The sequence below is a fragment of the Marinobacter sp. genome (genome assembly GCF_048259445.1).
Taxonomy (GTDB): Bacteria; Pseudomonadota; Gammaproteobacteria; order Pseudomonadales; family Oleiphilaceae; genus Marinobacter.
The window spans coordinates 57,672-115,342 of sequence record NZ_JBLXHQ010000007.1; the positions used below are offsets into that span (position 1 = coordinate 57,672).

Genomic DNA, 57,671 nt, shown 5'->3' on the forward strand with positions numbered 1-57,671 from the left:
GGTCTTGTCCCGGATCCGCTCGAGAGCCGAGCGCATCAGCGAACTGTATGCAGGGGCAAACTTTTGCCAGCGCGTCAGCGGCGTCACCAGGCGTGCCGCGATCTGCGGATTACTGTCATCGAGGCGACACACCTGATCACCCAGGAATGAATAGCCCGATCCGTCCGGGTTATGAAAGGCGGCCAGATTCTGACCGGCAAACACGCCAACAACAGAGCGGATCTTGTTCGGATTCTTCCAATCGAAGGCAGGATGCTTCAGCAGCGCCTGAATCTGTGGCAGCTGCCCGGCACGGTCACTGGATGACTGCACTGAGAACCATTGCTCAACAACCTGGGGATCATCCTGGAAGCGCTCATAGAAGTCACTCAGCGCCTGGCTTCGCTCCGCAGCGTAATCAGAGTTAACCAGGGCGCGCAACGCACCCATGCGGTCCGTCATGTTGTCGGCATCAGAGAGTTGCTGAACAGCCAGATCCCGGCCCGTGTCGTCATTGATCATCAACAACCACGCCAGCGCCGTATTCCTCAGGCTTCGGCGTGCAATGGACTCTGGTGAAACCTCATAAGCGCCGGCGCCGGCGTTCCGATGGAAACAGGCGAGCAACTCATCACGCAATGACGTTGCAAGATGTGCCAATACCTTTTCACGGGCACGGTGAATGGCTGCAACGTCAGGGCTTTCCGACAGTTCGATCAGGTAGGCTTCCGATGGCAGCTGCAGCATTTTTGCAACCAATGCCTGGTCAAGCGCCGAATCACTGAGCAACGCGCGGTACGCATCCACCAGGCGCGGATCAACCTCAAAATCAGGAGACCCCACAAGAGACTGAATTACGTCAACAGCCAGGCGTTGGCCGGCATCCCACCGATTAAAGCCATCCGGGTCATGGCTCATCAAGAATATCAGTTGTTCACGAGTCCAGGGATAAACTACACGCACAGGTGCAGAAAAGTGGCGAAGGAGTGAGGGCACCGGCTTTTGGGTCAACCCATGGAATTCAAAGGTATGACTTGCTTCCGTCAACTCAAGAACGCGTTCTGTTGGCGCGCTTTCATCATCCGCAGTGCTTTCAAGACTGAGAGGCAAGGCCTCGCCATCAGCCCCCAACAGACCCAGGGCAAACGGAATATGCTGAGGCTTCTTGTCGGTCTGGCCCGGCGTATCCGGAACGGACTGCTGAATCGTCAGGCGATAGATGCCTCGCTCTGCGTCATATGCATCAGATACCGTTAATACCGGCGTACCCGCCTGCTCATACCACAGCCGGAACTGTGTCAGATCACGGCCGGACGCATCTTCCATCGCTTTGACAAAGTCATCGGTGGTTACGGCCTGGCCATCGTGGCGCTCGAAATACAGATCACTGCCTTTACGGAACAGATCCGGCCCGAGCAGTGTGTGAATCATGCGAACAACTTCGGCACCTTTCTCATAGATAGTCAGGGTATAGAAGTTGGTAATTTCCATGTAAGAAGCCGGGCGCACCGGATGAGCCATAGGGCCTGCATCTTCAGCGAACTGCGCTGTACGGAGCAGTGTTACGTCTTCAATGCGCTTCACCGTGGGTGAGCCTACGTCTGCCGAGAAGGTAGAGTCCCGGAACACAGTAAATCCTTCTTTAAGGCTCAGCTGAAACCAGTCCCGGCAAGTTACCCGGTTGCCAGACCAGTTGTGAAAATACTCATGGGCAACAATCGCTTCAATGCGCTGGAACGCGAGATCGGTCGCTGTCTCCTGGCTGGCCAGCACACACGAAGAGTTGAAAATATTCAGGCCTTTGTTTTCCATTGCCCCCATATTGAAGTCGTCCACCGCTACGATCATGAATATGTCAAGATCGTATTCGCGACCGTAAGCTTCCTCGTCCCAGCGCATGGAGCGCTTAAGAGAATCCATGGCATGCTCGCACTTGGCCGCATTCCTGGGTTCAACGTAGATGCGCAGATCAATATCCCGACCCGAACAGGTGGTAAAGGTATCCTGTTTCTCCACAAGATCGCCGGCTACCAATGCAAATAGATAACTGGGCTTGGGAAACGGATCCTCCCAGGTCACGAAGTGTCGTCCATTATCCAGATCACCCCTGTCCACATCGTTGCCGTTGGACAGCAACACCGGGCAAGTGCTCTTGTCCGCTTCAATTCGGGTGCGGTAACGGGCCATCACATCAGGCCGGTCCGGGAAATAGGTAATGCACCGAAACCCCTGCGCCTCACACTGAGTGCAGAACATACCGGACGATTTATATAGCCCTTCAAGGCGGGTGTTGTTGTGAGGCTCAATCCAGGTAACAACGGTCAGTTCAAACCCGGCCGGTACCTTTGAAATCACCAGCTGATCACCGGTATCTTCATAGGCGCTCGCCGCGAGCTCTTCGCCATTGAGCGCAACGTGCTCCAACTTGAGACTGTCGCCGTCCAGCGTCAGAGGTGCGGAAACATCTGCTGACTCCGGATTGCGACGCACAGAAAGCGTGCTGTGCACTCTTGCGCCATCATCAAAAAGTTCAAAGCGGAGGTCGACAGAATCTACCAGGTAAGCGGGTACTTTATATTCGCTCAGGTAGATGGTTTTCGGCTGATTGGTGCGCATTGATTGTCTCCAGAATTCCTGGCCTGCAGCCTGGCTAAAGCAGGCTGAACAGGCAGTATACGATCAGACGGGAATGGATGAACTAGTCAGCCATTACCCGGAAACGGACTTCGTAACCGGTAAATTTACGAATATTGATCACCCCGGTATCGAGGATCAGATACTGGCCTTTAATACCTTCGAGAACCCCTTCCACTTCCGGTGTTTTATCCAGGTTGTGGGTTTTTATCTTCTCCGGCCAGCTCTGCACGGGATAACTCAGATCAAGCCCCCCCTCATCCACGTCAAGGATGGCATCCTGACCATGTTCTTCCCGCAGCACTGCAATATCGTCTGCAATCAAAGCCAGTATTCTCTGGCGCTCCTGCACAAGATTCAGCTCGGGAACGTCACCTTTGAGCATGGCGCGCCAGTTGGTGCGGTCAGCTACATGAGCTTTACAGGCCACTTCCACCAGACCGGATAGATAACGCGTAGCAACCCTCAGCATAGGGATCGCATCAACTGCACCCTGATCAATCCAGCGTGTTGGTACCTGTGAGCCACGGGTAATGCCCACTTTCAGGCCTGACGAGTTAGCCAGATAGACCACATGTTCAATCATGCAGTGGGTCTCACCCCATTCCGGTTCGCGGCACGTGCCAAGATGGTAATGACATTTCTCCGGGCTCATGATGCAGCTGTCGCAGGCGGCCAGCTTACGAAAACACGGATAACAAAATCCCTGGTTAAAGCTCTTTTTCGTTGTCCGGTCACAGTGGATACAACGAATCACGCCTTCAAAATCGAAACGTACAGGTTTGCCAATGAGCTCGTTCAGTGGCACGCGGGAATCGCCTACTGCGAGAACATACGACACGGGATTGCCCGCATTTGCAGGCATTTTCCTGAGCCTTCCGGTTACATCAACAGAGTTGCTCAAGACTTGACCTCAACAAACTGGTCGGGGTCCACATCATTATTACCAGGCTGGTTGCGGCGCACGGAAGGGTCGCATTCCGTTCCGGCCTTGCTGCCGCGGTCGAGATAACCAACCCGATCCTGCTCCGGAATATTGTGCAGGTTCTCATAATAGATAACAGCTTCCAGGCTGATCGCACGCTGCTGCGGGGTAATTTTGCGTCCATCAGGCCATTTTCCGAGCTCAATAGACTGCTTTAGGCTCTGGTAAACGTTAGGGTCGAGTCGCTCGATTAATTCTTCGTAGGTCATCCGGCTCTCCTGAAAAAACCTTCACAAATAAAGTGGGTGAATCGTTTGACAGGCACAAACGATAATGATTATCATTACTTCACCAAATGACAACGGTCGTTCATTTGGTCTCTCTCATCAGGAGCTATACGCTTCTTTTATACCCCACCTCTGGTGGGGTTTTTTTATGCCCGCCGCTTTCTGCGAGCCGGCAATATAGTCGCGAGCGCTAAGCCAGCAACGAATCCGCCCAGATGAGCTTCGTTTGCCATACTTCCCAGGCCCAGCATTTCAGGTAGCGGCGTAAACCCGATCACCATCCAGACCACCGCAAAGGTAACCAGTGCTGGCGGGAACTGAAACCGTGGGACCGTGCGCTGGCTCAACCAGCAATACCCGAGGATGCCATAAACAACCCCGGAGAGACCGCCAAACAAAGGCCCGGAAACCAGGTATTGCAGCCCGTTCGACACCAGGCTGGTGATGACAAAAATCACAACAAGCCGGCCACGACCGTCAAACCACTCAACCTGACTACCTAAAAACCACAACATCACAGAATTGAAAATGATGTGGGTCCAGCTGAAATGCAAAAAATCCGGCGTGAACAGTCGCCAGACCTGACCGCTGGCAAGGGTTGCAGAGAGCGCATCAACACGACCAGCCACGCTGCCCCAATCGTAAGCCCGGGGATCAATAATCATCAGGCTGGTGGTGAGCTGGTTACTGCCCAGACCTGTGAGCCAGGCCATCAGAACACCCAGAGCGATGATGCTTAACACGAATGGTGCATGGCGCGGGGATGGCTGCCAGCGACCTGCCACGAAGACTGGCGAGCGATTGTGATGCTCTACCGCACTACGAACCGCCGGCTCGGCAAGAAACCGGTCCAGAGCTTCCAGAACAGGCTCAGCATGATCCGGGTTTTCCAGCCATAGCACCTGAAAAGCTCCCTCCTCACTGATCCTGTGAGAAACGCCCTGACCTTTCAACCACTGGCTGAACCCGCCGAGATCTACGCTGATATCCAACTGCTTTACTCGGTACACAATCTACCTTGCCTTATCGTAGTATTCAGACTGACGGTCGCAAGTTGCACTAGCGCGCGACGCTGTCTTCGCTGATGGGATAATCCGGAGAGTCGCGATGATCCCTGGCCACGTTAACCCAGACAAACTTGTCGCGGGAAAGTACCCGCTCACCGTCCATCCTGTAAGCTACCAACCTGCCATATTTCACTGCGCTGAAATCAATGCAGGCGACATTGGACCTCAGTGGCGCCGGTTCGCTGTCCATCCAGTAGTGCCCAACAAATACCGGAGGCGCATCCAACGGATAGCTGATAAGTTGCTTACGCTCATGCTCTGCCAGAACCCTGCTGGCAACCTCAGTAGGTAATGGATCTGGCTGAAACACCACGTCGGCGTATGTGTGCGGGTTATCCGCCCAGAATTTGGTACGGAAAAACTCACGAACGTAGCCATCACGCCCGGTGATTTTCATACCCTGCGGCAGGCGTAGGTCCGTGCCTCGCAGCAGCGTGTCCATAACCTGCCCCGCGAAAGAATCAATTGCTGCTGAGGCATGGAGAAAGTCTTCATCAATGCAGGCACTACCCTGCACTTCTTTGAATTTCTCGATAAGTTCGCCATCCCAGCACGCATGCACCGCACGGAAGTCGTCTTCCTCAATGAACAGTGGAACTGTGTAGAACCACTCAAGAAAGTCGTTCCATTCATGGGGGTGGGCTTCAAACTGATCAAGGGTTTCCCGAATCAACCGGTCGTGACGGGGATTGTGCTCACGCAACCAGGTTCTGCCGCTACCCGCCCGTGCCCGGGTGCAATAGCCCAGGGCATTGTACTCATGGTTTCCCATTACGATACGGGCCGAGCCCCGTTCAACCATATTCCTTACGAGGTGAAGAGCTTCCCGGATTCTCGGGCCGCGATCGATGATATCCCCGATAAAAACGGCCTGGCGGCGGCGGTGTTGGTACACCCCGTTAACCTTGCTGTAACCCATCTGCTCAAGCAGGCGGGCAAGCGTGTTCGCGCAGCCGTGGATATCGCCAATAATGTCGTAGCCACGACTTGCGGTATGATTGCTTCCAGCCATAATCAACTCGCTGATATTTCGCTGGCCCAGCCAAGTTTGTCACGGCAGGTGGCGTAGAAATTATGGTCTGTGGGGTGAATCAACCGGATTTTGAATGGCTTTTTCGCAATGCGAATAATATCGCCCGGTGCGCAAGCAATATTCATCTGGCCATCAAAGCTGATCTGCGGGTAGGTTTCATTCGTCTCCCCGATAACCAGTTTTATTTCGCTCTTGCCATCCACAACGATCGGCCGGCTACTGAGCGTATGCGGGAACATAGGCACCAGCACAATGGCATCCAGCTTCGGATGCATAATCGGCCCTCCCGCTGAAAGCGAGTAAGCGGTCGAGCCAGTGGGAGTGGAAACAATCAGGCCATCGGAACGCTGGCTATATACAAAATGGCCATCGATATACAGATCAAAGCCGATCATTCGGGTCGACTTGCCCGGGTGCAGCACCACGTCATTGAGTGCAGTACCAAAGCCTAATGGCTGCCCGTTGCGCTCAACGTTGCCGTCAAGCAAAAAGCGGGTTTCCTCAATGTATTCACCTTCAAGCACCTTACCAAGGCGCTCTTCCAGATCCACGGGCGAAATGTCCGTAAGAAAACCCAGCCGCCCGCGGTTTACACCAAGCAGAGGAATTTTGGACTTCGCCAGTTCCCGGGCCGCGCCCAGCAAGCTTCCGTCACCACCAACTACAATAACCAGATCACAGATCTCGCCAAGGAGTTTCTTGCTGGCAACCTGCAGACCATGGCCAGGTAACATGCTGGCCGTGTCTTCCTCGAGGATAACGTGATAATGGTTAGCGACCAGATATTGTTTAAGTTGGCGCAGTGATTCAACCACTTTAACGCTGCCCATCCGGCCGATAACGCCTATGTTCCTGAACTGATCCATGAAGCTTCCTGTGATGTCGGAATACGACGAGAGCGGACAAGCCCGCTCACGCCCGTATCAATCTGACCTACAGTTTAACGAAAGTCACCCCGATACTGAAAAAAGTTCTTCGGGGCTTCTGAAAAGCGACACTATTCTGTGGGCCGGTGACTTTCGCAGCGGTCATCAAGACCAGATCGGAAGTCTGCAGGCTGGCTTACCCGCAGCAGAGGTTCGCCACAGAGCTCTCCACCCTGCACAGAATGCTGGCACACCGGATTCTCGTAGTGTTCAAGCCATTGCATGTAAGAAGGCTCGTTCATGCCACAGCGCTCTGCAGCATAGGCGATAGGGTTACGGAAGTAGGTTTCAATATCCTGATATGGCAGGGTCAGATGTCCGACCCCCGGATGGTAGGCCACAAGGAAAACAGACTGGCCCTTGAGATGCCCCATAATCGAATTTTCAAGCGGCTCTCGGTGCCTGAGCTCGTATACTTCCTGCTCAAGGGCAACAAATTTCTCATCCCGGTGTTCCAGCTCGCGACGCTTACGTTCAAGCTGTTCCCTGAGCAATACCAGCTCAGCGTTCACATTGGCATCATCACGGTCTTTTCCAGCACCGTCGGTAGCCATCTCCTCCTGCATGGTCAGATACTGCTGATTTCGCTCAGCCAGCCGGTTTTTCAGCTGTTCGTTACTGAGGCGCTGGCGCTCGAACCTTTGAAGGATTTCGGCTGCCTCGTTATGCAGAGTCTTGATTTCAAGCCGGTGTTCTCGCTGCACTTCAGAGAGCATATCCCGGTGGACACTTTGCAGCGTCTTGATGCGCAGACGCTGTTCGCGGATCAGCTGGGCCACTCGCGAACGATCTGCGTCGGTGCGAGACTCTTCGGTCAAAGTGGAACCATGCTCTCCGGCACGAAGCACAGGGATGTTTTCTTCTTCCGGTTCAACACGGCGGAATTTGAGGCTATTTGCGTTAACGGCTTTGCGGATAACCTGGAAATGGTTGTTGCCCGGCGTCATATCCGGATCCCATAACTCGGCGGCATACTGAGGGTCGGGGCACTGGCTTCGGCACACAAGGCGGATAGCTCCGCCCCCCATATTCGGGCCTTTAGCTCCGCGGGCCGCGAGCTCTTCAATGGGCATGTTCCAGCTGCTGTCGGCTCGTCCCTCCTCATCAAACCAGATACGGAAAAACACGAGAGCATGCACCAGAAGATCGCCACTCAGATCAACCAGAACCGCTTTCACATCGGTTTCAGCAAGATCCGACAACCCGACATAGCCATCAAGGAAGGCTCCGAACTCGCTGGCACGCATCTGGCGAGCCACCTCGTTGCCCTCAATAAAGAAGACAGCCGAATAATTGTCCGTTGCCTGGCCGGCAGAAACCATTGCAGACTCCCTAAAATCCAAAAACTCTCTGGCAGACTCAAAGCTTATAGTCTAGCCGGAGAGTTTCCGGTGCAAAGAGAAAAACTGCAACGTTTTGTGATCAGGCTCTTTGTTCAGATACTGGCGGCGAGTCGGCTACCCTGATCAATAGCGCGCTTGGCGTCCAGTTCTGCTGCGACATCCGACCCACCAATCAGGTGCACGGGTAACCCGGCCGCCTCAAGCCCGCTTTGCAGTTCACGCAATGGTTCCTGACCCGCACAGAGAATGATGGTATCGACCGGCAGCAAGCGATCCTCGCCCTGCTCCGCGCCCTTTGGAGTAACCGTGATGTGCAGGCCTTCGTCGTCGATTTTGCGGTAGGTCACGCCTGGCATCATTTGAACCTTACGATTCTTGAGGGACGTCCGGTGAATCCACCCGGTGGTTTTGCCCAGGTTTTTGCCGACTTTCGATGACTTGCGCTGCAGCAGGAACACCTCTCGGGCAGGCTCGGGAACTTCCGGCGTAACACCCTGAATGCCACCACGGTGCTCCACTGTCAGATCCACACCCCATTCACGCATGAAGTGACTGGTGTCCAGCGCAGCGGAGGTGCCCTTGTGCACAATGAATTCGGAAACATCAAAGCCGATGCCACCGGCACCAATAACCGCAACCTTCTGACCTACCGGCTTGCGCTCCAGAAGCGCATCCAGATAGCCGATCACTTTCGGGTGATCAACACCTTCAATATCCGGTATCCGGGGCGCAACGCCTGTTGCCAGAACAACCTCATCAAAATTACCGGCTTTCAGATCATCCACACTCACGCGGGTTTCCAGCCGGACATCCACGCCATGCTTTTCCAGCATTACGCGGTAGTAGCGCAGGGTTTCGTAAAACTCCTCTTTGCCCGGGATCAACTTGGCGATGTTGAACTGGCCACCAATCTCTTTGCCGGCATCGAACAACGTCACTTTGTGCCCGCGTTCCGCCGCAACCGATGCAAACGCCATCCCTGCGGGGCCCGCCCCCACCACAGCAATAGACTTGGGTGCTGCCGTTTTCACATAGGCCAGCTCGGTTTCATGGCAAGCGCGTGGGTTAACCAGGCACGAAGTCAGCTTGCCGCCGAAGGTGTGATCCAGACACGCCTGGTTACAACCGATGCAGGTGTTGATTTCTTCGGCCCGATCTTCAGATGCTTTCAGCACCAGATCCGCATCCGCCAGGAACGGGCGAGCCATAGAAACCATGTCTGCGTCGCCCTCCGCCAGAATCTTTTCGGCAACGTCGGGCATGTTGATCCGGTTTGTGGTGACCAGCGGAATACTTACTTCACCTTTGAGGCGCGCGGTTACCTTGGAAAAAGCGCCACGGGGAACAGAGGTAGCAATCGTGGGCACACGGGCTTCATGCCAGCCAATGCCGGTATTGATGATCGTGGCACCGGCTTTTTCGATTTCTTTGGCCAGGTGCACCACTTCTTCCCAGGTGCTGCCGTCCTCAATCAGATCAAGCATTGAAAGGCGGTAAATCAGAATAAAGTTTTCGCCAACCCGCTCGCGAACACGTCGCACAATTTCGATAGGCAGGCGGATGCGGTTCTCATAGCTACCTCCCCACTGATCTGTGCGGTGGTTGGTGTGAGAAACAATGAACTGGTTAATGAAGTACCCCTCGGACCCCATGATCTCGACACCATCATAACCAGCCTTTTGCGCAAGCTGCGCACAAACGGCGTAATCTTCTATCTGCTTTTCAATACCGGCTTCGTCCAGCTCTTTTGGTTTGAACGGGTTGATTGGCGCCTGAATGGCAGAGGGTGCAACCAGCGCCGGGGAGTAGGCGTAACGACCCGCGTGAAGAATCTGCATGCAGATCTTGCCATCCGCTTTGTGCACAGCACTGGTGATAACCTTGTGCTTTTCCACTTCTTCATCGTTGGTCATTTTGGCCGCGCCCTGAAAAACGCCGCCCTCAGGGTTAGGACCAATACCACCTGTAACAATCAATGCGACGCCGCCCCGCGCACGCTCTGCGTAAAATTCCGCGAGCCGCTCAAAGCCATTTTTGGCCTCTTCCAGTCCGGTATGCATGGACCCCATCAGCGTACGGTTACGCAGCTTGGTGAACCCAAGGTCAAGCGGCTCGAGCAAATTCGGATATTTGGCAACGCCTGGCATCGTGTTGGTGGTCATGACTGGTCTCCTCAGATAATCATTTGCGGGAACTTTGTTGTCCCGTTTCTTTTAATGATGCCTAAATTACCGATGCAGGTTGCCTTCAACAATATCCCTGAATAACATTCTGCTATCCTCAGATGACATGCTCCAGGCAAGCCAACATGGATCCATACAATCGTCAGTCTCTTCCCGACCAGAACCCTCTTGGTGACATAAGTGTTCTCTATGTAAGCGTGTTACTCAGAGCTGCTGAAGCGGAGGGCGTTAACGTGGAGGACCTGACACGTCAGTTTCAACTCAGTAAGCAGACTCTCACGTCATCCGCTGCGCGAATCAGCATTCCACGATTCATGAGGCTGGGCCATGCTGCTATTCAGGCCTGCGGCAATTCCGCGCTGGGATTACGCATGGGAGCCTTATCGCGGCCTGTCGACGCTGGCATAGCAGGCCTTGCCGGCGAATCCGCCAGCACTGCCGGCGCCGCAATACAAACACTGATCCGCTATTCTCTGCTGACGAGCCGCAACAGCCGGGGAACCCCGCAAACAGAATCAGACAAGCGGAAGCTGCAGTTTTACTCCATTCGCCCCTATAACTCTTTCAATTATTTTGTTGTGGACTCCGTACTGAGTGCCTGGACGCAATTTTTACGCACGGTTACCGGGCAATGGGATGTACTGGAAAGAGTAACCATAGAGTATCCCTCCATCGGCCAGGACGAGATGTTTGAAGCCTGGTTTCGATGCCCGGTTCAATTCGGAGCGGCCACGAACAGCGTGACCGTGAGACAAGACGCATGGAATCAGGGAACACTGCAGGCACAACAAGCCATGCACGAAAAACTGATACAGCTTTGTGAGGCAGAAATGCAGGAAATTCAACGTGGCTGGACAACAGGAGACCGTGTAAGAAGCCTGCTTACACCCCTGTTCCGGGGAGAACCACCCAGCCTTGAGACAATCGCATCCAAGCTGGGCGTTACTCCGTGGACATTGCAACGACAGCTATCTTCAGAGAATACCGGTTTCCGGGAATTGATGGATGACACCCGAAAGCATCTGGCACGCGACTACATTCGCGAAACTCAAACGTCATTATCAGAAATCGCCTGGCTTCTGGGCTTTTCCAATCCAGCAGCGCTGCACAAAGCATATCGCCGCTGGTTCGAGCTCAGCCCGGGGGAGCACCGAAAGCAGTTTCGTAGAATGATGGAATGACCAACAGAGCGCATATGGAAAAGAGGGGCAAAAAGACAGGGATCCAAAACGAAAAAAGCCGTTAGCTAAATCCTAGCTAACGGCTTTTCGGAATAGTGGCGGAGCGGACGGGACTCGAACCCGCGACCCCCGGCGTGACAGGCCGGTATTCTAACCAACTGAACTACCGCTCCACAACGCTGCAACCGATTGCTTTAAAAGGCTTTGCAATCATGGGTCTGATTGCTCGGTGACAACGTGAGCGCATTATAGAGACGTGCCTGATGATGTCAACGCCTTTCCTGAAAAAAATCCGGAAACCAGCATTTTACACGGCATCAACCATCGCATATTTTCCTTGCGCGGTTTTACGGTACTCAATCGGCGTCTTTCCAGACCAGCGCTTGAATGCCCTATAGAAAGTGCTGGGCTCCGAAAATCCGGTCAGATACACAATCTCATCGATGGACTCATCGGTCGTGGCCAGCAGCTGCCGCGCAAGACGATAGCGGAAATCCGCAAGCACCTGATTAAAACTGGTTTCTGCTTCCGTAAGCCGGGTACGCAGGGTGCGAGGTTTTATGCCCAGCCGCGTTGCCACGGCATCCAGCGTGACCTCACCGCTATCGAGCAACTCGGCAACAATACGTTCCACCTGCCCGACAATATCCTTTTTTTCCAGCCGGGCAACCTGTTCGCTGGCAAAGCGCTCATGCAGATCCAGCAGCTCCGGTTCTGCGTGAGGCGAGGCGTGGGAAAGCAGGCTTACGGGGAAATACAGCCGGTTTTCTTCAGCACCGAATATTACGTCGCAGCCCAGCACTTCCTTAACGTGTTCGTGACCTTCACTGCGCTGATGCTCAAACTCAATTCGTGAAGGATGAAACTGACCTTCAGTAATGGAACGAAAAAACGTGATCAGACCCTGCACAAAACACTCATTAAAATGCCGGAGACGCCGAACGTCATCCGAGGCAGCATCCAGCACCATGCAGGCATCTTCGCCTTCAATGAAAAAATCTGTATTCGCTGCATCGCTGAGCAGCCGCTGATAATTCTGCGCCCTTCGCAGGCCTTCACCAAAGTTGGAGCTACTCAGAAACAGGTACTCCAGAACCTGCCCTTTGTAGACTGGCAGAAGCTGGCCGAGATGAAGCCCTACATCAGGGTCTCCGGAAACATCCTCTACGGCCTGCCAGAAAAACGTCTGCGCACTATGAGGAGTGCGGAGCTGTTCTGTGTAAACATAATCTGCATTGATACCCAGCCGGCTGAAAATGAGATCCGTATCAATTCCTTTTGCTTTCATTGCCTCGTAGATGAGGCGCAACATCACGCCCGCGTCACGTAGTTCCTGCATATAGTCCCGCTTTGTACTTATTGGATCCATCTTTGGCCTGACAGACACACGCCAGAACATCCCAAGCCAATGCCTCATCTGGAAGGGTTTGCCAGACTGCCAGCAGGCTGATCACCCAGCCATGCGAGCTTTGGTTTTACGAGGCTTGCTCAACGACTGACTTATACTATCGTCTTATATTAGATCATATCAGGCCACAGACTCACAGGTGTACCGGAATCCAGAAGCAACAGCTTTCAGAGAGAACAATCATGCCAGACACGCTTGTTTATCGAGATACTCCACCGGCACTGCTACCGCTCTACGGCAGAGCTCTTCTACCGAAAAAAAGCACGCCCGATGCAGACATAACACTGCCTCGGCTCGCCGCCGAGTTGCTTTGTGCGCACACTGCCAGCGATGATCTGCGTCAATACAAACGCGCCTGCGGATTCAGACCGAGTAGCTACGTACCCATTACCTGGCCCCATATTCTCGCTTTTCCGCTTCACCTCAAATTACTGACCGAGAAAGCATTTCCGTTACCACTCCTGGGGCTGGTACACCTGCGCAACTCCATAACCCAGCACAGACCGATCGGCATGGGTGAAACACTGAGGCTGGATATCTGCCTGAGCCTTCAAAAACGCACCAGCCGCGGTATAGAATTCGACATGATGACCAGTGCCAGTTCTGCAGGCACAGTGATTTGGGAAGAAACCAGCACCATGCTCTTCCGCCAACCCGAAAAGCACACCGGCCAGGCCACAAAAGCGACGCCCCTGCCTTTGGAGCACTACTTGCACACCAAAGAGATTGAAGCGCCGGAATCTATCGGTCGTCAGTATGCAAAAATTTCCGGCGACCGCAATCCGATTCATATGCACGCTGTGAGCGCCAGGGCTTTCGGCTTTCCAAGGGCAATCGCACACGGCATGTGGAGCAAAGCAAGGGCACTTGCCATTCTGGAGCAGCAGAATGGATGGCAGTCAGGCCCTGTAAGTGTGAGCTGCCAATTCAAGAAGCCCCTGTTTTTGCCAGGCACTGCGCAGCTCAACTGGCAAGCAGAAAAAAATGGATGGGATTATCAGCTACTGAACTCAAGAGGCGACGCGCCGCACCTCAGCGGGCGCATCGAATGGCGCTAATCAGCGCCAGAGGAGCCTTCAGCGCCTGACAGGCCAGATGATGTGCCTGGTGCACCCGCTACAGGTAGCGTAAAAAAGAAGAGGGCGCCACCATCTTCGGGGCGCTCGAAGCCGATTTCACCGCCCTGAGCCTGAATAAGGGAGCGGCAGGTAGGCAGGCCAATGCCCATGCCTTCGTCTTTAGTGGTGTAGAAAGGCAGAAACAGCTTTTCTTCTGCATCTTCCGCAAGCCCCACCCCACGATCACGAACCTCAACCCGGACACAGCCCTCACTCGTTACTCTCGCGCTTACTTCCACCGGCAATGTCGATTCCGCACTGCGAGTAGCCTCAAGCGCGTTCCGTATCAGGTTCAGGGCAACCTGCTGCACCTGAATCGGATCCGCAAGGATGTCCGGTAAATCGTCTGGCACAAAAAGGTCGATTGCCCCATCGTTATTGCGCATATCCACTTCTGCGAACTGGCGTGTGTCTTCCAGCAATGCGGATACAGACAGCTCTTCCTTGCCGGTCGCAGGTTTTTTCATAAATCGCCGGATTCTGCGGATAATCTCGCTGGCGCGATGGGACTGAGCCTCAATCTTGTCGAGGGTTTCCTGGAGCAAACTCAGGCTCGGGTTTTCTTTGGACATTACCCGTTTGGCAACCCGGGCGTAGTTCGCGATGGCCGTCAGCGGCTGGTTAACCTCATGCGCCACGCCAGCTGCCATCTCGCCCATGGTCGTCAGGCGCGAAGTATGAGCCAGCTGATCGCGCTGCTCCTGAACCAGCTCCCGCGCCTCATCAAGCGCTCGCTCGCTCTCGAGTTCAGCAGTGATGTCACGAAAGACAACAACCGCTCCGTGCAGTTCGTTGCCTTCATGCTTGGGTGTGGAGCGGTATTCAGCCGGAAATGCGGTTTGATCCGTGCGCAGCATCCGGATGTCGCGTTGATTCTCCGCAATACCCTGACTGCAGGTGGCGTGCACCGGAAGGCTGGCCGGGCATTCAGCTGCGGTGGAAAAGTGAACTTCAAAAAAATTACGACCAATCAGGTCTTCTACCGGGCACCGCATGATGACGCCGGCGGCTGGGTTGGCAAACTCGATTGTGCCGTGTTCATCAAGCCCATAAATGCCTTCACTGATGGAGTTGAGGATGCGGGTCTGATCACCCTGCAGCTCTCGATTGCGCGCCTGTAACTCACGCTCAAGCCGTATAACACGGGCATGGGTTTTGACTCTGGCAATCACTTCCTGCGACTGGAACGGCTTGGCAATATAGTCCGCGCCGCCAAGAGAAAAACCTTTTACTTTTGCGTGCAGGTCGTCCAGAGCCGAGAGAAACACCACCGCACAATCGGCTGTTTCAGGATCGGCTTTAAGGCGCTGACACACCTCGTAACCGTCCATTTCAGGCATCATGATATCAAGCAGAATGACTTCAGGCTGATGGCGGTGAGCAAGATCGAGTGCTTTCTCGCCTTCGTTGGCAATCAGTAGCCGGTAACCCTTATCTTTCAGTGTCTCATAGAGTACTTTGAGGTTCTGTGGATTGTCATCCACGAGCAGAACCGTAACCTCTGAGTTTTCGCTGACAACTTCAGTCATATAGTAAAAGGCCGGTCAATAAGATAACCGCATAATGCCGGCGGTATCACCGCGCGTCGATAAGGTTCTTTACGGACAGCACCATACGAACCAGGTGTGCCAGTGAATGAGTCCCCATCTTGTGCATGACCCGCGAGCGATGAATCTCTACTGTGCGCTGACTGATTTCCAGCTCGATTGCGATAACCTTGTTGGCCTGGCCTTCTATCATTCGGTCCATGATTTCGTGTTCGCGAGGCGTCAGGCTCTTGATCCGCCGAATAATCTCCTGCTTTTCGCCAAGCGTTTTACGTTGTTCCAGATCCTGCTCCAGCGCGGCTTCGATTTTCTCCAGCAACGCTTCCTCACGGTACGGCTTCTGGATAAAATCCACTGCACCCTCTTTCATGGCATCAACAGCCATGGGCACATCGCCGTGGCCGGTAACAAAAATGATTGGCAGGATGGAGTGCTTGTCGTTCAGCTTCTTCTGCAATTCCATACCATCCATTCCGGGCATGCGGATATCCAGCACAATGCACCCGGCCATCTTCTCGGAGTAGTCCTTGAGGAACACCGCTGCGTTCTCATAGGTTTTGACCGGCTTATCATCGGATCTCAGTAACAGCTCAAGCGAGTCACGAACTGCCTCGTCATCTTCTACCACGTAAACAGTTTGCTGAATATCAGTCATGGGTGTGTTCTCTCCTGTCTGTTTTGTTATAGCGGCCGGTCAATGGATTGACGGATCTTTCTGGTCATCCCGGGCATGCTCCTGGCGTTCATGCTCGCGCATTTTCTCAAGCCGCTGCTGGATAATGCCAAAAACGCTCTGTTTCGGATAGTTTCCTTTGCTGTCCAACTTCCCGGCTGGCTTGTCGAGCAGCAACGAAATGGCTTCATCAACATTCGAAACGGCGTACACGGCAAACCGGCTTTCACGAACTGCCTGAACCACTTCGCTGTCCAGCATGAGATTCTGCACATTATTCGCAGGTACGATCACGCCCTGGGTGCCCGTTAGCCCGCCTTTAAGCTGGCAGGTAGCAAAGAAACCCTCAACTTTTTCATTAACTCCACCGATAGGCTGCACCTCACCAAACTGGTTCACGGAACCGGTGATAGCCAGATCCTGTCGCACTGGAACACCCGACAGCGATGATATCAGCGCACAGAGCTCTGCCAGAGAAGCACTGTCGCCATCCACCTCGCCATAATTCTGCTCAAACGTAAGGCTTGCGGAGAGGTGCATTGGATCGGTAACAGCAAAATGCGAAGCCAGCCATGAGCTGAGAATCATCACGCCTTTAGAGTGAATATTGCCACCCAACTTCACATCCCGCTCAATGTCCATGATTCCGCCATCGCCATAATAGCAGGTAGCGGTTACCCGATTGGACAACCCGAACTCGAAACCGCCGGTAGATAACACAGAAAGTGCGTTCACTTGCCCCACAACAGCGCCTTGAGTCGACACCAGCGTTGATCCGTCCCGGATGGAATCATAGAACTGGTCGCGAATCCGGCTGCTGCGATATTTGGCGCTCTCCAGAGCCCTCTCCACATGGAGATCCTGAATCAGTTTGGCATCGGCCTGTCTTGCCCAGAAGTCGGACTCCCGGAGCAGGTTGGCAATATTTGCCGCGTGCAACGAAAGCCTGTCCTGATGCTCTGCCATACGAGCGCTGTATTCTATAATCCTTGCCACGGCCTTGTTTGTGCAATGTAGAAGGTTCTTTTCCTTTACAACGCTGGCAATGAACTTCGCATACGTAACCTGACTGTCTTCCGAACGGTACATTTCATTTTCAAAGTCTGCGGTTACCCGGAAAAGCTCCGCAAACTCCGGGTCGTATTCCTGTAGCAGCATCCAGGTTTCGCGATCGCCGAAAAGGACAAGTTTTACGTCCAGCGGGACACCCTGAGGCTCAATCGAAATGGTGCCGGACAATGTGAGTTCACGCTCAAGGGAATTAATCTGAATGGATCGCCCCCTCAAGGCCCTCTTGAGTCCATCCCACACAAAAGGCTGTTCGAGCATTTTGATAGCGTCCATCAACAGATAGCCACCATTGGCCCGATGCAGACTGCCTGCCCTAATCAGAGAAAAATCCGTAAAAACGGTGCCTTTGTAGGTCACGTTTTCAACGTAGCCAAACAGATTATGGTAGGTGGGGTTGTCTTCCACCACCATCGGAACTTCCTTGGTTTTCTGGTGCACAAGCACATTAACGAGGTAACGACGCGGCATCTTTTTATCCAACGACGCGTAGGCAATAGCTGCCTGCTCTTCGTTATCGTCGAGGAAGATATCAAGATTCTCAACCAGATCGGCTCGCACAGCCTCAAAATAGGCAACCACATCCGGGAGGTTCTTGTAGTTTTCAATCAACTCGTCGATCTGGTGGCCGGATATGCCCTCCAGAGTTTCCTTGTTCAGTGCTTGCTGCTTATCAGCGTATTCCTGCTCCCAATCAGCCAACTTACGCAGCGCCTGACGGAGCTTTTTCTCCAGCTTGTTAACTGAATCCTCAAACTTGTCTCGTTGGGCCTCTGTCAACGCTTTGAACGTTTCAGCAGTGTGGGGCTGGTCGCCCTTCATCGCTACCAGACGATATCCACCTGGTGTTGTAATCGTGAGACTGACTTTTTTACGGCGCGCCTGCGCGGCTACTTTTTCAAGCTCGTCTTCCTGCTTCTTTCCATACTCTTCCTTGAGTTGTTCCGAGCGCTCCAGAAAGCTGTCACTGTCGAAGGTCTGGGGAATAACCTTAACCAGCCGGCTCATGAGTTTTTCCATGTCCTGTTTCAACTGCACCCCCTTGCCTGCTGGCAGCTGGAGCAATCTGGGAACCCGGGGCTCCTCAAAGTCCGCAACATAGCACCAGTCATGGCTTTGCTGCTTGGTGTCCAGGTGATGCTCCAGATAGCGCAACATCATCGTGCGCTTGCCCAAACCATCGCGGCCCACGGCATAAACGTTATAACCACCATGGGGCATAGCCAGAGCAAAACGCACAGCTTCCTGGGCCCGGTTCTGGCCTACGATTTCAGCCAGGGGCACCAGTTGTCTGGTGGACTTGAACGGTAGATCTTTCAAAACGCAGGCTTTGTATAGCTGATGCAGAGACAGTGACTTCAAGGTTGGGTCCTGTAACGGTTGACTCATTGGCCGGTCATTGTAGGTTCTGTCGAGCGGTCTGTCGCGTTCAGGAGAAAAGAATTGTCGTTAACGCTTCACCAGCCCGGGTTCTTCAGAAAAGCCCGGCATCCAGGCTGGCCGCAACGTACATCCCAAGCTCACAACACTGCTCTTCAAACTCATCCCGATATTCGCCACGACAAATCAGTGGCTCCTGAATGACCTTCCAGCGCAACCCGGTAGTAATGGTTTCAATGGCTCTCTGCGTTCCCGTGCCGTCATGACCCGCACGAATGTAATAGGCAAATGGCAGGCCCTGGGTTTTCTCCAGGCAGGGGTAATAGCTGCGATCGAAGAAATCCTTCAAAGCGCCGCTCATGTAACCGAGGTTTTCAGTGGTGCCGAGGATAATGGCGTCACAGGCAAGAACATCATCCGGACCGGCGTCCAATGGCGCCAGCACGGTTACTTCAACATTTTCAATATCTTCATGCCCTGCACCCTGTGCAACGGCGTTGCGCAGGGTGAGGGTATTCGGGGAAGGCGCATGGGAAACAATAAGCAATTTCTTTTTGCGATCCATAACGCACCTCCAAGGCTCTCTTAGAGCAATTCACCGTCCACTTCTGCCGGTATTTCAGCAGCTGCGTCTTTCTTGGCAACCGGCTTCGGCATCAGCCTTTCACGTACATTAGCTTCAATCTCCCTGGCAATTTCCAGGTTCTCATCCAGGAACTTACAGGCGTTGGCTTTGCCTTGGCCAATTTTGTCACCTTTGTAGGCATACCAGGCGCCGGACTTGTCCACAAAGCCTTCTTTAACGCCCATGTCGAGCACTTCAGCCATATGATAAATGCCCTTGCCATAAAGAATCTGGAACTCGGCCTGACGGAAAGGCGGTGCAACCTTGTTCTTGACGACCTTCACGCGGGTCTCGTTACCGACAACTTCATCGCCCTCTTTAACCGCACCGATACGGCGGATATCAAGACGTACAGATGAGTAGAACTTCAGGGCGTTACCGCCGGTGGTGGTTTCGGGAGAACCGAACATCACGCCGATCTTCATACGGATCTGGTTGATGAACACCAGCAGGCAGTTGGCATGCTTCACGTTACCGGTAAGTTTACGCAGAGCCTGCGACATCAGGCGGGCCTGCAGGCCTACGTGACTGTCACCCATTTCACCTTCAATTTCCGCTTTCGGTGTCAGCGCTGCTACGGAGTCAACAATGATGACGTCTACTGCGTTGGAGCGCACCAGCATGTCTGCAATTTCCAGAGCCTGCTCACCGGTGTCCGGCTGTGAAACCAGAAGGTCGTCCACGTTAACACCGAGCTTTTCTGCATAGATCGGATCCAGGGCGTGCTCGGCATCGATAAAGGCACAGGTTTTGCCGGCTTTCTGCGCTTCGGCAATCACCTGAAGGGTCAGAGTGGTTTTACCGGAGCTTTCAGGACCGTAGATTTCAACAATCCGACCATAAGGCAAGCCGCCTATACCCAGAGCAACATCCAATCCGAGAGAGCCGGTAGAGACCGCAGGTATGGCTTCGCGGGGCTGGTCGCCCATCTTCATTACTGCACCCTTACCAAACTGGCGCTCAATCTGACCCAGTGCTGCGCTCAATGCTTTTTTGCGGTTGTCTTCCATCAGTGCAAACCCTCTGTTGCCTTGGCCGCCGGCAAGATATGGCAAGCCGGTGGAGGTGTAGTTAAACGGGAACCTGTACAACGGTAACAGTGATTTCCCTGTATATTTGAACAGTATTAAAACATACCCCGAAGGCGAGACCAACCCCTGTTACTGTGAAAGTATTCACGCCTGTTTCAAAAGCCCGCTAACGCCTTGCAGTGCAAAGAGAACGGCCTGGCGTCGCACCTGATCACGATCGCCACTGAAATGCCGGACTACTGCCTCTGTATTCTCCGCGCTGCTACCCCAGGCGAACCAGACAGTTCCAACAGGCTTCTCTTCGCTGCCGCCGCCAGGGCCGGCTATTCCACTGATAGCTACCGCAACATTCGCTCCGGTTGTAGCCAGTGCACCGGCAACCATCTCCCGTACCACCGGCTCGCTGACAGCGCCGTGATTATTCAAAGAAACATCGGTAACGCCGAGCAGTTGTTGTTTGGCGTCATTGCTGTAGGTAACCAGACCTCCAACCACATAGGCGGAGGAGCCCGCCTTATCGGTCAGAACCTTTGCGACCCAGCCACCGGTACAGCTCTCAGCGGTTACCACAGTTATGCCAGCTGCGATTAACTGCTCAGCCAACTTTTCTCCTGCTTGTTCGAGTTCATGGTCACTGGCAGGCATAATGTTCTCCTTCGTTTCATCGCGGGCATTATTTTCTTACAATCCGTGGCTTCACCCAAAGCAAGATTATCCGGACTCGTCCATGTCAGCAGCTCAGAACGAAATACCCAAGCTCACACCCATGATGCAACAGTACCTGAAAATCAAGGGACAGCACCCGGATGAGCTGGTGTTCTACCGCATGGGTGATTTTTACGAGCTGTTCTATGACGACGCCAAAAAAGCCGCGGAGCTGATGGACATAACCCTCACTGCAAGAGGGCAGTCCGGCGGCAACCCGATCCCCATGGCGGGCATCCCGTTTCATGCCTCTGAAGGATACATTGCACGGCTCGTTCGAGCGGGTCAATCCATCGCCATCTGCGAACAGATCGGTGACCCGGCAACCAGCAAAGGGCCGGTTGATCGCCAGGTTGTCAGAATCGTTACACCCGGCACCCTGAGCGATGACGCCTACCTGGAAGATCGCCGCGATAATCTGCTGGCCGCCATATTCCACCACCGCGAGCAGTTTGGCTTTGCATCACTGGACATTTCCAGTGGGCGGTTTGTGGTTTCCGAATTAGAGAACCTGGAAGCCCTGCAGGGGGAGCTGCAGCGCTTGCGCCCGGCAGAGATCCTGATCAGTGAAGACTTTCCTTTTGAGGAAATACTTGCCGGCCTTACCGGCGTGCGCCGCCAGGGGCCCTGGCTGTTTGAGTCCGACACTGCTCGCCGGGTCATTACCCAGCAATTGCAAGTTCGCGACCTCACAGGTTTTGGCTGCGAAGACCTGAGCCTGGCCATTTGTGCAGCCGGTTGTCTTTTGCAGTACGCAAAAGAAACCCAGCGCACTGCCCTGCCCCACATCCGCAAACTGACGCAGGAGCGCCGCGACGAAGCCGTCATTCTCGACGCCACCAGCCGGCGGAATCTCGAAATCGATGTCAACCTCATGGGCGGCCACCAGCACACCCTGGCCTGGGTAATGGACAGAACGGCAACCTCCATGGGTGGCCGGGAGCTCAGGCGCTGGCTGAATCGCCCATTGCGGGATGTGGATGCAGTACAACAGCGCCAACACGCGGTATCCGCTCTACTTGAGGGCTTCCATTACGAGCCGGTGCACAGCCTTCTCAAGGCCGTTGGCGATATCGAGCGTGTGCTTGCCCGGGTGGCGTTGCGTTCGGCTCGGCCCAGAGACCTTGCCCGCCTGCGGGATGCTTTTCTGGCGCTACCGGAACTACAGAAAACACTGAAGCCGGTCAACTCTCACCACATCGTAAAACTGGCTACTGTGATTAGTGAATATCCCGAGCTGGCCGATGTTCTGGAGCGAGCCGTTATCGACAATCCTCCGGTTGTGATCCGCGAAGGTGGCGTGATCCGTGAAGGCTTTGACGCCGAGCTGGACGAACTTCGTAACATCAGTGAAAACGCAGGCCAGTATCTGCTGGATGTTGAAACCCGGGAAAAAGAGCGCACGGGCATCAGCACGCTGAAGGTAGGCTATAACCGGGTGCACGGTTACTACATTGAGATCAGCCGGGCCCAGTCTGCTCAGGCACCGGTTGATTACATTCGCCGCCAGACCCTGAAAAATGCAGAGCGCTTTATTACGCCAGAGCTAAAAGAGTTCGAAGACAAGGCCCTGAGCGCCAAAAGCCGGGCCCTGGCCAGAGAGAAAGCGCTTTACGATGAGGTGCTGGAAACGGTGGCGGAACAACTCGCGCCTTTGCAGGATGCCGCACAGGCGCTGGCGGAGCTGGATGTCATCAGCAACTTTGCCGAGCGTGCCACTACATTGCGTTTTGCTGCGCCAGAGTTCCGCGATTCTCCGGGGCTCGAAATTGAAGAGGGCCGGCACCCGGTCGTCGAACAGCTTCTTGATGAACCGTTCGTGCCCAATAATCTGCTGATGGATACCCAGCGCCGGATGTTGGTTATCACCGGCCCGAATATGGGAGGTAAGTCCACCTACATGCGCCAGGCGGCACTGATTACCCTGCTGGCCTACACCGGTAGCTTCGTGCCCGCCAACCGCGCCGTGCTGGGACCAGTGGATCGGATTTTCACTCGCATGGGTTCGTCAGATGACATCGCCGGCGGGCGTTCTACCTTCATGGTGGAAATGACAGAGACAGCCAATATCCTTCATAACGCCACCGAGTTCAGCCTGGTTCTGATGGACGAAGTAGGCCGCGGCACCAGTACATTCGACGGTTTGTCTCTGGCCTGGGCCACGGCAGAACATCTGGCAAAAGAAATTCGCTGCTACACCCTGTTTGCCACGCATTACTTTGAACTCACGCAGCTTGCGGATGATCTTGAGCTTGCCGTCAATGTGCATCTGACGGCAACGGAACACGACGACAGCATTGTGTTCCTGCACAATGTGCACGAAGGTCCGGCCAGCCAGAGCTACGGATTGCAGGTAGCGAAACTGGCCGGGGTGCCCCAGAGCGTTATAGGCAACGCGAAAGCACAGCTAAAGCTGCTGGAAGGCAGCGTAGCGCCCGCCGCTACTACCCCGGCCACACCGAAGGCTGAGACCGGCTACAAGCATTCTCCGGCGGCGGGCCAGGCTGCCGCTTATCAGGGTGATATGTTTGCCAGCACAGAGCCCAGTGCCGTGGAAGAAGCGCTTCAGTGTCTTGATCTGGATGGATTATCACCAAGAGAGGCGATGAACAGGCTATACGAACTGAAAGAATTGCTGAAAAACTGACGGGAAGTTGATCTGGGTAATAAGGTTATAGCAGCCAAACGCTTGCGGCTGTGCGGGCTGCTCCCTACAATATCGCCCATCAAAATATAACCATGGAGCTGTAAACAGGCTCCGGATGAGATTGACCACTGGACCAGGGATCTGATTATGGCGTTTATCGTTACCGATAACTGCATCAAGTGCAAATACACAGACTGCGTGGAAGTGTGCCCCGTAGACTGTTTTTACGAAGGGCCTAACTTTCTGGTCATTGACCCGGACGAGTGCATCGATTGTGCGCTGTGTGAACCGGAATGTCCTGCAGAAGCAATTTTCTCCGAAGACGAGTTGCCGGCGGATCAGGTTCAGTTTGTTGAGCTCAACGCCGATCTGGCAGGCAAGTGGCCTAACATCACTGAGAAGAAAGACCCTCTTCCAGAAGCAGAAGAGTGGGATGGCAAGCCGAACAAACTTCAGTATCTGGAGAAGTGATTCCAGAGCGGTTTCAAGAAACCGCCTGAACCAGAAAAAAGGGAAGCCTGAATCGGCTTCCCTTTTTTATTGCCATGCTTTCTGAATCCTTGATCAATTCACCGCAAGCCTGGCTCCCATTGCAATAAAAAATCCCCCGGTCAGCCCATTGAGCAGCCGCTTGACCCGGGCACCAATACCCGCACCCCGAAAGCGCACGACCATCCATGCCAGCGCGCACTGCCAGAACATCGCCAGCAAAAAATGCACCCCGGCAAGCACCAGCGACTGCTGAAAAGCGCTCCCCGACGGATCCACAAACTGTGGCAACAAAGCCATATAAAACAGAGCTGTTTTCGGATTGAGGACATTGGAGAGCAGGCCTTCACGAAACGACACCGCCAAAGGAACCCGGCGCCGCGCAACGGAAGGCGGTTTGGCGCTGGCAGCGCCCTCCCGCTTTAAAGCCTGTCTTAACGAGCCCAGGCCAAGCCAGATCAGATAACAGGCGCCCGCCCACTTCAGCGCCGAAAATGCCCAGGCCGTTTCCAGTAAAAGAAGAGAGATACCCAGTGCCGAGAGGGTGGCGTGTATGAACAGGCCGCTGCAAATACCCAAACTGGTTACACAGCCGTCCCGGAAGCCCCCGCGACCGGCATTACGCATGACCAACAGCGTATCCACACCCGGCGTCACAGTCAGCAAGCTTATGGCAATCAGATAAGCCCAGAACAGCTCAGAAAACAAACACACCTCCGAACCTTTCAACGCAGAAGACTGAGGAAGTTATAGCTTTTGCTCAAGAATTTTCCGTGCCGCTGCAGAGTTGTAGAAAGCTGAAAGCCGCCGACGCACGAGAGCCTCAACATAACCCTCTTCCCGAAGCACGTCTACAACCGGAATGGCCCAGGCATCTACCTCGGCGAGAATCACCTCACGGGTAACGCCAACGTCTCCAAGCAGATCTGTAAGCGGCCGATCACCATATTTTGCAAACAGGTGCGCAACCACGGCCCGGGTACAACCTTCAAAATAGGCCGTTTTCCGAAACTGCAGCCAGAACTCGTAGCCCAACACTACAAACTCCTGCAGTTGCACGTCACCCAGCCCCTCTTGCAAGTCCGCAAGCGTTTGGTCCTCCATAGCAACCCACGCGGCCATAACCGTATCTCTCACTTCATCATCGGAAAGCGCACGCTGCAGAAACTGCTCACTGCGATTGATAAGCCCTGGCAGGCTGTCGGACAGCCAGGCTTTAAGTCGTCGTTCAAACGTTTCATCCAGCCCGGGTACCGCCTTATTGGCCATACGTTTGCCAAACTTCATCATGGAACTAACACCGGGCACCGACTTGGTAATCAGGTTGTCTTCATAGAGGTAATTGACCACCCCCTGATATACAACATTTGAAACCAGTTCCTGGTAAACCGGATGCGCCATAATTTCGCTGATCATTCGTTCGCGTTGCTGCCTGAGCTCAAGCATTTCGTCCACGAAACCGGTGGCCTGCTCCCGGGTGACAATCTCTCCCAATGCCGTCGTTGCCTGAACCGGTGCGTTCAGCACTTCGGTGGCCATTTCACCCGCAAGTTCCGGAATACCTGCGTCCAGTTCCATATTCACAACAACACGCTGAATGGTCTCCATGACCTGGTTTTCCGAGGCGATGCGATTCAGCGTAATACCGCCCGCAAGATCCAGAATTTCACTGACTTCCTGCTTGAGAAACTTGCGAAGCTTTGCGCCCTTAAGTGATGCAACCTCATGCTTGATATGCAGTTCAAGCATTTGACTGGCTGGATCGGTCTTGTCCTTGGTCATGGTATTGACGGCTCTTTAGAGGTTAAAAACCAGATTGTATCAACATTGGAAGTCACGAGGCTGCAGCATCCATATCCCGGAGATTTTTCTCCAGCAGTACCCTGTTGTCATGCTGCCAGGGATGGAAGTCCTTTCGGAAATATGCCAGAAACTCAGGCAGGCACTGGCGCAAAATGCCGGGTTTTCCCCAAAGAAAATTGAGCCCGCCCATCCAGGTACGAAGGCTCCAGAGCTTGCCGTCGGTTTTCAGCAGGCTGCAGGTATTCAGGAAGGTGTACTTGAAGAAATTCCAGGTTACAAACAGAAAGATAATCCGGCGCAGGCGCTCGTTTCCGACGCACTCCCGGTAAACATCAAACGCCACTGATTTGTGTTCGGTTTCTTCTATTGCGTGCCAGCGCCAGAGCCGGGCCATTGCAGGCGTTGCACCACCCAGCCATTCGGGGTCGCTCAGGATCGCATTCGCCAGCACTGCGGTGTAATGCTCAGCGCCGCAAGTGCCTGCCAGTTGCCGACTGGGTGACAGGTTTCCAACCATATCCATATGCTTGCGAAAACGGCGGTCCAAGCCGTCAATGTCGTAACCCCGGGCTTTCAACGCCTCGTTGTAATCTTTGTGTTCACGGCTGTGCAAAGCTTCCTGGCCAATAAAGCCACGGATTTCGGCCTTCAGTTTCGGATCATCAATCCTGTCCCGGTAAAGCCGCACCGCATTAATAAACTGTTGCTCGCCGTCCGGAAACTGAAGCGATAGTGCATTGAAGAACGCGGTCCGGAAAGCGTCATCTCCGTGCCAACAGGTTTTCAGATCTTCACTGACATCGAATCGGACATGGCGAGGCTTAACAGTTACACCCTCAGGGGTTGAGCTGATTGTCATGACGAGCTCCTGTGTTTTTTGTACTTTTATTATGGTTATCGAACGGCGGACAAAAAATCACCAATAGAATCAGTTTAGTCCTGAAAACGAGCTGGAAGGAAGGGGAGTACCGGTAAAACCGACAGATTGTCACAAAATGACACATCGTCATCGAGGGTTTGCAAACAAAAAAGGGGAGGCATTCCGCCTCCCCAAAGACACACAGGGTCTGAACTGCCTCCGGCCTGGGCCGGAAGCAATCAATTCAGTGTTTCTCGTCTGAAGCTGAACCCGGCGCTTCAGGGTCTGGGGTAAAGCCAAGCAATTTGGTTCGCTCAATCAACAGATAAAGAACAACACCCGTCGCAAGACCCCAGCCTGCGCCATAGACCGCCAGCACGACGCCCATGGTGCCGGCAATGCCGCGCTCGGTATTGTTCTCCAGCTGCTCCAGGCCAACCATCAAACAGATGTAGCCGGTCAACAGAAGAGTCAGGGACAACGCAATAGGCAGTACCGGCTGGAAGAAACTCACCAGTGGCAGGATAAACAGAGCGATAAAGCCAGTAATCCAGAAGGTGCCACCACCGCTGTAAATAGAATCCATGGCGTTGCGGCCATACTTGTAACGCTCGGCCATGGTCGCGGTTACGGCGGTCCAGATTGGGCCGGCAAGCCCGGGGTATGGAGCAAAGAAAGCATGCCCGCCGTTCCGGATGGCCGTTACCAGGTGCACACGGTCGATACTGTTGTCGATGTCTTCGTCTTTACGAAGGTGATCTACACGATTCATGAGGGACTGACCCACTACAATATCCCCGAAGGCAATAATGTAGGCGATGACCGCCGTTGGAATGGCGTAGAGGAATACTTCAGGGTTGGGGAATCCAACCGTAAATGGCAGATAGTTCCACAACTCATCAAAAGCCGGTTTGGTAATGCCCCACTCGACATTCGGTACTTCGTATTCGCCGGTAGCGAATCCCACGAGAATGGCCACAATCATGCCCGGGACCATGCCGTAGTTGGCGATTTTGCGAGCAAAGGAGTTGCTCTCAACAAAGCCCTTGAAAGACACAGAGAACATCAGATAAAGACAAACCAGACCACCAACAATCAATGATATGGGGGTGTTGGCCACGCGACCGCCTACTTCAATTTCCCCCATTAGCGCGGCAATACCGGCACCAATAATAATACCGCCTTTCATGGAACGGGGTATCAGATCAACAAGCTTGCTCCCCAAACGAGTGACGCCGAGAAAAAGGAAAATGACAAACACCAGAAACTGCAGCGCGAACATCGCCTGGATTGCCTCTGGGCCAGGCTCAAAGTCACTCAGAAAAAGCAGTACCACCGGGATGCCGGGCGTTATCCAGCCAGGTACCAGCGGGACACCCAGCAAGGCCGGCAGCATGAAGCCGATACCGCAGATCACGGCATAGGCCAGGGCTACGTCGTACGGCACACCAAGGTATTTTTGCAAAAGAGGAATCATGGCCAGACTAACCACGAACATGATCAGGGCCTGAACCATCTCCGCAAATTCCCAGCGATAGTGAACAAACGGAAGACGGATCTGGAAAGGGCCCGCAGGCCAATATGGCTGCTGCTCTCCATTCTTACGATGAAACATTTGCATAAAAAGGTCTCCTGACTCTCGCGCGCAGCGAGTGCCTGATCATGTTTTATTTTGGTTAAATCCGGCAGCACCAGGCCTGGCACTGCCGGTCAGTAGATCAGTCCAGTTCTTTGGCCTGATCCCTTAGTACGAACTTCTGGATCTTGCCCGTGGAGGTCTTGGGCAGGTCAGAGAAAACAACGGTCTTGGGTACCTTGAAGCGAGCCAGGTGTTCGCGGCAGAAGTTGATAATATCCGCTTCGCTCACATCACCCGCTTCCGGTTTCAGGGTCACAAAAGCACAGGGCGTTTCGCCCCATTTTTCATCCGGGCGAGACACTACAGCTGCCTCGAGAACAGCGGGATGACGGTACAGCGTATCTTCCACTTCAATGGTCGAAATATTCTCGCCGCCGGAAATAATAATGTCCTTCAGACGATCCTTGATTTCCATATAGCCGTCTTCGTGCCACACGGCCAGGTCGCCGGTATGGAACCAACCACCACGGAACGCTTCCTCAGTGGCTTTCGGGTTTTTCAGATAACCTTTCATCACGGTATTACCGCGCAGGAAGATTTCACCGATGGTCTTGCCGTCTTTGGGAACCGGTTCCATTGTTTCGATGTCACCCACCATGGTGCCGGCAAGAGTGTGATAACGCACACCCTGGCGGGCTTTTATTTTCGCCCGATCATGCAGCGGCAGATCATCCCACTCAGACTTCCACGCACAGACTGTTACCGGACCATAAACTTCCGTCAGGCCATATACGTGAGTCACCTTGATGCCCATTTCCTCGACAGCACCAATAACCTGAGCCGGAGGCGCCGCACCTGCGGTCATCGAGCGGACTTCGTGATCGATACCGGCCTTGGACTCAGGCGGCACATTCAGCAATGCGTTCAGTACAATGGGCGCGCCGCACATGTGCGTGACCTGGTGGTCACGGATCAATTGCAGGATTTTTTCCGGATCAACCCGGCGCAGGCAAACGTGCGTGCCGGCCATAGCCGTAATCGTCCAGGGAAAACACCAGCCGTTGCAGTGGAACATGGGCAATGTCCACAGATACACCGGGTGCATATCCATCGACCACACGGCCTGGTTGCCCAGAGCGTTGATATAAGCTCCGCGGTGGTGATAAACCACACCTTTGGGGTTGCCAGTCGTTCCGGAGGTGTAGTTCAGCGATATTGCATCCCATTCGTTGTCCGGGAAGCTCCACTGAAACTGCGGATCGCCTTCCTTCAAAAACGCTTCGTAGTCCAGATCGCTTACCTGAACGCCTTCACCATACTCCGGGTCATCTACATCAATAACCAGGGGTTTGTCGTCCAGACGGCTGACAGCATCACGTATCACTTCGCCAAATTCGCGATCTGCGATCACAACTTTTGCTTCGCCATGCTCGAGCATAAAAGAAATTGCTTCTGCATCGAGGCGAACGTTCAGCGTATTCAGCACTGCGCCTATCATGGGCACGCCGAAATGGCATTCCACCATCGCTGGAATATTCGGCAGCATTACTGCGACAGTGTCGCCTTTGCCAACGCCACGACCTTTCAGTGCCGACCCCAGCCGGCGGGAACGATCATAGGTCTGCGACCAGTTATAGCGGATAGCTCCGTGAATAATGGACGGATAATCCGGGTACACACTGGCAGTTCGTTCAATAAAATCAACGGGAGATTGAACAGCGTAATTGGCACCTACGGGCGCAAGATCCTGGTCAAAAATCGAGGTCATTGTGTGGTCCTCTGAATGAGCCTATTGTTCTTGTGGTGTATTCAGCAGAATCGCTGGAGTCGCTATACTTTCATAGCGCGGTATAATATTTAACAGATGATTTTATAGAAATTACACCAACGTATTATAGTGTTAATACTATAACCCACCCTTAACGAGCGACTCTGTTACTACTATGGGTTTTAGTTTGTCAGACGCAGATCCGCAACCCGGCCTGATACTCAGTGCAAGCGCCGGCGTTTTGCGCAGCAATAAGGCCGCGGAAACACTAAGGGCCGGGAACAACCTTCCCAACCTTACGGCCCTGCTCCCATCGAATGTGGAGGCACTGGTAAAAGCAGCCCTGCAGCAGGCCCGGTCTATCGAGAATGCGGAAGCCCGATTCAACGACATCATCCTGATGTGGACGTTTATCCCCTGCCCGCAAACAGGCGAGGTGCTTGCCCGTGGCAGAGATGCCACAGAGGATGTCCGGACCCATGAACAGGCCGTTCGATCGAATCGCCTTTACCGGCTGATAACCGAAAACACCACCGATCTCATATCGCGGCATGCTCCCGACGGCCGATTTATAGACGCGACCCCCGCTTCTTGGCGCCTGCTCGGATACTGGCCAGAGGAACTTCGGGGCAAGCCCCTGGAAGATATTTTCCATATCGACAGTACAGCCCGGCAACTGATGGAAAGCCACAGACTGCTGAGGGACGACGGCTACGCAACCATGACGCTGGATATAACCCATCGCGATGGCAGCAAACGCTGGCTCGAGATTGCAAGCCGGGCCATACGGGAAACCTATACGGGTGCGGTTGTTGAGGTAGTCAGCGTATCGAGAGATATCACGGCGCGGGTAGAGTCGGAAGAAAACAGCCGCAGGTTGGCAGATGAGCTTGCCCACACGGCACGGCTGGCAACTCTCGGCGAACTGGCCTCAAGCATTGCCCACGAAATGAACCAGCCTCTGGCAACAATCGTCAACTTCGCCAGTGCCAGCCAGCGCTACCTTAAAAATGCAGGGGCGAACCCCGAATATCTTGATCGTGTTGACGATGGTCTTGAGAAAATCATTCACCATGCCAATCGCGCTTCAGAAGTCATAAAGCGGCTGCGAGCCTTTCTTCGCAAAGGCAGAAAGCGTATCGAAACGGTTTTGCTCAACCACACTCTCATGAATGTCGCGCGTCTATGCCAGTGGGAAGCCGACAAAAACAACGTGGACATCATATGTACACCTGCCACCGGAGAACCAACGGTCATCGCAGATCCGGTACTGTTGGAACAGGTGCTGATCAACCTGATTCGTAATGGCATCGAAGCAAACCTCGAAGCCCGCAGTTCTCAACCGGACAGAGAACGTTCCCGCCTGGCAATCTCAACATCCGTAAATAACGAAGGCGAAACACTGGTTGATGTTACAGACGAGGGTCCCGGCCTTGATGAACAGGAAATCAGACAGATGTTTCAGCCATTTTATACCAGCAAGCCTCAGGGGCTGGGGCTCGGGCTCTCCATGAGCCGCTCAATCGTCGAAGGTTTTGGCGGTTTTCTTGATGCGCAGCCTGCTGCAACCGGCGGCCTTACATTAACCTGCCGCTTCCCGAAAGCAGCAGCCAACAAACGCATACCAAGCACGGAGACTGCACCCGATGAGTGACCAACCTGCCCCGGAGGCCACCACTGTTTACGTTGTTGACGACGACGCCGGCATGCTGGAATCCACTCAGTGGCTGCTGGAGTCGGTCGGTTTAAACGTGCAGGCGTACAGCGACGGCCGCAAGTTTCTTGACGCCCTGGGAGAAGACCGGGGCGGCTGCGTTGTGCTGGATGTAAGAATGCCAGGCCTTGGTGGGCTTAACGTTCAGGAAGAGCTGCAAAAGCGAGGCATTGAGCTGCCGATTATATTCGTGTCCGGCCATGCCGATGTGCCTATTGTGGTGCGCGCGTTCAAATCAGGCGCCTTTGATTTCATCGAGAAACCGTTTAACGAACAACTGCTTCTGGACAGCGTGCAGCAAGCACTGGAGGCTCATCAGCAGTCCAGCCACATGCAGCTGGGAGATGATCAGACCGAGGCGCTTATTACGACACTTACGCGCCGGGAGCGGGATGTTTTTCTACCCATGGCGCAAGGCTATACCAGCCGGGAAATTGCCGATCAGTTGGGGGTCAGCACCAAGACCATTGATCTTTACAGGGCCCGCGTCATGAAGCGACTCGGTGCTGAGCGACTGCCCGATATTACGGGTATAGCTATCACCGCAGGGTTGATTGATCCGTTGAATCTTCGCGCTCAATCCTGAACAATCGCCTCCCTGTTTTTCTGGCCGCTGCGCGCCTGCTCCTCATGAGCCAAGGCCCCGAGCCTGGCGATGGCCTGATCGATACGTTCGCTCCAGGGGTTGCCGCCGTTCAATCGCAAACACGACTCGAATTTGTCTGAAATCGAGAACATCAAACCCGGTGCGACGTTGATGTTTTCCGCCCGGGCGCGGTGATAAACCCGTGTACCGGAAACACCAGCTGGCAACTGCACCCAGAGCACGAAGCCACCCTGGGGCCTGCTTACCGCGGTACCCACAGGAAATGATCTCGCCACAGCCGCCCTCATACGCTCCGTGGCCTCCCGGTAATTCTGCCGGGCGGAGCGCAGATAACGATCATAACCACCCTGCTCCAGAAAATGCGCAACCGCCAGTTGCGGAATGGAAGACGTCGCCAGATTGGAAAAGTACTTTTGCTGTCTGGCGCCAGCCATATAGCGCCCGGGTAACATCCAGCCCAGTCTCAGCCCGGGGGAAATGGTTTTTGAAAACGAATTGCAGTAGATCACGTTATCCGTGCGATCAAAGGCCTTGGCAGGTCTCGGCCTCTCGCCGGTGTGGTAAAGATCACCGTAGATATCATCCTCGATCAACGGCACTCCGGCGGCGGCAAGCATCGACACCAGCTGTTTCTTGCGCTCATCGGGCATTCGTGCGCCCATAGGATTGCTGTGATTGGTTACCACCACGCAGGCTTTCAAAGGCCACTGCTCCAGCGCCAACTGGAGGCCTTCAAGGCTGAGACCGTCCGATGGATGAGTTGGAATTTCCATCGCCCGCAACCCGACGACTTCCAGGGCCTGAAGAATGCCCGGGAAAGAGGGCGACTCAACAGCCACTGCATCTCCGGGCTGAGTAACCGCCCGCAAGCCGAGAATAATCGCCTCTTGAGCGCCATTGGTAACAAGTACATCGTCCGGCGTAACCGGAACACCTACGGAGGCCATGCGCTGTGCGATCTGTCTGCGAAATGACTCTTTGCCGGGAAAGGCATAATCCAGTGTTTCAAGACCGCGCCTTGCCGCCCAAAGGGTGCATTGCTGAATCTGCCGCAACGGCAGGTAATCGGCATGGGGAGTCGCAGTAGCCAGCGGCACCATGCGCTTTTGCTCGTCTGCGCACAATTCCAGGGTCATCTCGCGGGCAGTGACCGGCAGCGGGCGGCTCCGATGTTTGTGCATAACCGGCTCGGGGGCATCGACTGCGGGCAAACGCACGAAATAGCCACTGCGCTCCCGGGCCTGAAGATAGCCACGTGCTTCAAGCGTCTGGTGTGCCTGCAACACGGTTGAGATGCTGACACCGAACTGCTTGCTCAGCACCCGCACGCCCGGCAGACGGTCTCCGTCCCGGTAGACGCCTTCTTGAATCAGTGTCTGAAGCCTGTCTGCTACCTGGTTGTATAGAACACCCATCGCCGCTGCCTCTTCGAATCAATCGTCTCGCTGCCCGTCAAGGCACCACTGCTGCCATTGCAACAGAAGACCATCAGATATGAACAGCACAGATACTGTAAAAAATGACCAGCACAGATGGTATAAATATGGCTCTGTACCGGTTCAAAAACAGATTATCTGAATCTGTTATGGCTGTCAGCACGGGAGGACAATAACAACATCGCAATCAGAAGAAGGAGTTTCATCATGGGTATCGCCAACGCACATGGTCTCGCAGCAACCCGGCATAATCTTTTCGGGCTTCAATCCAACGTTCCGTCGCTGTACGGGGAAGCCCCGGACATCAGCAGCAAGTGGCTGGAAGATCTCGGATTTTCTGTTCGTCAGCCGGAACAGGAACACTGGGTAGTAACACACCATAACCCTCTGCCCGAGCTGCACTTTTACAGTGAGCGTGAACTTGCGCAGTTTGCCAGCTATAAAGCTCACCTCTACGCCAGGCGTTTGCCCTTGGAGAACGGAACATGAGATACCCCATCTACCAGGTAGACGCGTTTACCAACGAAATTTTCAAGGGCAACCCTGCCGCGGTCATGCCGCTGGACGCATGGCTTCCGGACGAAACCAGACTTGAAGCCCGGCAACTGTCTTCCAGAGGCGGCCTTTTACGCTGCGAATTGAAAGGCGACCGTGTTGCCATTGCCGGGCAGGCTGCGTTCTATATGGAAGGAACTGTGCATCTGGAATGAGCAATACAGCTGCTCTGAGGCTGGTATACTGCGCGCCACATCCACCAACCGGCAGGCAGCAATGACGGCAAGTTCCAGTAACCAGTACGATGTGATCATTATCGGTGCCGGCGCCGCGGGCCTTATGTGTGCCGCCACCGCCGGTTACCGCGGCAGGAAAGTTCTGGTGCTGGACCACGCCAATAAGCCCGGCAAAAAAATCCTCATGTCTGGCGGTGGCCGCTGCAACTTCACCAATCTCAACAGCACGCCTGCCAATTTTTTATCAGACAATCCGCGCTTCTGCATTTCCGCCCTCAAGCGCTATACCCCACAGAATTTCCTGGATCTTGTCGAACGCCACGGCATTGAACATGAAGAAAAAGCCGCCGGTCAGCTTTTCTGCAAAAACAGCGCAAAAGACATACTTAACATGCTACTGACGGAATGCGACTGGGCCGGCGCTGAAATTCGCATGAAAACCAGCGTGAAAAGCATCAACCAAGGCGATGGACACTACCGCGTGAACACCAGTTCGGGCAGCCTGACCTGCGAATCCCTGGTTATCGCCTGCGGCGGCTTATCCATCCCCACCATGGGCGCGACAGGATTCGGGTTCGAGATTGCCCGCCAGTTCGGGCTCACCGTTCTGCCCACCCGGGCCGGGCTGGTGCCTTTCACGCTGCATCCGGAACTGAAACAACAGCTTGCACCTCTTTCCGGCGTCAGTTGCCCAGTGGAAGCCGGCTGCAATAACCATTACTTCCGGGAACCCATGTTGGTCACGCATCGAGGCCTGAGCGGGCCATCCATGCTGCAGATTTCCAGCTTCTGGCAGCCCGGCGACCCTCTGACAATCAACCTGCTGCCAAATCAAAACGTCCGCGAAGACCTGATGTCTCTGCGCAAACAAAAGCCACAGTCAACGATCGCTCAATACCTCGCCCAGCATCTGCCCAAACGTTTCGCACAGGCATTTAACGAGCTTTACGGCTGGAGCGGCCCGCTTCAGGGCTACAGAAACAGCGACATCGAGCAGATTGCTGACACACTCGGGAACTGGACGATCAAACCAGCGGGAACCGAGGGCTATCGAACCGCCGAAGTAACCCTGGGCGGAGTAGATACCCGTCAGCTTTCCTCAAAAACAATGGCGGCGCTGGATCATCCGAACCTGTACTTCATCGGCGAGGTTGTGGATGTAACCGGCCACCTGGGCGGACACAACTTCAATTGGGCATGGTCGTCGGGAGTAGCAGCAGGTTTGGACGCCTGATAGTTATTCAGGCCAAACGGCGCAACTAAGGTCCAACGCCGTAAAGGAGCAACCATGCTCTCCCGCTCAACCTGCCAGCCCATCTGCACGCGCACTGACCAGAAAACGTGCGTAACCGAACAGGTAAAGGGCGTAGGTAATCAACCACAGTACAAACGGAAGTCCTACGCCTGCCAACAAGTACACTTCAGGCCACCAGATGGGAACCAGAGTGCGCAACGCTACCGCCAGAAAAAGCGCGATCAGAGCAGGCCAGATTATTTTTGGCAGGCTTAGCGTTCGCCCGGTGTGCCGGAGACCCGCAATGCAGAATACAGCCAGAATAGCCGTACCGGCCGCCCCTGCTGAAAGCGCATGGCGGCCGGCGTAGCCTGGCAAGCTATCGACCAATGCGCTTACCCCGACCAGAACCAGGCCAACCACCATCCACAGATAAGCCGTTGTCAGCAGCAACATATATAGTTTCCCCATAGCCTTACCCCACGGCCACTCACTCAGCCGGTCTGCCTGAGCAGCGGCTGCAGCCAACGCAATCCAGCCGGTCACCGGGTGCCCGGGCGCCAGCATGTCCGCCACTACATAGAGGATGAGTACAGCAATCGCCAGATATTCCCGGGCCGGTGTCAGACGCGGTGGCCCAACCTCCCCGAGCTCTTTTTTTGCGGCCATCGCAACCACTCGCACAATACGTGAGGCTGTGAGCGCAATCAGAACAAGCAGGACATTTACAGCGGTGTTCAGAAGAACAAGTGGCGACAACCAGGTTAGCTCAGGCCAAAGCCAGCTAAGATAGAACAACACCTGAACAACAACAAATGCCAGCAACGTCAGGCCGATACTCAGATGCCGACGCCCTTTATCGGACAACAGAGCGGGGGCAGCCCAGAAAAGCAGAGAAAGCGGGAAGGCAATATTCACCATGGCGACCAGAGTTTGCGGCAAACTGGCAGAGAGCCAGAACGCCAGCCTGCCCAGCAGCCAAAGACTAACCAGCACCGCGAGCGCTTTCCCCTCCAGAGGCCGAACATCTGCCCAGGAAGGAATGGAGGTCAAAAGAAAGCCCGCAAGCGCAGCACTCGCAAATCCAAACAGCATTTCATGGCCATGCCAGGCCAGAGGCATCATCGCCATGGGCAATGTAAATTGTTGGAGAAGCGCCCCTACCCAGGGGATTAGCGCAAGCGGCCCATAGATTGCCGCCAGCAGGAAGAATGGTCGAAACCCATACGCCAGCCAAGGGCTTTGAAAAACCGAACCTCTTGATTTCATGCCCTGTTCCCAACCTCACCCGAAAGATCCGGCAGATAAAAATCGCTGTCCGGCAGCTTACCGCCAACAAATCCACTGGAAAGCTCTGTAAGTGCCATGAAGAACGACTCCAGGCTTGGCCTCGACTCCGCCGCCGACGTCATACGAATACGCGTGCGAGGTATCGCGCCTTCAAAAACATTCCTAGCAAGGGGGGAGTTCTGACTGCCAACAACAGCAGCCTTATCTGGCTCTGCAACCACCCATTCAACCGCACGACCTATGGCGCTCTGTATTGCTGCGACCTGATCCGGATATTGTTCCAGAAGCTCTCGACGACAAACCACCCCGGCCTGCGGCAACCCTGGCGCCTCACCTGTCAGGCGCGCCCACTCTTGCTGCAGATCCAGCTCGGTCGGCACCTGGCCAAACTGAGCTGTTTGCAGCCGCGTAGCGGTGCGCATGGGCTCAGGCAGAACGGCCGCGTCCAGGCGCCGGGCGACAAACATCTGCACCGTTTCAAAAGGGCTGGAATGATAGCTGACTTTGAGATCCCGACCCACTTCCAGCCCGGCTTTGCCGATAAGGTACCTGAACACCAGATCTGGCATATCGCCTCGCCAGGGCACGCCCACATGGCGGCCAGCAAGATCCTCCACAGACTGCAAAGGGCCTTTTTCTTTCAGCCCGAGCATACCGAGGGTGCCCCACACGTTGACATTCATCAGCACAAGGGGAACACCACGGTTGTAGAGGTTGGCAGCCACATTCGTTGGTGTTGCAGTGAGCATCACCTCTGCCCTGGCCAACCAGGCTCGAAGCTGATCAGGATCCTTCCACGCCCTCAGTTCCTGTTCGGGAATCAGCTCCCGCACTGCGGGGTCTTCCAGAGCCCGCGCCAGAATCACCTGTGGAATGCCGTAAGGTGTTGCTGCGATCAGCGTACCTGGCGACTGCGCGATAGCACGTTGAAAAGGCAAAGCCGATAACAAAGCCGCACTGCCTGCCAGTTTCAGTAGATCGCGACGATTTATACGGTTCATGCCACCTCCAACTGCGGGTTATAAAGAAAACTCTCGTTCACCACAGGCTGCCGCAACAACTGGGCAGCAGCCTCATAAAGCCAGGCCTGTGTTCTACTCGCAAACGGCTCATCCACGCGATGTTCATAGACAACCCGGCCAGGTGAGCCCGAAATGACGACAACGCGATTAGCCAATCGCAGGGCTTCAGTCAGATCATGAGTCACCAACAAACTGGCAATACCCCGCTCGACCACCAGGTGCTGAACCAACTCCTGAGCTTCGTTGCGCAGCCCAACGTCCAAAGCGCTGAACGGCTCATCCAGCAACAGCAGATCAGCTCCTACCGCCAATGCACGGGCCAGAGCCACTCTCTGTTGCATACCCCCGGATAGTTCATGGGGAAAAAGCGTGTATTTATCAGCAAGGCCAACTGAATCTGCCAGTTCCCGGGCCTTGTCCATGCGTTCCTTACGCGGCACGCCCCGGGCTTTCAGGCCTAGAGCAATGTTGTCCAGCATACGCCGCCATGGCAGCAGCCGTGGCTCCTGAAAAACCGCTGCCGTGCAGGCAAAACGGTTTTCTACGGAACCACCTGAAACATCTACCAACCCGGCTGCAAGCCTCAGCAAACTGGTTTTACCGCACCCTGAGGGCCCGACAAGGCATACAGATTCGCCGGGCTGGACGCTCAAATTGATGGCTTCAAGTATTTTATTCGGCCCGAGTTCCAATGACGCATTATGAAGATTCATCATGATTTTGCCTGCGAAGCGCCCTGGCGCCATGGTTCCATTTTCTTCTGCAGCGGCCGCAAAAATCCGTGCTCAGCGATCAGCAAAAGCGCCACCACTACCAGAATCCAGGCCATGGCACCGGCTGTATCCAGATTGACTCGAGCCATTGCAAGGCCCGCACCCACGCCCTCCTCCGTGGCAAACAACTCGGCCATAACCGTTACCTTCCAGGCAACACCCAACGCCGTAATCAAAGCCGGAAACACGTAGGACACAATATGAGGCAGGTAAAAGTCCCACAGCCGCATCCAGCCGGGTACACGGTATACATCACCCATCTCCTGCAGACGTTTATCGAGCGTACGGGCGCCTATCTGCGCACCCGCAAAGGTGACCGGCAAAGTGGTTGCCGCGACGGTGTAAATGGCCGCCATAGAACCACTGCCAAACCAGAGTATGGCCAGTACAATCCAGGCAATCGGAGGAATCCCCAGCAACACCGTCGATACCGGTTCGAGCGCGCGCCCGAGCGTGTGCGACAGCCCGGCCATCAACCCGATTACGAGCCCAGCGAGCGCTGCCAGAGCAAATCCCGTCATAGCTCTCCAGGTTGTGGCCCAGACCGCCCCCCAGAGCTCACCTTGCTGCCAGAAGCCCTGTATGGACGCAAGGGCATCCCGAGGCCCCGGCAACAGAAAGCTGCCGTAGTTCAGGCTTCCCCATTCCCATATAGCCATAAACAGCAATATACCGGTCAGGCTTCCACCCCAACTCAAACCGGTTCGGATAAGACTGCTCATAATTCCACGCTCTTTGATAAGGACTGCAGGATAACCGCTACTTTCTCACGGGCACTTGATAAAACTCAAATGATATTGATTTGTATTTGTATTTGTATTATTGTTATTTACTAATCTTCATACCGACATCACACCCGGAGCATTCATGACGCCCAGCCACCTGAGCCTTGCCATACTTTCATTATCTGCCACCACCGCCCTGTCAGGGCCGGCATTAGCACAACAAACGCAACTGAACGAACTGGTGGTAACTGCCAAAGGCTACGAGTCCGACACTCTGGAAACGGCAAGCGCCACCGAGAAACTCGATGCCAGCTCGGCACCCGCTTCAGCGACCGCCGGCGATCTGTTCGAAGGCAAACCTGGCCTCACCGTTCAGGGTGACGGCGGCGCCTGGGGCGGCAATCCGGTAATCCGGGGGTTAAGAAAAGAAAGTGTCGTTGTACTGGTGGATGGCGCTCGGCTTAACTCGGCCCAACCCCAGGGTGCTATCGCCTCCCTAGCAGCAATGAGCCTGCTGGAAAGCGTTGAAGTGGTAAAAGGGCCAAGCTCCGTGCTGCACGGAACGGGAGCGTTGGGTGGCGCGATCAATCTGATTACCCCGGAGGCGGGGTTCTCGGAGTCCCCCGAAACTCATGGCCGCTTTTCCGGCAGCACCGGAACAGTAGACAGCAGCCTGGCCGGAGGCGCCCTGGTTCAACTCTCCAGCAAGAATCACGGTTTGGTTCTTGGGGCTGCAGCCAAAGATATAGACGACTATGAAACTCCGGATGGTGATGTGGAAAACAGCGGTTATCGTTCAGAATCCTTCCTGGCCAAATACGCCTATCGCCTGACTGATACCCAGAAACTGACACTTAACCTGCAAAACCATGAAGACAGCGAAGTGTGGTACCCAGGATCAGCGAAACCCGGCCCGGGAGGCAATGGAACTCTGACCATTCACTCTCCGGAGCAAACCAGAACGCTCGCAGAACTGGGCTATGAAGCCGCGATTGCATCCGGGACCTTCGAAGCAAGCATCTACCGGCAGGAGGTAGAACGTGAGATAAGAGCCTACTGGGATTTCAAGGATCGCAATCAGGTATGGAATGATGTCAGTTTCGACACCGACGGCGCTAAAGCCCAGTACCGGATGCCTATTGCTGAAGCTCACCTGCTGACGGTGGGCCTGGAAGTCTGGGAAATGACCGCAGACCCGGAACGGTTTACTTATAATCCACCGCTGTCAGATACCGCGATTTCCAACTCTCCATTCAGGGATGGAGAAATACAAAGCCAAGGCGTTTTTCTACAAGACGACATTGCGACCGGCGACTGGAATATTCAAATCGGAGCCCGGTACGACAAGGTTACCGGTGATGCCAGTGTGGTGGGAAACGGCGCTGGCGCCCGCACAGATGGCCTGAAAAACAGTAACGAAGCGGTTTCCTGGTCTACTGGCGCTATCTACAACCTGAACGACATGGTTAACCCTTACGTTTCCTTAGGCACAGCATACCGTGCTGCGGATATGCGCGAGCGCTTTGAGGATGCGTCACGGGGCGATGGTTACTTCCATCAGGGCAATCCACAGCTGGATCCGGAAAAATCCACCAGTGCGGAAATCGGTGTGAAAGGCCGCGGCCGCATGGGTGAATACCAACTCGCTGCTTTCTACACTCGCATCGATGATTACATTGCCGGCCGGGTGACGGGTACCAACAACCCCAGCAACAACTTGCCCATCAAACAAACGGAAAACCTGGACGAAGTCACAATCTACGGTGCTGAAGCTGGTTTCGTCATGCCGATGGAAGCACTCAATGCCAGCGCTCCCGCCATTGATATTGATGGCAGCCTTACCTGGCTTCGCGGTGAAAACAAACAGGATGATGAGCCGCTATACCAGATGCCAGCGCCCGAGCTCACCCTTGGCCTTGGCCAGCAATTCCGCCCGGGCTTCAACTGGCACGGCCAGGTTCGTGCAGTAGCTGAACAGAACAGAACGGCTGACATCTTCTCCAACAACACGGAAAGCAGTACGCCCGGCTATGCAACCATTGATATGTCTCTGGGATGGAACTTCGGTTCAACCGGTGAACTGAGGAACCTGAACATAACTCTGGAAGGCAATAACCTGCTTGACAAGCGTTACCGGGAGCACCTCACTGAGGGCGGAATTCTGTCGCCGGGTCGTGGCCTTGTGGCAAGGCTTGAGGGTAGTTTCTGATTCCGAATGATCGACGAGCTTCGAAAGCCAACATTGAGCGCTCCCGAACGGAGCGCTATGATTACTCAATAATTTCGAGCGAGATCGTTTTTTATGAGCACACCTTCCCCCTACGACAACCTGCCCGACGCACAGGGCTTTTTTGGTAAATTCGGCGGACAGTTCGTACCGCCGGAAATGAAGCAGGTCATGGACGAAATCAGCGCCGCCTATCAGGAAATCCGCCAGCGTAAGGATTTTCAGGACGAGCTGGCTTACTTGCTGGCAGATTATGTAGGCCGGCCCAGCCCGATCTTTTACGCCCGCCGGCTTTCTGAAAAACTCGGGGGCGCTCGCATTTACCTGAAGCGGGAAGACCTGAACCACACCGGTGCTCACAAGATCAATCACTGCCTCGGCGAAGCCTTGCTGGCCAAGTTCATGAACAAAACCAAAGTGATTGCTGAAACCGGTGCAGGCCAGCACGGTGTTGCTCTGGCGACGGCTTGCGCATTGGTGGGCATTCCCTGCGAAATTCATATGGGCACGGTGGATATCGCCAAAGAGCATCCGAATGTCACCAAGATGAAAATCCTGGGAGCAACGTTGATTCCGGTAACCCGCGGCACCGCTACCCTGAAGGATGCCGTCGACAGCGCCTTCGATGAATACCTGAAAGACCCGCACAATTTTATTTATGCCATTGGCTCCGTTGTGGGCCCGCACCCGTTCCCCGGCATGGTTCGCGATTTTCAGTCGGTAGTTGGCCGGGAAGCCCGATCGCAGTTTATGGAACGCTACAACAAACTGCCGGATTACATAGCGGCCTGCGTAGGTGGCGGCTCGAATGCCATGGGCATTTTTACCGCATTCCTGAACGATGAAAGCGTTAAGCTGGTGGGCGTAGAGCCGGCTGGTGAGGGTTTGGATACAGAGCGCCACGCGGCCACCATGACACTGGGCAAACCCGGCCAGATACACGGTATGGCCTGTTATGTGCTGGAAGACGGCGAAGGTAACCCGATGCCGGTTCACTCCATAGCGTCCGGCCTGGACTACCCGGGCAGTGGCCCGCAGCACAGTTACCTGAAAGATCTGGGTCGGGTGGAATACGCCAGCGCCAACGATACCGAGTGCCTGGATGCCTTTATGATGCTGTCGCGGGTAGAAGGCATCATCCCCGCTTTGGAAAGCGCTCATGCTGTAGCCTGGGCCATACGTGAGGCGCCGAAGCTGTCGCAGGATCAGTCGATTCTGATCAACCTGTCGGGCCGCGGGGATAAAGACGCCGATTACGTGGCTGAAAAACTGGGGCTGTAAACATCTGTCGCCGCAATAAAAAGGCGAAGCCCTGAGCAGGCTTCGCCTTTTTATTGCTGGCCATACACCATTTTTTGATCGCAACTCTAACGCAGAATCACCAGTGGCTTTTTAGCAGTCGTGAGCATGCTCGTCGTCGTGCTGCCCAATAAAAACCGGCGGATTTTCGAGTGGCCATAGGCGCCCATCACCAGAATGTCGATATCGAATTCATCCTGATAACCGTGCAATACCGGCTCCACTTCACCGCTTCGGATAGCCAGTGTGATGTCTGACTCAAGAGGCGCCAGCATAACCTCGGCCTTACGCAGCTGTGCCATGGATTCTGACGTTTCATTGCCCACCATCACCAGGTGCAGGGGCATGCCCTTGAGTACCGGGCTGGCTGCCAGATGTTCAACACCGCGAAACGCCGTTGCACTGCCGTCGAACGCCAGCATGGCGCTTTTCGGGGCTGAAAACTCGTTCGGCACTAACAGGATCGGTCGGCTCATGCTGCGGATAACGGTTTCCAGCTGGCTGCCGATGTGTTGCTCGCCGTCTGAGCTGCTTTCGCCGTGCAATCCCATCACCAGCAAACGAATGTCTGCCTGCATGGCCAGCAGCGATTCCGTAAGATCCCCGTGGCGCTGGCGCTTTTTAATATCGCTGATGCCGGCTGCCTGTATCCTTTGCGCTGCCTCATCCAGCATATGATTACCATGTTCCAGAGCCAGTTTGGCCCGCTTACGGTCCAGTTGTGCCAGCTCATCCAGCAGGTGCTCTCGACTACCCAGTCCAATGTTCCCGGCCAGATCCGGCTCAGACGGATAGCGCTCTTCATCGAGCACGTGCAGCAGGGTCAAGGGCGAATCCATATATTTACTGGCCCAGGCGGCGTAATCACATACTGCTGGCGCAGCGCCGGAACCGTCAACACAGGCCACAACCTGCAATGTGTCGTGGGGATTGGACTGGGGACGTCCTGTTGCGTCTTGCATATTAATGGCCCATCAGCTGATCAATGCCTTCCGGCTTGTCGTGCACACCAAAACGGTCAACGATGGTAGCGCTGGCCTGATTCATACCAATCACTTCCACCTCTGCGCCATCACGGCGGAACTTGATAACGACTTTGTCGAGCGCGCCCACGGCAGTTATGTCCCAGAAATGGGCACGGCTCACGTCTATCACCACTTTATCGACCACTTCGCGAAAATCAAACGCAGCAACGAATTTTTCCGATGAACTGAAAAACACCTGCCCCATCACGGTGTACTTGCGTGTACCCGATGGTTCGTCCAGCGATGTTTGCACCTCCATAAAGTGCCCGATCTTGTTGGCGAAGAACAGCGCCGCAAGCAGCACGCCGGCAAACACACCCAGCGCCAGGTTGTGAGTCACAACCACAACGCACACGGTTACCAGCATCACAATGTTGGTAGAAAGCGGGTGGGTTTTCAGGTTACGAATGGATTCCCAGGAAAAGGTGCCTATGGACACCATGATCATCACCGCCACCAGAGCTGCCATAGGAATTCGCACCAGCAAATCGTCAAGCACCAGTATCATCACCATGAGGAACACGCCTGCGGTGAGGGTGGAAAGCCGGGTGCGGCCACCGGATTTAATGTTAATTACCGACTGGCCAATCATTGCGCAACCCGCCATACCACCAAACAGGCCAGACCCGATATTGGCAATGCCCTGCCCCCGGCACTCGCGGTTACGGTCACTCTCGGTATCGGTCAAATCATCCACAATGGTGGCGGTCATCATGGATTCCAGCAAACCCACCACAGCCAACGGGATAGCGTAAGGCAGAATGATCATCAGGGTTTCAAGGTTCAGCGGAACGTCTGGCCAGAGAAAGATCGGCAAGGTATCGGGCAGCTCGCCCATATCGCCCACCGTACGCACGTCAATATTGAACAAGACAGCAACGATGGTCAGCGCCACGATACAAATCAGTGGCGAAGGCAGCAACTTGCCCAGCACAGGCACATAGGGAAACAGGTAGATAATGCCCAGCCCGGCAGCAGTCATGGCATAGACGTGCCAGGTTACGTTGGTAAGCTCGGGCAATTGGGCCATAAAAATCAGGATGGCCAGGGCGTTTACGAAACCCGTCACCACCGAGCGCGACACAAATCGCATCAGGCTGCCCAGCTTCAGCCAGCCCGCCACAATCTGGATCACACCGGTTAACAGCGTGGCTGCCATCAGGTATTCGAGTCCGTGCTCCTTTACCAGCGTTACCATCAGAAGCGCCATGGCGCCGGTTGCAGCAGAGATCATGCCGGGGCGGCCACCCACAAACGCGATGATAACAGCGATACAGAATGAGGCATAAAGCCCGACTTTAGGATCCACTCCTGCGATGATCGAGAAAGCAATCGCTTCCGGAATCAGCGCAAGGGCAACAACGATTCCTGCGAGCAGATCGCCTTTGGTGTTGGAAAACCAGTTGGCTTTCAGTGTATTTACCATAGCTTTGGGTACCCGGGTGGCTGCGCTGTTTGATGAACGTCGGATTGCGGTCACTTGAATGACGGATTACGGCAAAATAAAGGGCGCGGATTCTATCAAAATACGGGTTCCGGCGTAAGGGCGCCTGTCCCCCCAACCTTGCGGGCTGCTATTATTCCGGCAACGACGATCATCAAAAGGAGCTACCGCCGTTCATGGACGATGTTGCATCCCAGTTTCTGGCAGCCAATCAAACCACTCTGAATCTTGCCGTCGCACTGCTGCTTGGCGCCATCATAGGTCTGGAACGGGGCTGGGATGCCCGCGAGCAGAAATCCGGCGAACGCATTGCCGGCATCCGCACCTTTTCCCTTATTGGCCTTCTTGGCGGCATTTCTGTTGTCCTGGCACAGGAAATCACAGTGTGGGCTTTTCCTGTTCTTCTGGTGAGCGTGGTTGCCATGGCAATCGTGGCTTACAGTGAGCGGCTCGATCACATCCGCAATTTCAGTATCACCGGAATGGTTGGCATGGTGCTGACGTTTTGCTTCGGCGCCATTGCTGTAGCTGTAGACCCTGTAATAGCGATCACTGCTGCTGTCATCACCGCGATTATTCTCGACAACAAGGAAGAAATTCACGGCTGGGTGAACAAACTCAAAGCTCACGAACTGGATGCCGGGCTCAAGCTGCTTGTTATTTCCGTAGTGATGCTGCCTTTACTGCCCAATGAACCAATGGGCCCGGGTGGCGTGCTCAACCCCCGGGAAATCTGGTGGATGGTGGTGATGATTGCATCCATCTCCTTCGTGGGCTATTTCGCCATGCGGTTGGCGGGCACCAGCAAGGGCATTCTCTTCACCAGTCTGTTCGCGGGTCTCAGCTCATCCACCGCACTGACTCTGCATTTTGCCCGCCAGGCCAAACGGCATCCCGGCCTGAATGCACAGTTTGCCACCGGCATTCTGATTGCCTGTGGCACTATGTTCCCGCGTATTCTGGTGTACTGTTTCGTGATCAACCGTGAGTTGCTGCAGAGCCTGATCTGGCCTGTGATTGTGATGACAGTGCTGCTTTATGTGCCGGCAATCGCTATCTGGCGCAGGAACTCCGGAACAAATCCGGTCAGCCAACCGACGCTTAACCAGAACCCGCTGGATATGAAATCGGCTCTGGTCTTCGGTATTCTGCTAACCGTTATCCTGCTTCTGGGCGACTTCCTGCAAAACTGGCTGGGGGATACCGGTATCTATATGCTGGCAGCGACATCGGGCATTGCAGACGTTGATGCGATTACCCTTTCGCTTACCCGTATGTCCAACAATGGTCTGGCAATGGATGCTGCCGTTATGGGCATCGTTATAGCGGCCGCCACCAACAACCTGATCAAGTCCGGCATGGCCTGGGTAATCGGCAACCGGCAGACTGGGCTCTATGTGGCGGGCCCTATGCTGATATCACTGGGCGCGGGGCTTCTTGTGGCCTGGCTTCAATAGCCACGCAACCGTCAGCGGGCGCAACGGAACGTCAGGTTGTAGCGGCGGGGTCCGGTCAGAGAGTGCGCTCCAGCCTTTAACGTAAGCACCCCGTGGTAACGTAACCGTGAAGGCCCACCCCAGACCACCACATCGCCATGCCCAAGAGGAATCTTTATTGGTCGCTCGCTCCGCGTCAGCCCGCCGAACTGAAACACCTGAGGCAATCCGAGGGATACAGACACAATGGGCTGCGAGAGATCCCGCTCATCTTTATCCTGATGCAGCCCCATTTTTGCGCCGGGCTCATAACAGTTGATAAGGCAGGCATTCGGGGTGAAATCCGGGTACCCCGCTGCACATGCGGCCGACCTCGCCAGATCGGCAAAAATGGATGGCATCGCGGGCCAGGGCGCACCGGAGCATGGATCTTCAGCCTGATAGCGATACCCTCGCGTATCGGTTACCCAACCCCAGCTTCCGCAGCAACTCATAGCAACAGACATAGTATGGCCACCGGGCGTTTTCATATGCCTCATCGGAGCAGCTGCGGTTATCTGGCGAATCTCACTCAGAAGGTCCTGCGCTTTTGCCGTTGCAAATTGCCTTAGCAAAAGCGCACCCTCCGACAAGATTTCGGTTGTTGGTTCAGCGGGCTGGTCAGCAAACAGATCGGGGGTCATATACGGTATTTTTAACATGAAAAACGGGTCGACTCCCAGGCTTCCACAAAACAGATAGCCCGAATGAAAGCCTGTTCATGAAGATTCACTGAAAAACACGTATATTCTGTAGTCTGATCCATTATCCGGTAAGGACGTTTTGATGCTGTTCGCAATGATCATTGGTGGTTTGATTGGCTATGCCTTTGGCAAGTTCCCCGGTTTCCTGGTGGGGGCCGCTCTCGGTGCTTTTTTGCTCAATCGCGCAAAGAGCCGCCTGATCGGCAAGCTTCAGAACATTCAGTCCGGCTTTATTGAATCTGTATTTGCGGTTATGGGCGCCCTTTGCAAAGCCGATGGCGTTGTCTCGAAAGATGAAATCCAGATGGCTGAAACGATGTTTGTCCGTTTTCGCCTGAATGAAGCCCAAAAAGAAACTGCCAAGGCCGCGTTCAGCCGTGGTAAAGCCGAGGGTTTCGACCTGGATGCAGAGCTGGCGCACTTCATTCGCATCAGCGGGCGCCAACCAGCCTTTCTGCAGATGTTTCTGCAAGTTCAGGTTTCAGCGGTCGCAGCGGACGGCGTAGTTCATCCGGCCGAGCACGAAATGCTGGTGCGTATCGCCCGTGGTCTGGGTTTGCCTGAAAGTCAGGTTGATCAACTGGAGGCCATGTTGCGCGGCGCGCACGCCGGCCAGGCTGGTGGCCAACGATCCACTGCCCAACAAACAGACGACGCCTACAAGGTTATGGGGGTTTCTCCCTCCATCAGTGATGCGGAGCTGAAAAAGGTCTATCGCAAGCTGATGAGCGAGAACCATCCTGACAAGCTTGCAGGGAGAGGTCTTCCGGAAAGCATGCGGGAAATGGCAGAAGAGCGCACCCAGGAAATAACCCACGCCTACGATGTCATCAAGGAATCCCGGAAAAACAGCGCCTGATGTCGTCGTCTGCCTCCCATCAAATTGCCAACGTGTTTACCGACGATGCCCTTGGCACCGACGACGGCACCGCCCTTGCCGAACGTATCCGTAGCCGCGACGTATCGGTTACTGAGCTCACACAGGCGGCCATCGACCGGTTGCGCAAAGTTGAACCGCTGATTCACGCTGTTGTGACTGAACGCTATGAGCAGATGCTAGTGGCAGCGGCAACGCTGGACAAAGATAACAACCTGGCAGAGGCTCCCTTTTTTACTGGCGTACCGACCTTTATCAAAGACAACACGGATGTGGCCGGAATGGCCACACGTATGGGATCAGAAGCTGTGCCTGCCGGCCACCCCGTTAAAAGGACCAGCGCTTTCGCACAACAGATACTCGCGCAGGGGTTTCTTTGCCTGGGCAAAAGCGCAATGCCAGAGTTCGGGTTTAACGCTTCAACAGAGCCTGCTCAGGGTGAACCCACCCGCAACCCCTGGAACCTTGCTTACTCCACCGGAGCATCATCCGGCGGCTCGGCCGCGTTGGTGGCAAGCGGTGCGGTTCCCATTGCCCACGCCAATGATGGCGGCGGCTCCATACGAATTCCAGCGGCCTGTTGCGGGCTCGTGGGCCTGAAGCCGTCCTGCGGGCGTGTTATCGACAACGACGCTGCTAAATCCCTGCCCATCAATATTCTCAGTGACGGCGTGGTTACCCGCTCGGTGCGGGATACCGCCAACTTTATTTACCAGGCGGAGCGATACTTCCGGAACACCAGGTTGCCCCATGTCGGCAAGGTTGATAGCCCATCTGAAAAGCGACTGAGAATTGGCCTGGTTCTGGATTCCATCAATGGCCATAAAACGGACGACATTACCCGTAAAGCCGTCGAGGCAACCGCCAGACGACTGGAAGCCCAGGGCCATTACATTGAGCCTGTGCCCGTGCCTGTAAACTCAACATTCCCCGAAGATTTTGCCCTGTACTGGGCCATGTTGGCTTTCGGCATGAAGCTGAATGGTCGCAAGCTGACTCATCCCGATTTTGACAAGCACAAGGTAGACGGCCTCACCCAGGGACTGGACGAGATGTTCCGGAGAGGTTTCTGGCGCATGCCAGCAGTTCTGTGGCGCCTGCGCCGCGCCCGATTCGACTACGCTAAGGCAATGACAGGTTTCGATGCCGTACTGACGCCGGTGCTCGGCCATACCACGCCCAGGCTAGGGCACCTCAGTCCGAACCTGCCTTTTGACACCTTGTTCGACCGGCTTACCTGCTACGTTAACTTTACGCCCCTGGCCAACGTTACCGGCGCGCCCGCCATTTCGCTCCCCGCGGCCCTGACATCGGAGAACCTGCCGGTTTCAGTGCAGTTTATGGGTCGTCACGGCGATGACCGCACACTCCTCGAGGTCGCGTTCGGGCTTGAGGCCGATAACCCCTGGCCCTTGATCTGCGATCAGCGTTAATTCCCAGAACAACGCTTCAAGCAGCCTGGTCATGAGGCGTTTACGCTCAGACGCCTCCTTACCTTTTGCCCGACCTTGTCTCCAAGTACCAGCATGGCCGGTGTTAAAAGCAGTGTCAGTACCGTGGCAAAGGCCAGCCCGCCGGCAATGGCACTGGAGAGCTGCGCCCACCATTGTGTGGATGGCGCTCCGAACCCGAGCGATGGCGTAAGCAAATCTACGTTGACACTGAGCACCATGGGCATCAACCCCAGCACGGTAGTGATGGCGGTCAGAAGCACTGGGCGCAAGCGCAGGCAACCGGTTTCCAGTGCCGCTTCGTAGGCTGTCATTCCTTCTGTTTTCATCTGGTTATAAGTGTCAATCAGAATGATGTTGTTGTTCACTACAATTCCCGCCAGCGCAATAATGCCCATCCCCACCATAACAATGCCAAACGACTGGCCGTTCAACAGCAGCCCCAGGAGAACTCCGGCAGTGGACAGCACAATCGCTGAAAGAATCAGAAAGCTCTGGTACAGAGAATTGAACTGAGTCACCAGAATAAGCAGCATCATGGCAATCGCCACCAGAAACGCAGTTACCAGAAAATTGGAGGCCTGCTGTTGATCTTCGTTTTCGCCGGCAAACTTTACAGTCACCCCCTCAGGCGTTTCCGGGAGCTCAGCTTGTAGCGCTTTCAGCAGACTATCCACCTGTTCACCAGGCTGGATGTCCGATTTGATGGTTACGGTTCGCTGTCCGTCCACCCGGGCAATGCTGCCGGTCTTGTTGCCCGGTTGCAGATCAAGAAACTGCGAAAGCGGCACCTGCCCGCGCGATGTGTTGATCGTCTGGCGCTGCAGGTGATCCAGCTCACGCCAGTTGTTTGGAACCCGCACGGCAATATCCACTTCGTCACGTACATCTTCAGGTCGATAGGTCGCCAGCACCAGGCCATTGGTGACCAGGCGAACAGCACTGCCAATGCTTAGTACGTCTGTTCCAAAACGTGCAGCAGCTTCACGGTCTACTTCCAGGCGCCACTCAATGCCTGGCAGGCTGCGATCATCCTCAATATCCAGAAAGCCGCCTTGCGCGCGCATCTGGTCTTCGATCTGATCCACATAGCCATTAAGCTTGCTGCTCTCGCGACTGCTGATCTGCAACTCAATCGGCTTGCCACCGGCAGGGCCGTCTTCCTGCTTCCGGAACTCAAGTTCAATACCCGGAATATCCTCGGTACGGGCGAGAAAATCATCGAGAATGGCACTGGCCGGGCGACGGGTAAACCAGTCAGTAAACTGAAACTGAAGCACTCCGATCACATCAGGTGCCATCTGCGTGCTGGCATTCAGCATTGAGCGAGCATAAACCGCTTTAACCTCAGGCATCCCCTGCAAACGACCCTCTACCTGCCGCACAATGGCATCCCGCTCCATAACCGAAAGATCACCCCGTGCACGAACCTGCACCTGGGCCGAATCCGGTTCTACACTGGGGAAAAATTCGATGCCATAGTTGAACTTGCTATAGGCCACATAGACCAAAACGACTACTGCCAGCACTCCCACAAGTGTATAGCCGGGATAGGACAGAAGACTGGAAAGCAGTCGGCGATACCCTTGCATCATTCGTCCGCTTTCGCTGACCTCACGGGCACGACGGCCGCCGCTTACACCACCCAGAACAGGCAAAAAAACCAGGGCCATAGCCAAAGATGCGACCAGGCATATAATTACGGTGATGGGGAGGAACTTCATGAACTCGCCTACAACACCGGGCCAGAACAGAAGGGGCACGAACACCGCCAGCGTAGTCGCCGTTGACGCAATAATCGGCCATGCCATGCGGCTGGCCGCCTCCGCCCAGGCGTCTGCCACCGTTTGCCCGTCAGAAAGGTTACGGTCTGCCAGTTCCGATACCACAATGGCCCCATCAACCAGCATCCCGGCGACTAAAATGAGACTGAACAGTACGACGATGTTGAGGGTGAGTCCCATCATCCAGATAACAAGAATGCCGGTGAGGAAGGCGCCAGGGATGGTCAGGCCCACCAGCATGGCGGATCGCGGGCCCATGGCGGCAATTATCACGATAATGACCAGCACGATAGCGGTCAGCACGTTGTTGAGCAGATCACTCAACATGTCACGGACTTCGTCGGACTGATCCATGATGTAGCGAACATCCAGCGCGTCGGGCAATTGTGGCTGCGCCTGGGCAATCAGCTCACGCACCTGCCCCACGGTTTCGATAATGTTTGCACCCGTACGTTTGGAGACTTCCAGAACCAGCGCCGGCTCTCCATTGATGCGCGCAAATCCTGTCGGATCCTTGAAGGTGCGCTGGAGCATGGCCACGTCACCAAAGGTCACCACTGTATCGCCATCAACCTTGATCGGCATGGACATGACGTCTTCGATGTTCTCGATAACCCCGGGCACTTTGAGCGTCATGCGGCCATTCCCGGTGTCGAGAGATCCGGCTGCCACCAGCTGGTTATTGCGTGTAACCAGAGAGCTGAGCTGGTCGAAGTCTATTCCGTAGCCTTCCAACACCTGGGGGTCCACAACAATTTCCAGAAGATCTTCCCTGTCGCCGCCAATCTCGACTTCCAATACCTCGGGAATCGCCTCAATGGCATCCTGGAGTCCCCGGGCAATGGTTATAAGTTCCCGTTCGGACAAAGGCCCTGAAAGGCCAATGGAAAGTACAGGGAACAGAGACACGTTTATTTCGTTCACTCGTGGCTCGTCGGCTTCCTGTGGGAGTTTGCTGCGCGCAGTATCAACTTTTTCCCGAACGTCCTGCAGGGCAGCGTCCGGATCAAAACCGGCATCAAACTCCAGCATCACCGAGGCATGTCCCTCCGAAGCTGTACCACGCATTTCCTTGATTCCCTCAAGCGAGCGCAGCTCCTGCTCCATGGGGCGAACCAGCAGCCGCTCAGCATCTTCCGGGCTTATACCTTCCAGGGTCATGGAGATATAGATCATGGGGATGGTGACGTCGGGGTTTGCTTCTCTGGGGATTGTCTGAAAAGCCGCTATACCACCCAGAATCAAAAACAACAGGGTCAGTAGCGTGGTGCGGCTGCGGTCTATGGCAGCGAAAATGAGTGTGCGCATCCTGCTCAGCCCCGCTCATCAGAGGCGTCAACAGGCTCAACGTACTCGCCTTCACTGACAAAGCCCCCACCACGGGTGATCAGGCGAATTTCATCGGGTAAGCCTGTAACCCAGGCACCCTCAGTGGATACGTTGAGCAACTTCACCTTGCGAAAAACAACCTGATTTTGTTCATTGACGTATTTCACACCGGGTCGACCATCGTCCCCCAGAGACAAATAGGCAGGAGAAATAAATAGGGCATGTACATCAGCCAGAGCAACACGAAGGTTGGCGCTGCCACCTGCAATGCGTTTTTGGTCCGGGTTTTCAACAGCGATCTCAACTGCAAAACTGCGGGTGTCGGGGTTCGCGGCACTGGCGACAAAAGTGACTATGCCGTCAAGTGCATCCCCGTCCAGAGGGCGCACTCGCACCTTCTGGCCCGGTGACACTTGCGCAACGGATTGCTGCGGCACCTGTCCTTTGGCCTTCAACCGGTCTATTCGAACCAGTTCGTACAAGGGAGAGCCAACCTCGACCAGGCTGCCGGCCTCAACGTTTTTGTAGTTAATCACCCCATCAAACGGCGCTGTGGGCCTGAGGTGAGACACCGCAAGCTGAGCACTCTTCAATTCCGCACGGGCCGCCGCCAGTTCGCTTTCTACAGTGAGGATTTCTGATTGCGACGCCAGGTTCTTGGCACCCAGTTTTCGCACTGCCGCCAGGTCTGCTTCCAGTTTCCTGGCTCTTGCCTGCCAACGATCGACCCCCGCACCCCGGCCATCTTCAGACAAAGTTAAAAGCACTTGCCCGGCTTTTACCGAATCACCGAGATTCGCTCCAATGCTTTCGACTGTTCCCGCGACCCGGGCGCTCACATTTACCGCATTCCATGGCTCAAGCTGGCCCTGGAGCAAAAGGCCGGGCTCGTATAGCCGTGTGTTGAGCGTTGTAACCTGAACCCGTGTGCGCTCCTGTTGCTCAGCTTCCTGTTCATCCGGTGCTTTGGTACTCGAAACCTTGATATCACCCGTTGCCATCCAGATAACCAGAGCGATCACGACCACCACAGACAGACCCAGCGAACTCCATTTTGCTTTGCTCATGAGATACCTAAACACCCTGAATTCGATGGACTACAAATCGAAAAGTGACGTTGTCTGAAAAATAAAAGGATTAAACGGTTGCAACCGGTTTAAAGCGTGGGGTAGATTCTACACATAAACTTTGTACGAATTCAGAGCAAATTGTCCGTTTTATGAACCTCAATTCCGTGATCGTCCTTGCAATGCTAGTCCTCGTGGTAGTGATACCTTCCGGGGGATTTTGCGTGGATAAACGGGTGAGATAAAGACAAGCCTGACAAAACACCAGAAACCCCCGGCACCGCAAGGTCCCGGGGGTTTCTTTTTTGCGGAAGAAAAAACAGGAAAAACCACAATGAACGGCGCACAGCACATTCTCGAAGCGTTCCACCGCCACAACATCCAGACGGTTTTCGGTTACCCCGGTGGCTGCATCATGCCGCTATACGATGCTCTGGTGGATGACGTTGGTGTGGAACATGTGCTTTGCCGTCACGAACAAGGTTGTGCCCTGGCAGCCGACGGCTACGCCCGCGCCAGCGGCAAGCTGGGAGTTTGCATTGCCACCTCAGGCCCCGGGGCGACCAACCTGATTACCGGCGTTGCCAACGCACACCGGGATTCCATTCCCATGCTGGTTATTACCGGCCAGGTTCCCTCGGCCCTGATCGGCACGGATGCCTTTCAGGAAACCGATGTTCTGGGCATGACCCTGGGCATCGTAAAACACAGTTATCTGGTTGAGAGTGCAGATGAACTGCCTGGCATTCTTGAAGAGGCCATGCAACTCGCCCAAGGCGGACGACCCGGCCCTGTGTGGATTGATATTCCCAAGGATGTGCTGCTGACAGAAGCCACCACCGCTCCCATCACCGCGCCTGCGCAACCACAGATCGCATGCCCGGACCTGGCAAGCACGATAGCCTTGTTGCGCGCTGCCCGGAAACCCCTGCTTTACAGCGGCGGAGGCATCAGCCTGGCACACGCAGAAGACAGCTTTCGTAAGTTTGCGGAATGCTCGGAACTGCCAGCAGTTGTGACCCTCAAGGGTATCGGGAATCCCGGTAAATACAGCGCTCACAACCTTGGCATGCTGGGCATGCACGGCTCCCGCGCAGCCAACCGGGCTGTGGATGAGTGTGACCTTTTGCTGGTTATCGGTGCTCGCCTTGACGACCGCGCCACAGGCAAGCTGGATAGCTTCGCGCCCAACGCGCGCCTGATTCACATTGACGCTGACGCCGCCGAAATCAACAAACTCCGAAGCGCGGAACTCGCGATTCGCGGTGATCTCAACGCCATTCTCGGCGAGTTGACAGGGGCGCTCCGAGAAACACCACTGGCCATCAACGACTGGCGGAAACAATGCCAGACATGGCGCACAACAGGAGGCTTTCCGGCAGCAGATAATGAAGAGCCGCTGGCCCCCATTACTGGCCCCGCGTTCATCCGCCAGCTTTCCCGGGTTGCCCCGGATGACACGATTATTGCGTGTGACGTTGGCCAGCATCAGATGTGGGTTGCCCAGCACTACCAGTTTGATCACCCACGCCATCACCTCACCAGCGGTGGCCTCGGCACCATGGGTTTTGGTTTGCCCGCGGCTATCGGCGCCCAGTTCGCCGACCGCCAAAGCACCGTTCTGAACGTGACCGGCGACGGCTCATTCATGATGAACGCGCAGGAGTTGGCCACCATTCGCCGGTATAACCTGCCAGTGAAGCTGATCATCATGGATAACCAGTGCCTGGGCATGGTGCGCCAGCAACAGGAACTGTTCTACAACAACCGGGAAAGCCAGATTAACCTCGACGACAATCCGGATTTTGTCGCCATGGCCCGGGCGTTCGACATTCCTGCCCTGAAAATTGACCGCACCGACCAGATTCGCCGGGGGATTGAAACCATACTCGCCTATAACGGCCCGATGCTATTGCACGTCGCCATAGCCCGGGAAGAAAACGTCTGGCCGATTGTAAAGCCGGGTGGAAGTAATAAAGAGATGATTGATGAGGCCCGCCGCTCCGCCGCGGATAAAAAGGAGAGAGTTGCATGATCACTGACAGCAGCAGTATATCGCCCAGCTATACAATTACCTGCCGGATGAACCACGAAGCAGCCGCGCTTGAGCGCCTTTGCCAGGTGGTGCGCATTCGCGGGTTCCGGATTGCAAAAATGGCAGTAGAAGCAGAAGACGGTGCCCTGGATATAGCCCTGACAATACAGGGCGCCCGATCTGTGGCCATGCTTCAATCTCAGCTGGAAAAGCTGCACACTGTGGCAGAGGTTATACTGACCACTCCAGCCATAGTACCTGCAGCAGGCCGCACAGCCTGACAGGCCAGGACGAGAACAAGGAAATGTTGTGATGCTCCGCACCACCTCGCAGCGCCATCCTTTGTTCGTTATTGTCCTTGCGCAGCTCTGTGGCACTTCGCTGTGGTTCAGTATAAACGGTGTCTGGCTGTCTCTATCCAGAGAGCTGGGGCTTTCTGAATCAGATCTCGGCTACCTCACACTCACAGTGCAGGCAGGCTTCATCGTTGGCACTCTGGGCATTGCCATTTCGGGGCTGGCCGACCGTTACCGGGCCAGCTACATTTTTGCATGCTCCAGTCTGCTTGGCGCCCTCATGAACGCCGGCTTTGTATTATCAGCGTCTTCCCCGCCGTTTGATCTTTTAATGCGCTTTCTTACGGGCCTTTGCCTTGCCGGAATATACCCGTTGGGAATGAAGCTGGTCATTGGCTGGACGCCCAAACACACCGGCACTGCATTGGCCTGGCTGGTCGGCATGCTTACCCTTGGTACCGCTATGCCCCACTTGTTGCGAGGCATAACACCGGGGCTGCCCTGGCAATGGCCGTTACTGGGTTCGTCTGCACTGGCTCTTGTCGGAGGAGCGCTGATTCTGATTTTAGGGGATGGCCCCCACCTGCCCATGACGGCGGCAAAAACCCGGTTGCGAGCCGGTCTGGCCGGGCTAGGGTCACCAAAGTTTCAAGCGGTGGCCGGTGGTTACTTCGGCCATTGCTGGGAGCTTTATGCTTTCTGGACACTGACACCGCTGCTGATCACAAGAGAAGTTCTTCGAATGCAGGCCGCACCGGAATTGATCCCTCTGCTTTCGTTCACCGTGATCGCAGTGGGTTTTTTCGGTTGCGTGGGAGGCGGCTGGCTCAGTCAAAGGCTTGGAAGCAAATGGGTCGCAAACCGGGCT

46 protein-coding genes, 1 tRNA gene and 1 pseudogene (2 of these 48 cut by a window edge) are annotated in these 57,671 nt (G+C 54.9%); 17 read left to right on the plus strand and 31 right to left on the minus strand.

Translation table 11 applies throughout. The features are described 5' to 3' along the window. From pepN to ACN0RL_RS07095, 8 genes are all read right to left on the minus strand, one after another. Nucleotides 1-2,595, minus strand: the 5' portion of a protein-coding gene (pepN, locus tag ACN0RL_RS07060) for an aminopeptidase N (RefSeq protein ID WP_417515122.1). 51 nt of this gene lie to the left of the window's left edge; only the first 2,595 of its 2,646 coding nucleotides appear in the window; the start codon lies at nucleotides 2,593-2,595; its stop codon lies beyond the left edge, outside the window. An 82-nt stretch (nucleotides 2,596-2,677) separates the two neighbouring features. Beyond that, on the minus strand, nucleotides 2,678-3,478 hold the full coding sequence (locus ACN0RL_RS07065) for a DUF2797 domain-containing protein (protein WP_417515124.1): 801 nt from the start codon (nucleotides 3,476-3,478) through the stop codon (nucleotides 2,678-2,680). Nucleotides 3,479-3,513: 35 nt separating this feature from the next. Then, a complete protein-coding gene (locus ACN0RL_RS07070) occupies nucleotides 3,514-3,807 on the minus strand; it encodes a YeaC family protein (protein WP_417515126.1) in 294 nt (97 codons plus the stop codon). Nucleotides 3,808-3,971: 164 nt separating this feature from the next. Further along, nucleotides 3,972-4,835: a rhomboid family intramembrane serine protease gene (locus tag ACN0RL_RS07075; RefSeq protein WP_417515128.1), complete on the minus strand. Its 864-nt coding sequence runs from the start codon at nucleotides 4,833-4,835 to the stop codon at nucleotides 3,972-3,974. A gap of 49 nt (nucleotides 4,836-4,884) precedes the next feature. Next, a complete protein-coding gene (locus ACN0RL_RS07080) occupies nucleotides 4,885-5,904 on the minus strand; it encodes a metallophosphoesterase (protein ID WP_417515130.1) in 1,020 nt (339 codons plus the stop codon). Between the two features lie 2 nt (nucleotides 5,905-5,906). Next, on the minus strand, nucleotides 5,907-6,791 hold the full coding sequence (locus ACN0RL_RS07085) for an NAD(+) kinase (RefSeq protein WP_144779894.1): 885 nt from the start codon (nucleotides 6,789-6,791) through the stop codon (nucleotides 5,907-5,909). A gap of 131 nt (nucleotides 6,792-6,922) precedes the next feature. Continuing rightward, nucleotides 6,923-8,173, minus strand: a complete 1,251-nt coding sequence (locus ACN0RL_RS07090) for a DNA repair protein (protein WP_417515132.1) — start codon at nucleotides 8,171-8,173, stop codon at nucleotides 6,923-6,925. A 113-nt stretch (nucleotides 8,174-8,286) separates the two neighbouring features. Beyond that, the gene (locus tag ACN0RL_RS07095; RefSeq protein WP_417515134.1) at nucleotides 8,287-10,356 is read right to left on the minus strand and encodes an FAD-dependent oxidoreductase; all 2,070 of its coding nucleotides are present in this window, start codon (nucleotides 10,354-10,356) and stop codon (nucleotides 8,287-8,289) included. 146 nt (nucleotides 10,357-10,502) lie between these two features. Here ACN0RL_RS07095 and ACN0RL_RS07100 point away from each other — a divergent pair, with 146 nt between their 5' ends. Next, complete coding sequence (locus ACN0RL_RS07100; protein ID WP_417515136.1) at nucleotides 10,503-11,558, plus strand: AraC family transcriptional regulator; 1,056 nt, start codon at nucleotides 10,503-10,505, stop codon at nucleotides 11,556-11,558. A gap of 96 nt (nucleotides 11,559-11,654) precedes the next feature. Here ACN0RL_RS07100 and ACN0RL_RS07105 read toward each other — a convergent pair. Both ACN0RL_RS07105 and ACN0RL_RS07110 read right to left on the minus strand, forming a co-directional pair. Then, a tRNA-Asp gene (locus ACN0RL_RS07105) sits at nucleotides 11,655-11,731 on the minus strand. 134 nt (nucleotides 11,732-11,865) lie between these two features. Next, complete coding sequence (locus tag ACN0RL_RS07110; protein ID WP_417515138.1) at nucleotides 11,866-12,897, minus strand: AraC family transcriptional regulator; 1,032 nt, start codon at nucleotides 12,895-12,897, stop codon at nucleotides 11,866-11,868. Between the two features lie 251 nt (nucleotides 12,898-13,148). Between ACN0RL_RS07110 and ACN0RL_RS07115 the strand changes: the two genes are divergently transcribed. After that, the gene (locus tag ACN0RL_RS07115) at nucleotides 13,149-14,024 is read left to right on the plus strand and encodes a MaoC family dehydratase (protein ID WP_417515140.1); all 876 of its coding nucleotides are present in this window, start codon (nucleotides 13,149-13,151) and stop codon (nucleotides 14,022-14,024) included. Here the strand turns inward: ACN0RL_RS07115 and ACN0RL_RS07120 are convergent. The 6 genes from ACN0RL_RS07120 to pncC all read right to left on the minus strand — a co-directional run bounded on the left by ACN0RL_RS07120 (nucleotide 14,021) and on the right by pncC (nucleotide 21,053). After that, nucleotides 14,021-15,613, minus strand: a complete 1,593-nt coding sequence (locus ACN0RL_RS07120) for a response regulator (protein WP_417515142.1) — start codon at nucleotides 15,611-15,613, stop codon at nucleotides 14,021-14,023. The two genes, ACN0RL_RS07115 and ACN0RL_RS07120, sit on opposite strands and share 4 nt — an antisense overlap. Before the next feature lie 46 nt (nucleotides 15,614-15,659). Next, nucleotides 15,660-16,286, minus strand: coding sequence for a response regulator FixJ (gene fixJ, locus ACN0RL_RS07125; protein WP_417515144.1), 627 nt, complete (start codon nucleotides 16,284-16,286; stop codon nucleotides 15,660-15,662). Nucleotides 16,287-16,325: 39 nt separating this feature from the next. Continuing rightward, entirely contained in the window at nucleotides 16,326-18,734 is a 2,409-nt protein-coding gene (locus ACN0RL_RS07130) for a Lon protease family protein (protein ID WP_417515146.1), read from the minus strand. Between the two features lie 112 nt (nucleotides 18,735-18,846). Then, complete coding sequence (locus ACN0RL_RS07135; RefSeq protein WP_417515148.1) at nucleotides 18,847-19,317, minus strand: flavodoxin family protein; 471 nt, start codon at nucleotides 19,315-19,317, stop codon at nucleotides 18,847-18,849. Nucleotides 19,318-19,337: 20 nt separating this feature from the next. Further along, nucleotides 19,338-20,387: a recombinase RecA gene (gene recA / locus ACN0RL_RS07140; protein WP_417515150.1), complete on the minus strand. Its 1,050-nt coding sequence runs from the start codon at nucleotides 20,385-20,387 to the stop codon at nucleotides 19,338-19,340. 165 nt (nucleotides 20,388-20,552) lie between these two features. Next, on the minus strand, nucleotides 20,553-21,053 hold the full coding sequence (gene pncC, locus ACN0RL_RS07145) for a nicotinamide-nucleotide amidase (RefSeq protein WP_417515152.1): 501 nt from the start codon (nucleotides 21,051-21,053) through the stop codon (nucleotides 20,553-20,555). Between the two features lie 82 nt (nucleotides 21,054-21,135). On the opposite strand from pncC, the gene mutS reads away from it, so the two are divergent. Then, a complete protein-coding gene (mutS, locus tag ACN0RL_RS07150) occupies nucleotides 21,136-23,760 on the plus strand; it encodes a DNA mismatch repair protein MutS (protein WP_417515154.1) in 2,625 nt (874 codons plus the stop codon). Nucleotides 23,761-23,907: 147 nt separating this feature from the next. After that, the gene (gene fdxA / locus ACN0RL_RS07155) at nucleotides 23,908-24,231 is read left to right on the plus strand and encodes a ferredoxin FdxA (protein ID WP_096783204.1); all 324 of its coding nucleotides are present in this window, start codon (nucleotides 23,908-23,910) and stop codon (nucleotides 24,229-24,231) included. Nucleotides 24,232-24,324: 93 nt separating this feature from the next. On the opposite strand, the gene ACN0RL_RS07160 is transcribed toward fdxA, so the two are convergent. The 5 genes from ACN0RL_RS07160 to ACN0RL_RS07180 all read right to left on the minus strand — a co-directional run bounded on the left by ACN0RL_RS07160 (nucleotide 24,325) and on the right by ACN0RL_RS07180 (nucleotide 30,258). Then, on the minus strand, nucleotides 24,325-24,963 hold the full coding sequence (locus ACN0RL_RS07160; protein ID WP_417515156.1) for a LysE family translocator: 639 nt from the start codon (nucleotides 24,961-24,963) through the stop codon (nucleotides 24,325-24,327). Between the two features lie 33 nt (nucleotides 24,964-24,996). Continuing rightward, nucleotides 24,997-26,031, minus strand: a complete 1,035-nt coding sequence (locus ACN0RL_RS07165; RefSeq protein WP_417515158.1) for a hypothetical protein — start codon at nucleotides 26,029-26,031, stop codon at nucleotides 24,997-24,999. A 52-nt stretch (nucleotides 26,032-26,083) separates the two neighbouring features. Continuing rightward, nucleotides 26,084-26,911: a metal-dependent hydrolase gene (locus ACN0RL_RS07170; protein ID WP_417515160.1), complete on the minus strand. Its 828-nt coding sequence runs from the start codon at nucleotides 26,909-26,911 to the stop codon at nucleotides 26,084-26,086. 244 nt (nucleotides 26,912-27,155) lie between these two features. Next, a complete protein-coding gene (locus ACN0RL_RS07175; RefSeq protein ID WP_417515162.1) occupies nucleotides 27,156-28,532 on the minus strand; it encodes a solute carrier family 23 protein in 1,377 nt (458 codons plus the stop codon). A 97-nt stretch (nucleotides 28,533-28,629) separates the two neighbouring features. Beyond that, nucleotides 28,630-30,258, minus strand: a complete 1,629-nt coding sequence (locus tag ACN0RL_RS07180) for an acyl-CoA synthetase (RefSeq protein WP_417515164.1) — start codon at nucleotides 30,256-30,258, stop codon at nucleotides 28,630-28,632. Nucleotides 30,259-30,433: 175 nt separating this feature from the next. Here ACN0RL_RS07180 and ACN0RL_RS07185 point away from each other — a divergent pair, with 175 nt between their 5' ends. Then, a complete protein-coding gene (locus ACN0RL_RS07185; RefSeq protein ID WP_417515166.1) occupies nucleotides 30,434-31,912 on the plus strand; it encodes a sensor histidine kinase in 1,479 nt (492 codons plus the stop codon). Further along, nucleotides 31,905-32,558, plus strand: coding sequence for a response regulator transcription factor (locus tag ACN0RL_RS07190; protein WP_417515168.1), 654 nt, complete (start codon nucleotides 31,905-31,907; stop codon nucleotides 32,556-32,558). The genes ACN0RL_RS07185 and ACN0RL_RS07190 overlap by 8 nt, the downstream gene beginning before the upstream one ends. Here the strand turns inward: ACN0RL_RS07190 and ACN0RL_RS07195 are convergent. Further along, nucleotides 32,549-33,994: a PLP-dependent aminotransferase family protein gene (locus ACN0RL_RS07195; RefSeq protein WP_417515170.1), complete on the minus strand. Its 1,446-nt coding sequence runs from the start codon at nucleotides 33,992-33,994 to the stop codon at nucleotides 32,549-32,551. The genes ACN0RL_RS07190 and ACN0RL_RS07195 overlap by 10 nt on opposite strands. A gap of 228 nt (nucleotides 33,995-34,222) precedes the next feature. On the opposite strand from ACN0RL_RS07195, the gene ACN0RL_RS07200 reads away from it, so the two are divergent. The 3 genes and pseudogenes from ACN0RL_RS07200 to ACN0RL_RS07210 all read left to right on the plus strand — a co-directional run bounded on the left by ACN0RL_RS07200 (nucleotide 34,223) and on the right by ACN0RL_RS07210 (nucleotide 35,980). Then, nucleotides 34,223-34,504, plus strand: a complete 282-nt coding sequence (locus ACN0RL_RS07200; RefSeq protein WP_417515172.1) for a hypothetical protein — start codon at nucleotides 34,223-34,225, stop codon at nucleotides 34,502-34,504. A 98-nt stretch (nucleotides 34,505-34,602) separates the two neighbouring features. Then, nucleotides 34,603-34,725: pseudogene (locus ACN0RL_RS07205) on the plus strand (isomerase); the annotation flags it as partial. Between the two features lie 61 nt (nucleotides 34,726-34,786). Beyond that, nucleotides 34,787-35,980, plus strand: a complete 1,194-nt coding sequence (locus tag ACN0RL_RS07210; RefSeq protein WP_417515174.1) for an NAD(P)/FAD-dependent oxidoreductase — start codon at nucleotides 34,787-34,789, stop codon at nucleotides 35,978-35,980. 66 nt (nucleotides 35,981-36,046) lie between these two features. Here the strand turns inward: ACN0RL_RS07210 and ACN0RL_RS07215 are convergent, their stop codons facing one another. From ACN0RL_RS07215 to ACN0RL_RS07230, 4 genes are read right to left on the minus strand one after another with little or no spacing between them, the layout of a single operon-like run. Next, nucleotides 36,047-37,249 (minus strand): NnrS family protein, encoded by a 1,203-nt coding sequence (locus tag ACN0RL_RS07215; RefSeq protein ID WP_417515176.1) that lies wholly within the window; start codon nucleotides 37,247-37,249, stop codon nucleotides 36,047-36,049. Then, nucleotides 37,246-38,271 (minus strand): ABC transporter substrate-binding protein, encoded by a 1,026-nt coding sequence (locus ACN0RL_RS07220; RefSeq protein WP_417515178.1) that lies wholly within the window; start codon nucleotides 38,269-38,271, stop codon nucleotides 37,246-37,248. The genes ACN0RL_RS07215 and ACN0RL_RS07220 overlap by 4 nt, the downstream gene beginning before the upstream one ends. Further along, on the minus strand, nucleotides 38,268-39,008 hold the full coding sequence (locus ACN0RL_RS07225) for an ABC transporter ATP-binding protein (protein ID WP_417515180.1): 741 nt from the start codon (nucleotides 39,006-39,008) through the stop codon (nucleotides 38,268-38,270). Before ACN0RL_RS07225 ends, ACN0RL_RS07220 begins: the two co-directional genes overlap by 4 nt. After that, nucleotides 39,005-39,787: an ABC transporter permease gene (locus tag ACN0RL_RS07230; protein WP_417515182.1), complete on the minus strand. Its 783-nt coding sequence runs from the start codon at nucleotides 39,785-39,787 to the stop codon at nucleotides 39,005-39,007. Before ACN0RL_RS07230 ends, ACN0RL_RS07225 begins: the two co-directional genes overlap by 4 nt. A gap of 145 nt (nucleotides 39,788-39,932) precedes the next feature. Here ACN0RL_RS07230 and ACN0RL_RS07235 point away from each other — a divergent pair, with 145 nt between their 5' ends. Both ACN0RL_RS07235 and trpB read left to right on the plus strand, forming a co-directional pair. After that, nucleotides 39,933-41,999, plus strand: a complete 2,067-nt coding sequence (locus ACN0RL_RS07235) for a TonB-dependent receptor plug domain-containing protein (protein WP_417515184.1) — start codon at nucleotides 39,933-39,935, stop codon at nucleotides 41,997-41,999. Between the two features lie 93 nt (nucleotides 42,000-42,092). Then, a complete protein-coding gene (gene trpB / locus ACN0RL_RS07240; protein ID WP_417515186.1) occupies nucleotides 42,093-43,298 on the plus strand; it encodes a tryptophan synthase subunit beta in 1,206 nt (401 codons plus the stop codon). A gap of 86 nt (nucleotides 43,299-43,384) precedes the next feature. Here the strand turns inward: trpB and ACN0RL_RS07245 are convergent, their stop codons facing one another. Beyond that, nucleotides 43,385-44,278, minus strand: coding sequence for a universal stress protein (locus tag ACN0RL_RS07245; protein ID WP_417515188.1), 894 nt, complete (start codon nucleotides 44,276-44,278; stop codon nucleotides 43,385-43,387). 1 nt (nucleotide 44,279) lies between these two features. Beyond that, on the minus strand, nucleotides 44,280-45,767 hold the full coding sequence (locus ACN0RL_RS07250) for a SulP family inorganic anion transporter (RefSeq protein ID WP_417515190.1): 1,488 nt from the start codon (nucleotides 45,765-45,767) through the stop codon (nucleotides 44,280-44,282). 194 nt (nucleotides 45,768-45,961) lie between these two features. Here ACN0RL_RS07250 and ACN0RL_RS07255 point away from each other — a divergent pair, with 194 nt between their 5' ends. Then, the gene (locus tag ACN0RL_RS07255) at nucleotides 45,962-47,242 is read left to right on the plus strand and encodes an MgtC/SapB family protein (protein ID WP_417515192.1); all 1,281 of its coding nucleotides are present in this window, start codon (nucleotides 45,962-45,964) and stop codon (nucleotides 47,240-47,242) included. Between the two features lie 11 nt (nucleotides 47,243-47,253). On the opposite strand, the gene alkB is transcribed toward ACN0RL_RS07255, so the two are convergent. Continuing rightward, nucleotides 47,254-47,904, minus strand: a complete 651-nt coding sequence (gene alkB, locus ACN0RL_RS07260; protein WP_417515194.1) for a DNA oxidative demethylase AlkB — start codon at nucleotides 47,902-47,904, stop codon at nucleotides 47,254-47,256. Nucleotides 47,905-48,046: 142 nt separating this feature from the next. On the opposite strand from alkB, the gene djlA reads away from it, so the two are divergent. Together djlA and ACN0RL_RS07270 are read left to right on the plus strand one after the other, a co-directional pair. After that, nucleotides 48,047-48,823, plus strand: coding sequence for a co-chaperone DjlA (gene djlA / locus ACN0RL_RS07265; protein ID WP_417515196.1), 777 nt, complete (start codon nucleotides 48,047-48,049; stop codon nucleotides 48,821-48,823). Then, the gene (locus ACN0RL_RS07270; protein ID WP_417515198.1) at nucleotides 48,823-50,274 is read left to right on the plus strand and encodes an amidase; all 1,452 of its coding nucleotides are present in this window, start codon (nucleotides 48,823-48,825) and stop codon (nucleotides 50,272-50,274) included. The genes djlA and ACN0RL_RS07270 overlap by 1 nt, the downstream gene beginning before the upstream one ends. Nucleotides 50,275-50,303: 29 nt before the next feature. Here ACN0RL_RS07270 and ACN0RL_RS07275 read toward each other — a convergent pair whose 3' ends face one another. Next, nucleotides 50,304-53,384, minus strand: coding sequence for an efflux RND transporter permease subunit (locus ACN0RL_RS07275; RefSeq protein WP_417515200.1), 3,081 nt, complete (start codon nucleotides 53,382-53,384; stop codon nucleotides 50,304-50,306). Between the two features lie 5 nt (nucleotides 53,385-53,389). Next, nucleotides 53,390-54,472 (minus strand): efflux RND transporter periplasmic adaptor subunit, encoded by a 1,083-nt coding sequence (locus ACN0RL_RS07280; protein WP_417515202.1) that lies wholly within the window; start codon nucleotides 54,470-54,472, stop codon nucleotides 53,390-53,392. Nucleotides 54,473-54,806: 334 nt separating this feature from the next. On the opposite strand from ACN0RL_RS07280, the gene ilvG reads away from it, so the two are divergent. The 3 genes in view from ilvG to ACN0RL_RS07295 are tightly spaced (at most 31 nt apart) and all read left to right on the plus strand, a layout consistent with a single transcriptional unit that may run on beyond the window. Then, nucleotides 54,807-56,507, plus strand: coding sequence for an acetolactate synthase 2 catalytic subunit (ilvG, locus tag ACN0RL_RS07285; RefSeq protein ID WP_417515204.1), 1,701 nt, complete (start codon nucleotides 54,807-54,809; stop codon nucleotides 56,505-56,507). Next, nucleotides 56,504-56,788, plus strand: coding sequence for an ACT domain-containing protein (locus ACN0RL_RS07290; RefSeq protein WP_417515206.1), 285 nt, complete (start codon nucleotides 56,504-56,506; stop codon nucleotides 56,786-56,788). Before ilvG ends, ACN0RL_RS07290 begins: the two co-directional genes overlap by 4 nt. Nucleotides 56,789-56,819: 31 nt before the next feature. Further along, a protein-coding gene (locus ACN0RL_RS07295; protein WP_417515208.1) for an MFS transporter crosses the window boundary here: on the plus strand, nucleotides 56,820-57,671 show its 5' portion. 348 nt of this gene lie beyond the right edge of the window; the window shows 852 of its 1,200 coding nt (coding positions 1-852); it begins with the start codon at nucleotides 56,820-56,822; the stop codon falls past the right edge of the window.

Coding starts and splice junctions, on each gene's coding strand:
- ACN0RL_RS07225 (WP_417515180.1), bottom strand. CDS start 39,008: ATGATGAATCTTCATAATGCGTCATTGGAACTCGGGCCGAATAAAATA.
- ACN0RL_RS07120 (WP_417515142.1), bottom strand. CDS start 15,613: ATGACTGAAGTTGTCAGCGAAAACTCAGAGGTTACGGTTCTGCTCGTG.
- ACN0RL_RS07245 (WP_417515188.1), bottom strand. CDS start 44,278: ATGCAAGACGCAACAGGACGTCCCCAGTCCAATCCCCACGACACATTG.
- ACN0RL_RS07185 (WP_417515166.1), top strand. CDS start 30,434: ATGGGTTTTAGTTTGTCAGACGCAGATCCGCAACCCGGCCTGATACTC.
- ACN0RL_RS07220 (WP_417515178.1), bottom strand. CDS start 38,271: ATGAACCGTATAAATCGTCGCGATCTACTGAAACTGGCAGGCAGTGCG.
- pncC (WP_417515152.1), bottom strand. CDS start 21,053: ATGCCTGCCAGTGACCATGAACTCGAACAAGCAGGAGAAAAGTTGGCT.
- fdxA (WP_096783204.1), top strand. CDS start 23,908: ATGGCGTTTATCGTTACCGATAACTGCATCAAGTGCAAATACACAGAC.
- ACN0RL_RS07200 (WP_417515172.1), top strand. CDS start 34,223: ATGGGTATCGCCAACGCACATGGTCTCGCAGCAACCCGGCATAATCTT.
- ACN0RL_RS07175 (WP_417515162.1), bottom strand. CDS start 28,532: ATGCAAATGTTTCATCGTAAGAATGGAGAGCAGCAGCCATATTGGCCT.
- alkB (WP_417515194.1), bottom strand. CDS start 47,904: ATGACCCCCGATCTGTTTGCTGACCAGCCCGCTGAACCAACAACCGAA.
- ACN0RL_RS07115 (WP_417515140.1), top strand. CDS start 13,149: ATGCCAGACACGCTTGTTTATCGAGATACTCCACCGGCACTGCTACCG.
- ACN0RL_RS07280 (WP_417515202.1), bottom strand. CDS start 54,472: ATGAGCAAAGCAAAATGGAGTTCGCTGGGTCTGTCTGTGGTGGTCGTG.
- ACN0RL_RS07135 (WP_417515148.1), bottom strand. CDS start 19,317: ATGGATCGCAAAAAGAAATTGCTTATTGTTTCCCATGCGCCTTCCCCG.
- ACN0RL_RS07095 (WP_417515134.1), bottom strand. CDS start 10,356: ATGACCACCAACACGATGCCAGGCGTTGCCAAATATCCGAATTTGCTC.
- ACN0RL_RS07290 (WP_417515206.1), top strand. CDS start 56,504: ATGATCACTGACAGCAGCAGTATATCGCCCAGCTATACAATTACCTGC.
- ACN0RL_RS07215 (WP_417515176.1), bottom strand. CDS start 37,249: ATGAAATCAAGAGGTTCGGTTTTTCAAAGCCCTTGGCTGGCGTATGGG.
- ACN0RL_RS07235 (WP_417515184.1), top strand. CDS start 39,933: ATGACGCCCAGCCACCTGAGCCTTGCCATACTTTCATTATCTGCCACC.
- ACN0RL_RS07190 (WP_417515168.1), top strand. CDS start 31,905: ATGAGTGACCAACCTGCCCCGGAGGCCACCACTGTTTACGTTGTTGAC.
- ACN0RL_RS07110 (WP_417515138.1), bottom strand. CDS start 12,897: ATGCAGGAACTACGTGACGCGGGCGTGATGTTGCGCCTCATCTACGAG.
- ACN0RL_RS07195 (WP_417515170.1), bottom strand. CDS start 33,994: ATGGGTGTTCTATACAACCAGGTAGCAGACAGGCTTCAGACACTGATT.
- ACN0RL_RS07170 (WP_417515160.1), bottom strand. CDS start 26,911: ATGACAATCAGCTCAACCCCTGAGGGTGTAACTGTTAAGCCTCGCCAT.
- ACN0RL_RS07255 (WP_417515192.1), top strand. CDS start 45,962: ATGGACGATGTTGCATCCCAGTTTCTGGCAGCCAATCAAACCACTCTG.
- ACN0RL_RS07065 (WP_417515124.1), bottom strand. CDS start 3,478: ATGCCTGCAAATGCGGGCAATCCCGTGTCGTATGTTCTCGCAGTAGGC.
- ACN0RL_RS07085 (WP_144779894.1), bottom strand. CDS start 6,791: ATGGATCAGTTCAGGAACATAGGCGTTATCGGCCGGATGGGCAGCGTT.
- djlA (WP_417515196.1), top strand. CDS start 48,047: ATGCTGTTCGCAATGATCATTGGTGGTTTGATTGGCTATGCCTTTGGC.
- ACN0RL_RS07250 (WP_417515190.1), bottom strand. CDS start 45,767: ATGGTAAATACACTGAAAGCCAACTGGTTTTCCAACACCAAAGGCGAT.
- ACN0RL_RS07100 (WP_417515136.1), top strand. CDS start 10,503: ATGGATCCATACAATCGTCAGTCTCTTCCCGACCAGAACCCTCTTGGT.
- ACN0RL_RS07275 (WP_417515200.1), bottom strand. CDS start 53,384: ATGCGCACACTCATTTTCGCTGCCATAGACCGCAGCCGCACCACGCTA.
- ACN0RL_RS07230 (WP_417515182.1), bottom strand. CDS start 39,787: ATGAGCAGTCTTATCCGAACCGGTTTGAGTTGGGGTGGAAGCCTGACC.
- ACN0RL_RS07270 (WP_417515198.1), top strand. CDS start 48,823: ATGTCGTCGTCTGCCTCCCATCAAATTGCCAACGTGTTTACCGACGAT.
- ACN0RL_RS07165 (WP_417515158.1), bottom strand. CDS start 26,031: ATGACCAAGGACAAGACCGATCCAGCCAGTCAAATGCTTGAACTGCAT.
- ilvG (WP_417515204.1), top strand. CDS start 54,807: ATGAACGGCGCACAGCACATTCTCGAAGCGTTCCACCGCCACAACATC.
- fixJ (WP_417515144.1), bottom strand. CDS start 16,286: ATGACTGATATTCAGCAAACTGTTTACGTGGTAGAAGATGACGAGGCA.
- ACN0RL_RS07090 (WP_417515132.1), bottom strand. CDS start 8,173: ATGGTTTCTGCCGGCCAGGCAACGGACAATTATTCGGCTGTCTTCTTT.
- mutS (WP_417515154.1), top strand. CDS start 21,136: ATGTCAGCAGCTCAGAACGAAATACCCAAGCTCACACCCATGATGCAA.
- ACN0RL_RS07210 (WP_417515174.1), top strand. CDS start 34,787: ATGACGGCAAGTTCCAGTAACCAGTACGATGTGATCATTATCGGTGCC.
- trpB (WP_417515186.1), top strand. CDS start 42,093: ATGAGCACACCTTCCCCCTACGACAACCTGCCCGACGCACAGGGCTTT.
- ACN0RL_RS07080 (WP_417515130.1), bottom strand. CDS start 5,904: ATGGCTGGAAGCAATCATACCGCAAGTCGTGGCTACGACATTATTGGC.
- ACN0RL_RS07070 (WP_417515126.1), bottom strand. CDS start 3,807: ATGACCTACGAAGAATTAATCGAGCGACTCGACCCTAACGTTTACCAG.
- ACN0RL_RS07180 (WP_417515164.1), bottom strand. CDS start 30,258: ATGACCTCGATTTTTGACCAGGATCTTGCGCCCGTAGGTGCCAATTAC.
- recA (WP_417515150.1), bottom strand. CDS start 20,387: ATGGAAGACAACCGCAAAAAAGCATTGAGCGCAGCACTGGGTCAGATT.